The organism is Streptomyces sp. NPDC005262 (assembly GCF_042872425.1).
Classification (GTDB): Bacteria; Actinomycetota; Actinomycetes; order Streptomycetales; family Streptomycetaceae; genus Streptomyces.
In genome coordinates this window covers 56,434-99,496 of the sequence record NZ_JBIAKK010000010.1, presented here as the reverse complement: position 1 = coordinate 99,496, position 43,063 = coordinate 56,434, and the positions used below count along the sequence as shown (strand labels likewise).

37 protein-coding genes and 1 other RNA gene are annotated in these 43,063 nt (G+C 69.9%); 5 read left to right on the top strand and 33 right to left on the bottom strand.

The window, feature by feature from the left end; translation table 11 throughout:
- The 4 genes from ACFYP5_RS23955 to mycP all read right to left on the bottom strand — a co-directional run.
- On the bottom strand, positions 1–1,626 hold a 1,626-nt coding region (locus tag ACFYP5_RS23955; protein WP_389039470.1), incomplete at its 3' end, for a tetratricopeptide repeat protein.
- 92 nt (positions 1,627–1,718) lie between these two features.
- On the bottom strand, positions 1,719–2,192 hold the full coding sequence (locus tag ACFYP5_RS23950) for a hypothetical protein (RefSeq protein WP_389039468.1): 474 nt from the start codon (positions 2,190–2,192) through the stop codon (positions 1,719–1,721).
- 589 nt (positions 2,193–2,781) lie between these two features.
- On the bottom strand, positions 2,782–3,294 hold the full coding sequence (locus ACFYP5_RS23945) for a hypothetical protein (protein ID WP_389039465.1): 513 nt from the start codon (positions 3,292–3,294) through the stop codon (positions 2,782–2,784).
- Positions 3,295–3,466: 172 nt separating this feature from the next.
- Complete coding sequence (mycP, locus tag ACFYP5_RS23940) at positions 3,467–4,864, bottom strand: type VII secretion-associated serine protease mycosin (RefSeq protein ID WP_389039462.1); 1,398 nt, start codon at positions 4,862–4,864, stop codon at positions 3,467–3,469.
- 882 nt (positions 4,865–5,746) lie between these two features.
- Between mycP and ACFYP5_RS23935 the strand changes: the two genes are divergently transcribed.
- The gene (locus ACFYP5_RS23935; protein ID WP_389039459.1) at positions 5,747–6,130 is read left to right on the top strand and encodes a hypothetical protein; all 384 of its coding nucleotides are present in this window, start codon (positions 5,747–5,749) and stop codon (positions 6,128–6,130) included.
- Positions 6,131–6,441: 311 nt separating this feature from the next.
- Here the strand turns inward: ACFYP5_RS23935 and ACFYP5_RS23930 are convergent, their stop codons facing one another.
- The 10 genes from ACFYP5_RS23930 to ACFYP5_RS23885 all read right to left on the bottom strand — a co-directional run bounded on the left by ACFYP5_RS23930 (position 6,442) and on the right by ACFYP5_RS23885 (position 18,050).
- Positions 6,442–6,972 (bottom strand): hypothetical protein, encoded by a 531-nt coding sequence (locus ACFYP5_RS23930; RefSeq protein WP_389039456.1) that lies wholly within the window; start codon positions 6,970–6,972, stop codon positions 6,442–6,444.
- Between the two features lie 101 nt (positions 6,973–7,073).
- The gene (locus ACFYP5_RS23925; protein WP_389039453.1) at positions 7,074–9,410 is read right to left on the bottom strand and encodes a xanthine dehydrogenase family protein molybdopterin-binding subunit; all 2,337 of its coding nucleotides are present in this window, start codon (positions 9,408–9,410) and stop codon (positions 7,074–7,076) included.
- Positions 9,407–11,005, bottom strand: a complete 1,599-nt coding sequence (locus tag ACFYP5_RS23920; RefSeq protein WP_389039450.1) for a 2Fe-2S iron-sulfur cluster-binding protein — start codon at positions 11,003–11,005, stop codon at positions 9,407–9,409. Before ACFYP5_RS23920 ends, ACFYP5_RS23925 begins: the two co-directional genes overlap by 4 nt.
- Positions 11,002–11,898, bottom strand: a complete 897-nt coding sequence (locus tag ACFYP5_RS23915; RefSeq protein WP_389039448.1) for an FAD binding domain-containing protein — start codon at positions 11,896–11,898, stop codon at positions 11,002–11,004. Before ACFYP5_RS23915 ends, ACFYP5_RS23920 begins: the two co-directional genes overlap by 4 nt.
- Before the next feature lie 294 nt (positions 11,899–12,192).
- Positions 12,193–13,827, bottom strand: a complete 1,635-nt coding sequence (locus ACFYP5_RS23910; RefSeq protein WP_389039445.1) for a beta-N-acetylhexosaminidase — start codon at positions 13,825–13,827, stop codon at positions 12,193–12,195.
- A 4-nt stretch (positions 13,828–13,831) separates the two neighbouring features.
- On the bottom strand, positions 13,832–14,671 hold the full coding sequence (locus tag ACFYP5_RS23905) for a carbohydrate ABC transporter permease (protein WP_356499734.1): 840 nt from the start codon (positions 14,669–14,671) through the stop codon (positions 13,832–13,834).
- Positions 14,668–15,630 (bottom strand): carbohydrate ABC transporter permease, encoded by a 963-nt coding sequence (locus ACFYP5_RS23900; protein WP_389039442.1) that lies wholly within the window; start codon positions 15,628–15,630, stop codon positions 14,668–14,670. Before ACFYP5_RS23900 ends, ACFYP5_RS23905 begins: the two co-directional genes overlap by 4 nt.
- Before the next feature lie 2 nt (positions 15,631–15,632).
- Positions 15,633–16,937 (bottom strand): extracellular solute-binding protein, encoded by a 1,305-nt coding sequence (locus ACFYP5_RS23895; RefSeq protein ID WP_389039439.1) that lies wholly within the window; start codon positions 16,935–16,937, stop codon positions 15,633–15,635.
- Positions 16,938–17,166: 229 nt separating this feature from the next.
- The gene (locus tag ACFYP5_RS23890; protein ID WP_063756076.1) at positions 17,167–17,460 is read right to left on the bottom strand and encodes a DUF3039 domain-containing protein; all 294 of its coding nucleotides are present in this window, start codon (positions 17,458–17,460) and stop codon (positions 17,167–17,169) included.
- Positions 17,461–17,489: 29 nt separating this feature from the next.
- Positions 17,490–18,050 carry a YqgE/AlgH family protein gene (locus tag ACFYP5_RS23885; protein WP_030971143.1) on the bottom strand — a complete coding sequence of 187 codons (561 nt, stop codon included), beginning with the start codon at positions 18,048–18,050 and terminating at the stop codon, positions 17,490–17,492.
- Between the two features lie 277 nt (positions 18,051–18,327).
- Between ACFYP5_RS23885 and murA the strand changes: the two genes are divergently transcribed.
- On the top strand, positions 18,328–19,668 hold the full coding sequence (gene murA / locus ACFYP5_RS23880) for a UDP-N-acetylglucosamine 1-carboxyvinyltransferase (protein WP_030922987.1): 1,341 nt from the start codon (positions 18,328–18,330) through the stop codon (positions 19,666–19,668).
- 234 nt (positions 19,669–19,902) lie between these two features.
- Here the strand turns inward: murA and ACFYP5_RS23875 are convergent, their stop codons facing one another.
- The 6 genes from ACFYP5_RS23875 to ACFYP5_RS23850 form a co-directional block, all read right to left on the bottom strand.
- A complete protein-coding gene (locus ACFYP5_RS23875; RefSeq protein ID WP_003968811.1) occupies positions 19,903–20,184 on the bottom strand; it encodes an HU family DNA-binding protein in 282 nt (93 codons plus the stop codon).
- 421 nt (positions 20,185–20,605) lie between these two features.
- Entirely contained in the window at positions 20,606–22,042 is a 1,437-nt protein-coding gene (locus tag ACFYP5_RS23870) for an NAD-dependent malic enzyme (protein ID WP_389039436.1), read from the bottom strand.
- A 406-nt stretch (positions 22,043–22,448) separates the two neighbouring features.
- Positions 22,449–24,857, bottom strand: coding sequence for a HelD family protein (locus ACFYP5_RS23865; RefSeq protein ID WP_389039434.1), 2,409 nt, complete (start codon positions 24,855–24,857; stop codon positions 22,449–22,451).
- A 130-nt stretch (positions 24,858–24,987) separates the two neighbouring features.
- On the bottom strand, positions 24,988–25,914 hold the full coding sequence (locus ACFYP5_RS23860; protein ID WP_389039431.1) for an anti-sigma factor family protein: 927 nt from the start codon (positions 25,912–25,914) through the stop codon (positions 24,988–24,990).
- Complete coding sequence (locus tag ACFYP5_RS23855; RefSeq protein ID WP_093776749.1) at positions 25,911–26,498, bottom strand: sigma-70 family RNA polymerase sigma factor; 588 nt, start codon at positions 26,496–26,498, stop codon at positions 25,911–25,913. The genes ACFYP5_RS23860 and ACFYP5_RS23855 overlap by 4 nt, the downstream gene beginning before the upstream one ends.
- 89 nt (positions 26,499–26,587) lie before the next feature.
- Positions 26,588–27,199: a CGNR zinc finger domain-containing protein gene (locus ACFYP5_RS23850; protein WP_389039876.1), complete on the bottom strand. Its 612-nt coding sequence runs from the start codon at positions 27,197–27,199 to the stop codon at positions 26,588–26,590.
- 119 nt (positions 27,200–27,318) lie between these two features.
- On the opposite strand from ACFYP5_RS23850, the gene ACFYP5_RS23845 reads away from it, so the two are divergent.
- Positions 27,319–27,861, top strand: a complete 543-nt coding sequence (locus ACFYP5_RS23845) for a GNAT family N-acetyltransferase (RefSeq protein ID WP_389039428.1) — start codon at positions 27,319–27,321, stop codon at positions 27,859–27,861.
- 31 nt (positions 27,862–27,892) lie between these two features.
- On the opposite strand, the gene ACFYP5_RS23840 is transcribed toward ACFYP5_RS23845, so the two are convergent.
- The 7 genes from ACFYP5_RS23840 to ACFYP5_RS23810 form a co-directional block, all read right to left on the bottom strand.
- Positions 27,893–28,480: a GNAT family N-acetyltransferase gene (locus ACFYP5_RS23840; RefSeq protein ID WP_389039427.1), complete on the bottom strand. Its 588-nt coding sequence runs from the start codon at positions 28,478–28,480 to the stop codon at positions 27,893–27,895.
- 17 nt (positions 28,481–28,497) lie between these two features.
- Positions 28,498–29,640, bottom strand: a complete 1,143-nt coding sequence (locus ACFYP5_RS23835; RefSeq protein WP_389039424.1) for a uroporphyrinogen-III synthase — start codon at positions 29,638–29,640, stop codon at positions 28,498–28,500.
- Positions 29,641–29,766: 126 nt separating this feature from the next.
- Positions 29,767–31,098: a nitrate/nitrite transporter gene (locus tag ACFYP5_RS23830; protein ID WP_389039421.1), complete on the bottom strand. Its 1,332-nt coding sequence runs from the start codon at positions 31,096–31,098 to the stop codon at positions 29,767–29,769.
- Positions 31,099–31,243: 145 nt separating this feature from the next.
- Positions 31,244–32,494: an acyltransferase gene (locus tag ACFYP5_RS23825; RefSeq protein WP_389039419.1), complete on the bottom strand. Its 1,251-nt coding sequence runs from the start codon at positions 32,492–32,494 to the stop codon at positions 31,244–31,246.
- Complete coding sequence (locus tag ACFYP5_RS23820) at positions 32,491–34,617, bottom strand: bifunctional polysaccharide deacetylase/glycosyltransferase family 2 protein (RefSeq protein WP_389039874.1); 2,127 nt, start codon at positions 34,615–34,617, stop codon at positions 32,491–32,493. Before ACFYP5_RS23820 ends, ACFYP5_RS23825 begins: the two co-directional genes overlap by 4 nt.
- A gap of 66 nt (positions 34,618–34,683) precedes the next feature.
- Positions 34,684–35,346: a hypothetical protein gene (locus ACFYP5_RS23815; protein ID WP_389039416.1), complete on the bottom strand. Its 663-nt coding sequence runs from the start codon at positions 35,344–35,346 to the stop codon at positions 34,684–34,686.
- 320 nt (positions 35,347–35,666) lie between these two features.
- The gene (locus tag ACFYP5_RS23810) at positions 35,667–36,626 is read right to left on the bottom strand and encodes a LysR family transcriptional regulator (protein ID WP_389039413.1); all 960 of its coding nucleotides are present in this window, start codon (positions 36,624–36,626) and stop codon (positions 35,667–35,669) included.
- A gap of 84 nt (positions 36,627–36,710) precedes the next feature.
- Between ACFYP5_RS23810 and ACFYP5_RS23805 the strand changes: the two genes are divergently transcribed.
- On the top strand, positions 36,711–37,958 hold the full coding sequence (locus ACFYP5_RS23805; RefSeq protein WP_389039410.1) for an MFS transporter: 1,248 nt from the start codon (positions 36,711–36,713) through the stop codon (positions 37,956–37,958).
- 73 nt (positions 37,959–38,031) lie between these two features.
- Here ACFYP5_RS23805 and ssrA read toward each other — a convergent pair.
- The 5 genes from ssrA to ftsE form a co-directional block, all read right to left on the bottom strand.
- Positions 38,032–38,401: a transfer-messenger RNA gene (gene ssrA / locus ACFYP5_RS23800) on the bottom strand.
- A gap of 95 nt (positions 38,402–38,496) precedes the next feature.
- On the bottom strand, positions 38,497–38,985 hold the full coding sequence (smpB, locus tag ACFYP5_RS23795; protein ID WP_030922931.1) for an SsrA-binding protein SmpB: 489 nt from the start codon (positions 38,983–38,985) through the stop codon (positions 38,497–38,499).
- An 18-nt stretch (positions 38,986–39,003) separates the two neighbouring features.
- A complete protein-coding gene (locus tag ACFYP5_RS23790; RefSeq protein WP_389039407.1) occupies positions 39,004–40,191 on the bottom strand; it encodes a S41 family peptidase in 1,188 nt (395 codons plus the stop codon).
- Between the two features lie 68 nt (positions 40,192–40,259).
- Positions 40,260–41,177: a permease-like cell division protein FtsX gene (gene ftsX / locus ACFYP5_RS23785; protein WP_030922925.1), complete on the bottom strand. Its 918-nt coding sequence runs from the start codon at positions 41,175–41,177 to the stop codon at positions 40,260–40,262.
- A gap of 51 nt (positions 41,178–41,228) precedes the next feature.
- Complete coding sequence (ftsE, locus tag ACFYP5_RS23780) at positions 41,229–41,918, bottom strand: cell division ATP-binding protein FtsE (RefSeq protein ID WP_030922922.1); 690 nt, start codon at positions 41,916–41,918, stop codon at positions 41,229–41,231.
- Positions 41,919–42,187: 269 nt separating this feature from the next.
- On the opposite strand from ftsE, the gene ACFYP5_RS23775 reads away from it, so the two are divergent.
- Positions 42,188–42,391, top strand: coding sequence for a hypothetical protein (locus ACFYP5_RS23775; RefSeq protein WP_389039404.1), 204 nt, complete (start codon positions 42,188–42,190; stop codon positions 42,389–42,391).
- A 141-nt stretch (positions 42,392–42,532) separates the two neighbouring features.
- Here ACFYP5_RS23775 and ACFYP5_RS23770 read toward each other — a convergent pair.
- Positions 42,533–43,063, bottom strand: a 531-nt coding sequence (locus ACFYP5_RS23770; RefSeq protein ID WP_389039401.1) for an LPXTG cell wall anchor domain-containing protein, incomplete at its 5' end; no start/stop codon positions are given.

The window sequence follows — 43,063 nt, the reverse complement described above, 5'->3', positions numbered from 1 at the left end:
AGCACCGGCCACATCCCTCGCCTCCCCCCGCCACCAGGCCAGGTTGTGTCGGGTGGTGAGGGTGTCAGGGTGGTCGGCTCCCAGCACCCGCTCCTGGTCCTCCAACACCTCGGCCAGGGCAGCCACAGCACCGGCCACATCCCCCGCCTCCCCCCGCCACCAGGCGAGGGTGCTCCGGGCGGTAAGGGTGTCGGGGTGGTCGGGCCCCAGACGGGTGTGGGCGGTGCTGGTCAGCTGATGGAAGTGGTGAAGGGCGCCCGCGACTTGGCCAGCCTCGCCAAGGCTACGGCCGGTGCGAAAGAGCGCCAGGTGGGCACCAGACTGGTACAGGGCCTCTTCGGCGTGTCGAGTGAGAGCGTCGGTGTTGGCCCGTAGGGCCTGGGCGAGAGCGGTGTCGCGTTCGATGTCGGGCCATGCGCTGGTGAGGGCGTCGGCGGCGGCGTGGGCGATCCGGTTGCGCTGCGGCTGGGGGTGGGCGTCGCGGGTGGCGCGCTGGATGAGCTGGTGGACGCGGACGGCCTGGTGGGGGCTTGTAGAAATGTGGTCGATGAGGCTGAAACGGTGCAGCGTGCGCAGCGCCCGTGTGGCGTCCCGAGCGGTGGCCACCTTCTCCTGTCCGGCGGTGCTGGTGCGGTGTTCGGTCAGGTAGTTCAGGGCCGGTGGGCTGGTCAGGACCGTGTCGGGAATGCCGTTGGGGTCGAGGACGGAAACGAGTTGCAGCAGAGGGCCGGCAAGTCCTCGTGGGGAAAGTTGGTCGGCGCGCTCGATGGACAGTGCCCAAGCGGCGGCCACAGTGGCGGCCTGGTCGTCTGGGAGCCCGGCAGGGTCGGGGAACATGTCGGTGAGAACCTGGGCGTGATCGGCCAGTAAGGCGCGGTAGGTGGCACAGTCGAGGCCGTCGTTGATGAGGTAGGCGGTGGCCTGGGACAGGGCCAGGGGGAGGAAGCCGAGCTCGTGGGCGAGGGCAGTGAGCTCCTCGGCAGGTTCGGTGCGGCCGCGGGAAGAAAGCGCGACGGTGAGGTATGCGACGGCCTCATCTTCGGTGAACAGGCCCACCGGGACCAGGTGCCGGTCCCTGCCGATCAGGGCGGCTTCCCGGCGGCGGGTGGTGACCAGGCTGCGGCCGTTCGGGCTGGTGGGAGGCCACAGGCCACGCAGGTCGGCCGGGTCGGAGACGTCGTCCAGCACGACGAGCCAGCGGCGCTGGTCGCTGCCGGGTTTGGGTTCCAGCCAGGCCAGGAAGGCCCGCGCGGCCTGCTCGGGGTCCGCAGGGTCAGCGCTAAGTAGCTCGGTGGCGGCCTGGGCGTAGGCGGAGACGACCGCCGTGCGGGTGGCCGCGGTGATCCACACCAGCAGATCCACGTCGCCCCGGGCCCACACTTGGCGGGCATGGTGGGCCGCGAGCTGGGTCTTGCCGACCCCGCCCATGCCGGCAAGCACCTGACACAGCACTACCGTGCCGCCCTGGGCCAGGGCTTGCTGCAATTGTGCCACGGCGGCCCGATCTTTGAGGAAACAGTCAGCTTGCCGCGGGAGCACCCCGACCTGGTGCCGCCCGGTCACCGGTGGCCGCGGCGCGGCGTAGTGGGCGAACCGCGCACCCGGCGCAATGTAGCCGACCGCCACGCTGCTGCTGTGGGCCTGCACGGAGAGGCCGCCCAGGGGAAGAGCAGCGAAGGGTGGCTTAGCTGGGGATGGGCTTGAGGTGGCCGGTCCGTTCAGCCCTGGGACGGATCCGGCCCCGGAGGGATGCCGATATGGGCCCCTCCGTTGATCACTCCGGCAGCGATTGCCCCGTCCTCGGCACGAATGTCGGCGATACCGACCACCGCTAGCCCACCTGACCCGGCGACCGCCCCGCCGCCCGGAGCATGCTGCGCTAGCAGGCTGCGCAGCTGCTCGGCGGCCTCGGCACGCTCATCCTCGGCCAGGCTTTCCAGCACAACTTCGATGTGGGCCTGCCAGGACGCTTCCTGACGGATTCGAACCTCCGCCTCGGCCGGGTCAGCGGCCTGCAGGACGGCTGCGGTCTGATCCAGCCGCTCCAACGTCGCCTGCTCGCGCTGCGCGTTACCCCGGCCGAACCAGCTGACCACCGCCCGCCTTAGCCCGGCCCACGCGTCTGTCCCCGCCGCTGACACCACCGCTGTGCCGCCCGATGCGGCCAGCGCAGTCAGCACCTGATCAAGCATGCTCCCCCGCTTCCCAGCGCTCCCGGATCTGATTGGGACGGTAGCGCGACGCCACGGCCACCGCAGCACATTGCGCAAACCGACGTGCCCGTTCAGGGGGGTAGGTCACGCGGGCTCGCTTCCGCCAGGAGGCGCGTCACGGTGCGCGCCCTCGGCGGCTGCCACGGCACGCGACACACCGGCAGGCACAACGGCTTCAGGCGGGTTCATCGGCAACCAACGCCAGCAAACGCTATTTAGCCTGGTCAGCGACGTAGCTTGACAGTCTCCGCAGACCATGCGCGAAGGGGCGGCGCCCCCACACAAAGTGTGGCAGCGGGCGGACACGAACGCAGCGACCGGCGGCGACGCGCTCGTCTCAGTTTCCGTCTCATTCGTCTCCGTTCACTGACATCCAACACCGTTCGTGCGGCTTTGACGATCACTGCATACGTACGGGTCTGAACGTCAGTGGACGAGCACGGATCATGTTCTGACCAGCGGAGACAAACCTGCAAAGCGAGTTACGCCGGTTCGATTCCGGTCACGAGCCACGCGGGAAGCTCGCCCAGCACGCGTCAAACGTCGCGCCGGGCGAGCTTCGGCATTTTCAGGAACAGCTCTGGACCTTGAGCGCGGACGGTACGAATCCGTTGATGAATTCCTTCAGCGCTTTTCGGCGGTCGGCGACGTCCTTGGGCACCGGTTTGAATTCGCCGAGTTCGACAAGGACGGCGTACTTCCGCGGGGAGCCCTGGTACGTGCACTCCTTCACGGCGAGCGCGAAGCGGTCCATGACGCGGATGCCCCGATACTTAACACCGTCCTTCGGCCCGGCGTCCTTTCCCAGCCTGAGATACCAGTCCGCGCGGGCGAAGGGATCGGCGTCCGTGTTCAGCACGTCCCCGACGACAGACAACGCGGGCCGTCCGTCGACAGTGAGCGCGCAACGGAGACTGCCGGGGGCTGAGCCGGAATCCCGCTCCGCGAGCTTCTCCCCGTCCGGCAGCAGCGGTGCCAGCGTGTCCCCGCTGGCCTCGACACCGCACAGCCGGTCCGGAACCGAGTAGCCGCGCCTCCCGCCGTCGTCACCACCGCCACAGGCCGACACAGCCAGCAGCACGGTACACACGCCCGCAGCGGCAGCATGGCGAGTGAAGAGCCGCGCACGACGACGGCCGGTCACGATGTTCACTGATCCCCCAAAAGGCCCTGGGCCCGGTCGTTTCCGTCAAAGGCCGCACCGTTGATGTCGTTGGTCGCGGTATACGTACTTCGGGAGTTGTCCGGGGGATTCAGGATTCAGCGTGGCCTCTCGCCGTACGACGGTCTCTCCAACGGCGAGTTGGAGCCGGGGGAGCGGTGGGAGGGGGCCCGAAGCCCGAAGGTGCGGCCTGGTGTTGAGACGGGTACGGGTACGGCGGTTGGTGCGTATACGCGGGTGGCGCGGCTGCGGCAGCCTTGCGGCGGCGGGAACGGATGACCAGGGCAGTGACGGCTGTGCCGACGAGAGCGGCGACACCGACACCGAGGCCGATCCAGGGACCAGTGTTGCTGTCGGCGGCGGAGGCCGGGGCTGCGGTGGCCGGCTTGTCGTCGCTCTCCGAACTTCCGGTCGCCTTTGAAGGCTTGGCTGAGGGCTGAGCACTCTCGGCTGCGGCGAGATCGGGGAGTGGATACTCGTCGGCTGGGCCGGGGTCACCGGGGGTCTTCAGGGCGATGCGGGGGCGGACGACGCCATAACCGATGTAGTCGGTACGCTCGGCGCCGCTGGTCGGGCCGCCTGCTGTGCTGAGCATGACGCGCAGGACCTGGTTGTTGGTCCAGTCGGGGTGCTTGGACCATATGAGGGCGGCAGAGGCGGAGGCGATGGCGGTCGCGTCGCTGGTCCCCTTGCCTCTACACACACCGGTCTCTCCGCTGCAGGCGTGGATCATGTTGACGCCCGGCGCTGAGAGGTCTACCTGTGGCCCGTACTGAGACCAGCCAGCCTTGCGGAGGTCCTCACCGATCGCCCCCACCCCCACGACGCCAGGCGTACCGGCAGGATACTCAACAGCGTTGGCTTCATCGCCGCTATTTCCAACGGCGGAAAAGATGAGCGAGCCATTTTCGAGCGCATATTTAACGGCATCCGAGACCTGTCGCGATCCGGTGCCGTTCCCCAGGGAAATGTTAATGACTTTTGCCCCATGGTCCACTGCGAAGCGGATAGCAATGGGCAAGTCTCTATTGAAGTTTGCATCACCGGTAGCACCATTGACGCGACCGGCATCGTCCCTCATCCGAATGGGGAGAATCTTGGATCCAGGAGCAAGACCGAACGCACCGTCTCCTCCAGCCGACTTCCCCGTCCCGGCGATCAACCCAGCCATTCCGGTGCCATGGCCGTTGTAATCGGTGTGTTCATCTCCAGGAGAATTCGGCGCTAGATCCTTACCCTTGAACACTTGGCCTTGAAGATCAGGATTTGAAGAGTCGACGCCTGAGTCAATAACGGCAACAGTGACGTTCTCACCCGTACTCGTCTCCCACATCTCCTCGGCCCTCATGGCGGTGAGATGCCACTGTCTGGAGCGCACGGAGTCCGCATGCGCGGGCCCAGCAGCGGAGCCTGCAAGTAGCAGCCCCAACGTCGCGGAGACCACGACTCGACGACGAAAGAGTTCCGTACTGCTACTACTGGTACTCATCTGCTTATCTGCCGTTCTCTCGCTGATCAGTCGATGACCGGAGGCACAACACGTCGGGCACCCTGCTGCCAGGTTTCCTGGTCTTCAGTGAGGTAATCCGGCCGCTCGCCTTCCCCATCGCGACGCGAATCCCCCGTCCGAGAACCGTGCGGAGACATCGGTGCACCCCTCCCCACCGGACCAGCGCCGTGCGCGCCCTCGGCTGGCCTGGCGGCCCTCACCAGGCCAGACCCCCCAGGTGTGAATGGGCGCATGCCGGTGCGGCCGGGCTGCTGAGAACGACCACCTACAACGCCGCCCGTTTCGCCTGCCAGACGACGGCCACCACTCATCCCGCTTTGGCCAGGACCGATGCCGGAACCCATGCCTCCCGCACCCATGGCACGGCCCATCGGCGCACGTCCCTGCATTCCCTCGCCACCGATCACCGTCCCACGAGGAATTCCGCCCGGCGGACGCCCTGAAGTCTGGGGAACTGCACGTCCCCCGGTGATTCCGCCGCCTCCAGAGGGGCGACCGATAGGACCAGAACCGAGTGGACCTGCCCCGGTGCCCGGCATCGACGGACGCGAGATCCCCGTCGTCTTGCCCCCGCCACTTGGACCGGCTGGCATCACAGATCCGCCACCGAAGGCGGGGGGTACGGGAACTCCCGTGGAAGGGAGGACGCTTTCAGGCCTGCTTCCTCCCGGAAGACCTGAGGGGGTCGCGGGCGGAACTGACGGAGCGTCCGGCAGAGTGGCGACCCCGTCGATCCCCATATCTACCGGCCTCGAGATGGGCGTGCTTCCCGCAGGCTGGGACCCGATCATGTTTCCTGAGGGTGCAGACACACGGCCCGATGAATCTGCGTCCGGTCCCTGTGTCGCCGACGTGTATCCGGTGCGATCGGCGAAGGCACCGCTCCCGGCACCGCCCGCGACTGACTCGTCCTCACCACGGCCGACCTCGTCGTTCGGCACGATCGCCTGCGGCGGCGGCGGAAACGCCGGCTTCTCCAGTCCGTCCATCTGCGAAGCAGACAACGAGTACGTCTGCGCCAGCTTCCGCATCTGCGCAGCCGCCTCCTGGCGGTTCGCCTCCTGGGTTGCGATCAGCGTCTCCGCCGACTTCTGTGCGACCGCCGAGGCATCCGGGTCATTGCGCGCCGCCAACGCCGCGTCCAAGTTGGCCTGTGCGCCCGCCTGGGTGCGCGGGACCGCCGCCTGCGCCGACGCGATCGCGTTCGAAGCCTGCGTCAGCCACTTCGACGCACCCTCGCTGTAATCACCTAGGCGCAAAGTGGAGTTGGCCAGGTCCGCGCTCCAGGTGCGGAAGGCGTCGGCGCCCGCGCCCTTCCATTCGACCCACTGCGGGCGGACCTTCAGGTCTTCCGCGATCTTGCGGATCTCCGTGGCCGCACTCACCAGCCGGTCGGCCGCACCCTGTATCGCCCCGCTGTTGGCCTGGTCCAGCCACGCGAGCATCTCCTCGTGAGACATGCTCTCGAACGGCGTGCCCGAGCCGCTTTCCCCGTGGTCCATGCCCCACCCCCGTCTAAGTCCGTCGTCCTCGTGCCATGGGCGATTCCGTCGTCATCAGAGTCCGCCTACGCCGGACGAGTCGCCCGTCTCCGGCTTGGTGGCCGCTGGTTGGTCGGCATGCTGCTTGGCCGGCACCGTCGGGTCGTACGAACCCCCGTAGTGCTCCTGCGCGTTGTCGTTGATCGCGAGCATGCGGCGCCGGATGTCCACGTCGAGGTTCTCGTAACCCTTGTGGGACGCGAGCACCGCGATGCCCATGCCCTCTATCGAGTCCGACAGCAGCTTCGACAGCGATTCGAGCTGGGTGATGACCGTCTGGTACGAGAGGAACAGGTCGGCCGCCTCGGCCCAGCCGTTGTGGCCGCCGCCGAACTGGGTGCGGACCATGGGCTCTTCGCCCACCTTCTTCGGTCCGGCCGGCGATGCCTTGAGGTCGCGCAGGAGTTCGTCGATCCGGTCGCGGAACTTCGTGAACGACGAAAGCCCGGTGACCAGTTCACCGACCGCGTTCTGCGCAAAACCGGCGACGGACCCGAACGGCCCGCCCGATGTTTCCGCCGATCCTCCGGCGTCACTCGGCAGCACAGCACCCTCCCCCGTATGCAGCTGTCTTCAGCTTTGGGGATCACTGTAGTCAGCAGCGGTGACGGCGCGCATCTCCGTGTTGCATGTGCAACGCAAATCGGTCAGGAGTTGGCCGCCGCCACAGCCGCCTGCGGTCGGATCGGGAGGCGGTTGATCGGGCGGCCGGTCGCCGCACGAACTGCCGCGGCCACGGCTGCCGGGGACGTCACCACCGGGACCGCCGAGGCGGGCTTGGCGCCGAAGGGGGCCACCACGTCGCGTTCCTCGACGAGTTTGACGATGCGAATGTCTGGCGCGTCAAGCGCGGTCGGCAGTGCGTAACCCGTTAGGTCGGGGTGGCGGATCAGGCCGCGGGCCGTGCGGAGGTTCTCGGTCAGTGCCGTGCCGATGCCCTGGGTGATGCCGGCTTCGATACGGGTCGCCAGCTGGGACGGGTTGAGGACCTGGCCGACGTCCTGGGCGACGGCCATCTCCACCACGCGGATCGAGCCGAGTTCGATGTCGACGTCGACGACCGCGCGGACCGCGCAGAAGGCGAGGCCGACGAACGCGTCGCCCTGGCCGGACTCGTCGAGCGGCTCGGTGGGGTGGGGGCGGCACTGGGCGGTGGCCCAGAGCTCTTTGCCATCCATCGCTTCTGTGACCGTCGTGGACAGCACTCCGTCGTACGAAGTGATCTTGCCGTTGGCGATCTGGAGCAGTTCCGTGGACATGCCGAACTTGTGGGCCAGCGGCTGGAGGAGCTGGGTACGGACCATCTTGGCGGCCCGTTCGACGGCTCCGGCGGAGACCCAGGTGTGGCGGCCGTGCGTGGCGGGGCCGGCCGGCGGCTGGTCGGTGTCGACCGAGGCCACGTGGACCTCCTCGATGCCCAGGGTCTCCTGGACCACCTGGCGGGCCAGGGTCGAGAAACCCTGGCCGGTTTCGACCGCCGCGCAGATGACCGTGGCGACGCCGTCGTGGACCTTGACCGTGGCCGTGGAGACCTCGTCCGCCCCCTCGGCGCCGAGCATGTGGACCATGCCCAGCGCATAGCCGACGCCGCGGCGCACCGCGCCCGGCTCGCCCGCGCCCTCCGGGCCGCCCGGCAGCAGCCAGTCGTCCTCGGGAGAGTCCTTCGGAAGTGTGGGGAGCGGGAAGTCCCGTACCGCTCGCAGGAGTTCCGCGACCGGGGCGGGGCACGTCACGGTCTGGCCGGTGGGCAGGATGTCGCCGGTCGAGAGGGAGTTGCGCAGGCGGAGTTCGGCCGGTTCGATGCCCAGCTTCGCCGCCAGTTTGTCCATCTGGCCCTCGTACGCGGCGCAGACCTGCATCGCACCCTCGCCGCGCACATGGCCGGACGGCGGGTTGTTCGTACGGACCGCCCAGCCCTCGATGAAGGCGTGCGGAACGACGTAGGGACCGCAGGCGAAGGCCACCGCTGCGGCCAGGGACTCGGACGAGGCATCGGCGTACGCGCCCGCGTCGAGGAGGATCTGCGCCTCCACCTTCACCAGTCGGCCGTCCGCGTCCGCGTGGTGGCGGTAACGGAGCAGCGTCGGGTGGCGGTGGGCGTGGCCGAGGAAGGACTCCTCGCGGGTGGCGGCCAGTTTGACCGGGCAGCCGGTACGCAGGGCGAGCAGGCCGAGCGGCAGCTGGAAGCCCGGGTCCTCGCGGTCGCCGGTCGCGCCGGGGACACCGGTGACGACGATCTTCACCCGGTCCGGTTCGAGACCGAAGCAGGCTGCGGCGAGGTCGCGGTCGGCGTGCGGGTCGGTGGAGGCGGTGTAGATCTCCACGCCGCCGTCCGGGCGGGGCACGGCGAGTCCGGCCTCGGCACCGATCGGGGCCGGGTCCTGTCGGCCGATGCGGTACAGGCCCTCGACGATGACCTCGCCCGCGACGTCCGGGTCGCCGTAGCGCAGCGGGATGTGACGGATCAGGTTTCCGTCGGGGTGCAGGGGCTCGGCCTCGAAGGCCTTCTCCGGGTCGGTGACCGGTTCGAGGATCTCGTACTCGACGACGACCGCTGCAGCGGCGAGGCGCGCGGTGTCGGGGTGGTCGGCGGCGACCGCGGCGATCGGCTCACCGTGGTGGCGGACCAGCTCGGACGCGAAGACCGGGCGGTCGACCACACGACGGCCGTACGCTCCGTCGCCGGGGACGTCCTCGTGCGTGACGACCGCGCGTACGCCCGGCATCTCGGCCGCGGCGCCGGTGTCGATGGACAGGATTCGGGCGTGCGGGTGCGGGGAACGCAGCACCGCCGCCCACAGCAGTCCCTCGGCCCAGAGGTCGGCCGCGTACGGGAAGGTGCCCTCGGTCTTGGCACGGGCGTCGGCGGGCGGCAGCGAGGCGCCGATGCCGAACACGGGCGGCTCGGTGTCGGGGCCGTCGACCGGCGGGGTGGTGAGCGTCGTGCGGGTCGCGTTGGCCGCGGTGGCTGCGTCGTTGCTCACGCCATGCCTCCGTCCTGCAGATGTGGCTGGACACTACCGGCACCCGGGGCTGCCTGGTGCGGGATGCGCGCCTCGTCGGGGTGCGCATCCTCGGACGGTGACGTGGGGCCGGGCACCGAGGCGGCCTCGGCGCTGGCCTCGCGGCCGGCGATGACCTCGCTCACCGCGTCGAGCACTCCGCGGTAGCCGGAGCATCGGCACAGGTTGCCGCAGAGCGCCTGGCGGGTCTCCAGCTCGCTGGGGGCGTGGTTGCCCTCCAGCAGATCATGGACGGTCATGGCCATGCCGGGGATGCAGAAGCCGCACTGGACGGCGCCGCAGTTGGCCAGGGCCCGCTGGACGTCGGACGGCTCGCCGTCGACGGCCAGGCCCTCGACCGTACGGACCTCGCTGCCCGCAGCCGTGGCCGCGGGGACCAGGCAGGAGGCGACGAGCCGGCCGTCGACCTGGACGTTGCAGGCACCGCACTCGCCCTGCGAGCAGCCGTCCTTGGCACCGGCGAGGCCGAGCCGCTCGCGCAGCACGTACAGCAGCGACTCGCCGATCCAGGCGTCGGTGACCGGGCGGTCGGCGCCGTTCACATGCAGGACGTAGGAGGCGGCGGGGTGCTCGCTCGTTGTGGCGAGGGGCGACGGGTCGAGGGGCGGTGCGTCGGCCGGGACCTCCTCCGCAGCGAGTGCGGGGGCGGGGGTGTCGGTTTCGGTCTCGACGCCGGGGACCAGGGCCGTGGAGAGGTCGGGGGTCGGGTCCGGGGTCGGGTCCGCCACGAGGTCCGCCGCCGGGTCGGCGGGCGGCGCCGTCGGCAGCTCGGCGTCCGCATCGCGCTGCACGTGGACGCGCGTGGACTCCTGGGCAGCGGCCTGCGTGACGTCCACGCCGTGCGGCGGCGTCCCCGCGGCCGTCTCGGGGGACTCGGGGGCCGGCTCCGGCTGCGTCGCCCACGGCGCGGGCGCGCCGCCCGGCAGTGTGGCCGGCGGCGTCCGGTCCCCGTACCACTGCGAGGCCAGCGCCGAGGTCGTGAACTCGCCGGACTCGTCCGGGAGGTCGCCCTCGGCAACCGGGATCGTCCACTGGCCGGTGTGGCCGAGGGGCTCCGCTGCGGTCGCCTCGGCGAAGTCCCACTGGCCCGTCCCGGCCGACGGCTCACCGTGCTGCTCGTGCTGGGAGTGCTGCTCGTGATGGGCGTACTGCTCGCCCGCGGAGTGCTGCTCGTGCTGCCGGTACTGCTCGCCCGCGGAGTGCTGCTCGTGCTGGACGTACTGCTGCTCGTGCTGCGGGTACCCGTGCTGCTGGTTCGGATCCGGCCAGTGCACGGTGCCCTGCGCGTGCTGCTCCGCGCCGCCCTCCGGCGGGCCCGGTGTCTGGACCACCCAGCTGCCCGTCGCCGCCGGGTCCAGCCCGGCCGCAGGGGTCAGCGGCACGATCATCGGCGGCACGTAGCCATGGCCGGGAGCGGCCAGCGGCGCGCTCGCCAGGTCCTCCGGCGGAAGGTGGACGAAGGCGGTGGCCTCGGAGTCATACTCGCCGCCCTGCGGGGTCGGCTGCCAGCCTCCGTGCTGCTCGTTGTGGTCCTCGTGGTTGTTGCTGTTGCTCACGACAGTGCCCTCCCCAGCGCGCGTCGGGCGAGCGCGGCGACCGTGCGCCGCAGGTGCAGTACGGCGGGGGGCAGCGGTGGTACCTCGCCCCCGTCGGCGGGCGGTGCCTGGTCCGGGATGCACGCCGCCGCGACGTACTCGCCGAACGCGGCCAGCGCGTCGGGCGCCAGGCCCCGTTCACCGTCCCAGTCGATCAGTGAGGCGATCCACCGCTCGGCCTCCAGCGGGCGCAGCGGCATCGGCGCTATGGCGCCGACCGCACAGCGCACCCCGCGCCGGGCCGGGTCGAGGACGATCGCGACGGATGCGGTGGCGCGGCCGGGGCCGGTCCGGCCGGTCGCCTTCAGGAAGACCTGCGGGGCGTGCAGCAGCGGTACGCGGACGAAGCCGATCAGCTCCGCGGGCTCGAGCATCTCGCGGCCGGCCAGCAGGTGCGAGACGGGGATCTCGCGGCGGGCGCCGCCGGGTCCGGCGATGACGAGCTCGGCCTCCAGGGCGGCGAGCACCGGCAGGGCGTCGCCGGTCGGGGCGGCGGTGGCGATGTTGCCGCCGAGTGTCCCGGCGTTACGGATCTGGGGCGGGCCCGCGGCACGCGCGGACGCGGCCAGAGCGGGGATCAGGGCGGCGAAGTCGGGCCGCCCCATACGGGCGTGGGTGAGGCCGGCGCCGAGCAGGGCGTGACCGTCCTGGTAGTGCCAGCCGCGGAGCTCACTGATCCGGCCGAGGCCGACCAGTCCGGAGGGACGCAGGAGCCCCTTGTTGACGGCCGACATCAAGTCCGTGCCACCGGCCACAGGAACGGCGGCAGGCATGGCGCCGAGCGCCGCCACGGCCTCGTCGAGCGAGGCGGGCAGCGTCACGGACTGCGCCGCCTGCGGTGCGTGCGTGGTCAACCCAGCTGCCCCTTCCCGGTGTCCCGGCGTCCGGCTTGTTTCGCCGTACGGTACGTGCTCGAAGCCCGGACGTGGCAACTCTGGCACATCTTCCGATCGGACCGACGCGAGGGTCCACGAAGGGTGTATCCGTCCCCGTCCTGGAAGATGGTCCCGTTTCGCACCTCTTCGGCGCAGAGTGTGAATTGGCACTCTTCAGCCATGGTTGTACGACTTGTTCCGTTCGTGCGTGGACGCTTACCGGCCACCACGTTCCCAGGAACCGTGGTGGCCGGACCCGCACTGCGGCCGGGCTCACACGTTCGGGGGCGCCCCCTCGATCGGGCGTCCGAGAACACCGGGGCGTCGCTGCCACGGCAACGGACCGCCGGGCGGGCGGTACTCGACGCCGAGCGCGTCAAGTCGGGCGTAGTGCGCCGTCATTCGCCGTTCGAAATCGGCGAAGTCCCGGTCGGCGGGGGCGGGCAGTGCCGACCAGGCGACCTCCGCGAAGGCCGCGAGCCGCGGAAAGACCTGGTAGTCGACGCGGGACCGGTCCTGCATGACCTCGGTCCACACGTTGGCCTGGGTGCCGAGGATGTGTCCGGCCGCCTCCTGCGTCAGGCCCGGCGGTACGGGCTCGAAGCGGAAGACGTCCTCAAGGGTGCGGACGTACCCGATGGGCATCGGTTCGTCGGGGCCGCCGTCCTGACGGTGGTCCAGATACACCTGCTGCTGCGGGCACATCACGACGTCGTGCCCCGCTTCGGCTGCGGCGATGCCGCCCGCGTAGCCGCGCCACGACGACACGGCCGCGCCGTCCGGGAGGCCGCCTTCTAGGATCTCGTCCCAGCCGATGAGGCGGCGGCCGCGCGCGGTGAGCCAGCGGTCGAAGTGCCGGATGAACCAGGACTGCAGCTCGTCCTCGTCGGCCAGGCCGAGCTCCCTGATGCGGGCCTGGGCGGTCGGGGACTCCTTCCACTGGTCCTTGAGGCACTCGTCCCCGCCGACGTGGATGAACGGCGAGGTGGCGGCCGGGAAGAGGTCGAGGAGCTCCTCGAAGACGCCCTCGAAGAAGCGCAGGGTGTTGTCGGTGGGCGCGAGTACGTTCGCACTGACCCCCCAGGTGTCCCACACGGAGAGGGCGGTGGTGTCGATGACGTCGGTGTTGCCCAGTTCCGGGTATGCGCTGATGGCGGCCTGCGAGTGGCCCGGGATGTCGATCTCGGGGACGACGCGGATATGCCGTTCGGCGGCGTACGCGACGATCTCGCGGATGTCGTCCTGGGTGTAGTGGCCGCCGTACGGGGTCTCGTCCCACAGCTCCGAGGCCCGGTGTCCGTGCTTGGTACGGGAGCGCCAGGAGCCGACCTCGGTGAGCTCCGGGTAGCGCTTGATCTCCACGCGCCAGCCCTGGTCGTCGGTGAGGTGGAAGTGGAAGACGTTCAGCTTGTGGGCGGCGAGGAGGTCGAGGTAGCGCAGGACATCGTCCTTGGGCAGGAAGTGCCGCGAGACGTCGAGCATCATGCCGCGCCAGGAGAAGCGGGGACGGTCCTCGATGTCCGTGAACGGAATGCGCGCGGGAACACCGGTGGAGACGGGTGCCCGGCGGAAGGCCTCCGGTCCCAGGAGCTGTCGGAGGGTCTGGGCGCCCCAGAAGACCCCGGCGGAGCTGCCGCCGGTGATCACGAGGCTCTGGCCGGTCCCGGTGGACAGCCGGTAGCCCTCGGGCTCCAGTGCCGGATCGATGCGCAGCAGGACGGTGTTGTCCTTGCCCTCGACGCCCGGTGGGAGCGACAGGCCGAAGGCGGCCCCGAGCGTGGAGCGGAGCCAGCGCTCGGTGGACTCGGTGCCGTCCTGCCCGGTGATGGTCGTGGCCCGGTCCATCAGGAAGCCGCACCGTCCCTGGTCGCCGACGCTCACCGGTGCCGGGATCAGTTCCATGTCCATGACGTCAGTCCTTAACCGCTCCGCCCAGCCCCGAGACCAGGCGTCGCTGTACGAGTACGAAGAAGACCAGCACGGGGACGGTCATCACCGTCGAGGCTGCCATGATCCCTCCCCAGTCGTTCTCGTCCGGTTTGAAGAAGACGAGCAACGCCATCGGAAGCGTCGACTGCGAGGTGTCGCTGATGAGGAACGACTTGGCGAACAGGAAGTCGTTCCAGGTCGAGATGAACGAGAAGACGCTGGTCGCCACGAGCCCCGGGAGGACCAGCGGGAAGAGGATCTGCCACAGGAATCGGGTGCGGCTCGCGCCGTCGATGTAGGCGGCCTCCTCCAGTGCGTCCGGGACGGCCTTGACGAAGCCGCGCAGCATCCAGATCGCGAACGGCAGCGAGAAGGCGAGGTGCGGCAGTATCAGCGAACCGAGCGTGTTGAGCTGGCCGAAGTCCCGCATCAGGAAGAACAGCGGGATGGTCAGCGCCTCCACCGGCACCATCTGCGCGATCAGGAACATGATCAGCAGGGTGGTGCGGAACCGGAAGCGGAAACGGGTCACCGCCGTCGCCGCCAGAAAGGCGACCAGCGCGGACGCGACGACGACCGTGCCGGCGACGATCAGGCTGTTGAGGAAGTAGCGGCCGAAATCGTGCTGTTCGAGGACTCGGCGGAAGGAGTCCAGGGACGGTGACAGCGTCCACGGCCGGGGGTCGGTGGACTGGATCTCTCCCGTCGGCTTGAGCGCGGAGAGCACCATCCAGTACAGCGGGAAGGCGACCGCGGCTGCGATCAGGAGTGCGGCGGCCTCGGCGGCCAGCCTGCCCGGACGACGGATGCGCAGCACGCTCACAGTTCCTCCCCCTGGCGCCGTACCAGGCGCAGATAGACCAGCGTGACGGCCAGCAGGATCACCAGCATCACGACCCCGATCGCCGAACCCAGGCTGTACTGCGAGGACGCGAACGCCTTCTGGTACGCGTAGACGTTGAGCACCAGGTTCTGGCCCGCGATGCCGCCGCCGCCCGTCATCACGTAGATCTGCGTGAAGACCTTGAAGTCCCAGATGATCGACTGGATGGTGACGACGACGAGGATCGGCCGCAGCATCGGCGCCATGACCGACCGCCAGATCCGCCACTGCGAGGCGCCGTCCAGCGCGGCCGCCTCCAGCACCTCGGCGGGGATCGCCCGGATGCCCGCGTACACCGTCACCATCACGAACGGGAACGAGCACCAGAGCACTTCGAGGAGCACCAGGGCGAAGGCGCTGTAGCGCCCGTACGTCCAGGAGAAGTCGCCCAGCCCCAGCACCCTGTTGACCGGGCCGAAGTCCGGGTCGAAAAGGAACATCCAGACGGTGGAGCCGGTGATCGCGGGCGTCGCCCAGGCGCCGAGCGCCGCCAGCATCAGCGCGAGCCGGGGCAGGGCCCGTACACGCGTCAGCAGGACGGCGAGGGCGCAGCCGACCAGCAGGGTGGCGAGCACACAGGCCGCGGCGAAGACGACGGTCGCGAGGAGCACCTGCCAGAACTGGCTGTCGCCGAAGAGCGTCGCGTAGTTCCCGAACCCCTGGAAGGTGGTCGGTTCACCGCCGCTGACCTGGGCCTGGGTGTACTCCAGGAACGAGATCAGGCCGAGCTGGTAGATCGGGTAGAGGAGGAGCCCGCCGAGGAGGACGAGCGCGGGCAGCAGGTAGAACCAGGGGGTCCAGCCGGGGCGGCGTGCCGGTCCCCGGGACAGGCGGCGCCGGGGCGTGCTGCCCGTCCCGGCCGCCGCGGGAGCCTTGTACGCGGTGCTGTTCGCCGTCATCGTCAGCCCGCGTCGGCGAACGCCGCGTCCATCTTCTTCGCCGCGTCGTCCGAGGCCCGTGCCACGTCCTTACGGCCGCTGACGATCTCCTGGAACATCGTCGGCAGGATCAGCGAGGAGTCGATCTGGCCCCAGCCCGGCGAGGCCGGGACGAACTTGGCTCCCGCGCCGAGCGTCTTGACGAACGGTTCGACGAACGGCTCCTTCTGCGCGACCGTGGCCCGCACATCGGTGTACGTCGGCAGGAAGCCCATCGCGTCGAACAACTTCTCCTGGGTCTGCTTGCCGGTCAGCGACTTCATCAGGTCCACGGCGAGGCTGCGGTGCGAACTGCTCTTCAGTACGCCGATGTTGTTCCCGCCCGCGAACGCGGGGGCAATCGATCCCTCGGACGCGCCGGGCAGCGGAACCACCGCGTACTTGCCCTTCACCGAGCCCGCCTCGACGGCCGCGTGGCTGAAGTCGCCGCCGATCGCCATGGCCGCCTTGCCTGAGGCGAAGGCGGTGACCGTCGCGTTGCCGCCCATCGCGGCGCACTTGGCGGCAGGGCAGTTGCTGTCGCCGAAGAGCGAGGTGTACGCCTCGATGCCCTTGCGGGCCCGGTCGCTGTTGATGGCCGCCTTGTACGTACCACCGCTCTCGTCGGCGAGTTCGCCGCCGTTCGCCCAGATGAACGGCATCGCGCCGTACGTGTACGCGCCACCGACGGCGAGGCCGTACAGCTCCGGCTTCTCCTTGTGGACCTTCTTGGCGGTGGAGATGAGTTCGGCCTGCGACTTGGGGGGTTCGATGCCCAGGTCCTTGAAGATGTCGGTGCGGTAGTACAGCGCGCGTACGCCGACGAAGAGCGGCGCCCCGTACACCTTGCCGCCGACCGTCACCGACTGCTTCGCGGTCGGGTCGGTGTCCTTGGCCTCGTCCCAGGCCGCGAACTCCTTGCTCACATCGGCGAGTCCGCCGTCCTTGACGTAGCCGGCCGTGTCCGTGTTGCCGTACTCGATGAGGTCCGGGGCGCTCTTGGGATCGTTGAAGGCGGCCTTGATGCGCTGGGCGCGGGTGTCGACGGGGATGTACTCGATCTCCGCCTTCGCACCCTTGTGGGTCTTCTCGAAGTCGGCCACCGCCGCGTCGACGACCTGCTCCTTGGGCTTGTTGCCGACCTCCTGGAACAGCCACACGCGCAGCGTCCCGGTCTTTTCGTCCCCCTTGGCGCCGGTGTCGGAGGTCTGCGGCGCGCAGGCGGTGGCCGCCAGGCCGGCCAGCACAAGCGCCGCGGCCGGGGCGGCAATTCGGGCGGAAAGCTTCATCCGGAACCCCTACCGATTGAGCGTTGCAACATATGCAACGGGCGTTTCGTTCTGCACAACTGGCAGGAGACTAGGAGCGGTCACGGACGCCGACAAGTGGTCTCAACCAATCTGTGACCGAGCGATACGGGCAAACAACCCAGGGCCTGCGAAAGGGCATGCGAAAAGGCCCCCGGGTGCACGCGTCAGCGCACTCCCGGGGGCCTCGGCCCGAACGGTCGGGGACGGACTACTTCTTGTCCTTGCCGCCCTTGCCCTTGTCCTTGTCGCCACCGGCGCCCATGGACTCGTAGATCTCCTTGCACATGGGACAGACCGGGTACTTCTTGGGGTCGCGCCCCGGTACCCAGACCTTCCCGCACAGTGCGACCACGGGGGTGCCCTCCAGGGCACTCGCCATGATCTTGTCCTTCTGGACGTAATGGGCGTAGCGCTCGTGGTCGCCGTCGCCGCTCGACACCTGCGGCGTCGGCTCTACGAGGGTCCCCGTACCTGCCCCGCGCTCGGGCTCAAGAGTGCTCATAACAGCCAGGGTACTGAAAGGCCCGGCCTTCAGTTGAGCGAAGGGTCGTCCGGATAGGTGGCGATCATGGCGAGCTCGCTTCGCTGACGGCGCAGAACCGCCCGCCACAGCTGTTCCGGCCGCGGCGAGGAGACGTCTCCGGGCTCGGACTCCACCACGTACCAGGCACCCTCCGTCAGCTCCGTCTCCAGCTGCCCGGGCCCCCAGCCCGCGTATCCGGCGAAGATCCGCAGCGACCCGAGCGCCGCCGCCAGCAGCTCCGGCGGCGCCTCCAGGTCCACCAGGCCGATCGCCCCGTACACCCGCCGCCAGCCGAGCGGCCCCTCGTCGCCGGGGATCACCGCGACACCGAGCGCCGAGTCGAGCGAGACCGGGCCGCCCTGGAAGACGACGTCCGGCTCGGCGGTCAGGTCGGCCCAGGACACGAGGATGTCACCGACACCGACCGGGGTCGGGCGGTTCAGGACCACGCCGAGCGAGCCCTCCTCGTCGTGGTCGAGGAGCAGCACCACCGCGCGGTCGAAATTCGGGTCCGCCAGGGCGGGCGTGGCCACGAGCAGTCGCCCTGTGAGCGAGGACACCTCGGTCATGGCAGAAATGATCCCGCATCTTCGCCCTCCGTGGGGACCAAGTGGGACGCCGGGCGCCGGAGGGGGCCCGAGCGCAGCTCAGGGCGCACGGGTGCACGGAGAGCGCACGGTCCGGGAGGCACTTGCGGACGGTAACCCTCCGCAAGGCCCGGCAAGCAGAACGTGTTATAGCGGATTCATGACGTTCGTACTCCTCCCGTAGCCTTATGGAAGGGGGGTACCTGCCCATTACCCTTTCGGTTGGCCCCCTGCCCGACCACTCCGGAACGCGAGATTCATGACCGGCACAGACGATGTCCTGCTTGTCCACGGCGGAACCCCGCTGGAGGGCGAGATCCGTGTCCGAGGCGCCAAGAACCTGGTGCCGAAGGCGATGGTCGCCGCGCTGCTCGGCAGCGGGCCCAGCCGGCTGCGCAACGTGCCCGACATCCGCGATGTGCGGGTCGTGCGGGGCCTGCTGCAGCTGCACGGTGTGACGGTCCGCCCCGGTGACGAGCCGGGTGAGCTGATCCTGGACCCCACCCATGTCGAGAGCGCGAACGTCGCCGACATCGATGCCCACGCGGGCTCGTCGCGCATCCCGATCCTCTTCTGCGGCCCGCTGCTGCACCGGCTGGGCCACGCGTTCATCCCGGGACTCGGCGGTTGTGACATCGGCGGACGGCCGATCGACTTCCACTTCGACGTGCTGCGGCAGTTCGGCGCGACGATCGAGAAGCGGGCGGACGGCCAGTACCTGGAGGCCCCTCAGCGGCTGCGCGGTACGAAGATCCGGCTGCCGTACCCGTCGGTGGGTTCCACCGAGCAGGTGCTGCTGACGGCCGTGCTCGCCGAGGGTGTCACCGAGCTGTCCAACGCGGCCGTGGAGCCGGAGATCGAGGACCTCATCTGCGTGCTGCAGAAGATGGGCGCGATCATCTCGATGGACACCGACCGGACGATCCGGATCACCGGTGTCGACCGGCTCGACGGCTACACGCACCGGGCGATCCCGGACCGCCTGGAGGCGGCCTCCTGGGCGTCCGCGGCGCTGGCGACCGAGGGCAACATCTATGTGCGCGGTGCACAGCAGCGCTCGATGATGACGTTCCTGAACACGTTCCGCCGGGTCGGCGGCGCCTTCGAGATCGACGACGAGGGCATCCGCTTCTGGCACCCGGGCGGCGCGCTGAACGCCATCGCCCTGGAGACGGACGTGCACCCCGGCTTCCAGACCGACTGGCAGCAGCCGCTGGTGGTGGCGCTGACACAGGCCGCGGGCCTGTCCATCGTCCACGAGACGGTGTACGAGTCCCGGCTCGGCTTCACGTCCGCCCTCAACCAGATGGGGGCGCACATCCAGCTCTACCGCGAGTGCCTGGGCGGCTCCGACTGCCGCTTCGGCCAGCGGAACTTCCTGCACTCGGCGGTCGTGTCCGGGCCGACGAAGCTGCAGGGCGCGGATCTGGTCATCCCGGACCTGCGCGGCGGGTTCTCGTACCTGATCGCCGCACTGGCGGCGCAGGGCACGTCCCGGGTGCACGGCATCGACCTGATCAACCGTGGCTACGAGAACTTCATGGACAAGCTGGAGAAGCTGGGCGCGAAGGTGGAGCTGCCGGGCGGGTCACTGGTCTGAGGGCGGGCGCCCGAGGGCCGGGACCGACGCGGGGGTCCGGGGCACTGCCCCGGGCCCCCGCTTCTCGTCGCCGGCGAGGCCCGCACACGGCCTTTCGCCGCCGGAACCCCGCCACGGGCCCGGCAGTGGCCTCACAGAGGCTCACAGCGGCCTTGCAGCGGATCCTGCGGCCTGTACACGCCGGAGGGCGGTCACCCTGGTCGGGGTGACCGCCCTCCGTCGTGCCTACGGGGCTTACTTGCCCTTGGCGGCTTCCTTGAGCTTCGAGCCCGCGGAGACCTTCACGCTGTAGCCGGCCGGGATGTTGATCGGGTCGCCGGTCTGCGGGTTACGAGCGGTGCGAGCGGCACGGTGGGTGCGCTCGAAGGTCAGGAAGCCGGGGATGGTGACCTTCTCGTCGCCCTTGGCGACGATCTCACCGACGGTCTCGGCGAGCGCGGCCAGCACGGCGTCGGCGTCCTTGCGGGTCACCTCGGCGCGGTCGGCCAGGGCGGCCACCAGCTCACTGCGGTTCATGTTGTTACTCCCGTGTTCTTCTTGCCTGTGAGGCGTGAGATCGAAGCCGATGCTGCCAGGGCCCTCGGACAGTCCCCGGACCCGGGTCTGACGTCAGACCCTCGCGCCCGAATACGCATCCTGCCCCCACCTGCGGCGGGAAAGCCAATCCGGCACCCTCCGGAGTCACACGAAAGCCGCCACTGCCTCGTCGTGGTGACGTTCCGTCGACTCCCTGAAGCGGCCCTCAGCAGCAGCTGGAGCGCCCCGCGGCGGGTCCACAGCGGGTGCGGGGTCCTGCGGGGCTCGCTGCCCGCCCACCCTAAAGGGGCGTTTGGGGCCCCGCGACCCGCGACGCGCCGTGGGGCAGGCCGACGTGGGGGGCGCCACAACCCGCCACGGCCCCCTGCGGAGGCCGTGGCGGGCAAGGGAAGCGGGGGGTTCAGATGGAGTTGCCCGGGCCCGTCACAGTGCCTCCAGCGGCCTTCGCGGCCGTGCGGACGGCCCCGGCGACCGCGCCCGCGACCTTGTCGTTGAAGACCGACGGGATGATGTAGTTCCGGTTCAGCTCGTCCTCGGCAACCGTCTCGGCGAGGGCGCCGGCCGCAGCGAGCATCATCTCCGTGTTGACGGTGCGGGACTGAGCGTCCAGCAGACCGCGGAAGACACCCGGGAAGACCAGCACGTTGTTGATCTGGTTCGGGAAGTCGGAACGCCCGGTGGCCACAACTGCCGCGGTCTGGCGGGCGATTGCCGGGTCCACCTCGGGGTCCGGGTTCGCGAGCGCGAACACGATCGCGCCGTCCGCCATCGCCGCGACGTCGTTGCCGTCCAGCACGTTCGGAGCGGAGACGCCGATGAAGACGTCGGCGCCGACGACGGCCTCCTTGAGCGTGCCGGTCATCGACTCCGGGTTGGTGTTGTCGGCGATCCAGCGCAGCGGCGAGTCGGGGTCGGCGGAGACCAGGTCCTCGCGGCCCGCGTGCACCACACCGTGGATGTCGGCGACGACGGCGTGCTTGACGCCCGCTGCGATGAGCAGCTTCAGGATGGCCGTACCGGCCGCTCCGGCGCCGGACATGACGACGCGTACGTCCCCAATTCCCTTGCCCACCACGCGCAGTGCGTTGGTCAGGGCGGCCAGTACGACGATCGCGGTGCCGTGCTGGTCGTCGTGGAAGACGGGGATGTCGAGGGCCTCGCGCAGCCGTGCCTCGATCTCGAAGCAGCGGGGTGCGGAGATGTCCTCCAGGTTGATGCCGGCGAAGCCGGGGGCGATCGCCTTGACGATCTCGACGATCGCGTCGGTGTCCTGGGTGTCCAGGCAGATCGGCCAGGCGTCGATGCCGGCGAACCGCTTGAACAGGGCCGCCTTGCCCTCCATCACGGGCAGGGCGGCCATCGGACCGATGTTGCCGAGGCCGAGTACGGCGGAGCCGTCCGTCACAACTGCGACGGAGTTGCGCTTGATGGTGAGACGACGGGCGTCCTCGGGGTTCTCGGCAATCGCCATGCAGACCCGGGCCACACCAGGGGTGTAGATCATCGAGAGGTCGTCACGGTTGCGGATGGGGTGCTTGGACGCCATCTCGATCTTGCCGCCGAGGTGCATCAAAAACGTACGGTCGGAGACCTTGCCCAGCACGACACCTTCGATGTCGCGCAGACCTTCGACGATCTCGTCCGCGTGCGCGGTGGAGGAGGCCGCGATGGTGACGTCGATCCGCAGCTTCTCGTGACCGGAAGCGGTCACATCGAGGCCGGTGACCGAACCGCCGGAGGACTCCACGGCCGTGGTGAGCTGGGAGACCGCTGTGCCGCTCGCGGGCACCTCCAGCCTGACCGTCATCGAGTACGAGACGCTGGGCGCCGTTGCCATGGCCGAGTCCTTCGCTTTCCCTAGCTTCATTGCTACGCGGCCGGGGCGCTCGCCTCGGACACGCTTCCCGATATTCGCACCTACTGGCTGGTAGTCGGTAATGACTGCCACTCTTCGGAAAGAGTTTTCCACCATACGAGATTTGATCTCTTCGCGGAACCCCGGCAGCCCCCTGGACACGGCCGCCGGACCAGGCCACCAACAAAAACAGACCCGCGCCACCGGAAGGTGACACGGGTCTGTCTTTTTCACTTGAGCGGCACCGACCCGCCATGCTCGCCTCGCGGCAAGTGGTCGCTCGTAGCGACGAAGGTTGGGCCCGGGGGCTTGGATCGAGCCGGTGCCGACACCAGGCTAACAAAGTCCCCGGGATAAGTGATTCCCGCACCGCAGGTTGACTTGTCCGTCAGTCCCTCAGCAGATCCGGAACTCCGTCCTCGTCGGGCAGGTCCCGCTCCCCCGACACCACGGTGAGCTGCTGCGTCGCGCGGGTCAGCGCCACGTACAGCACCCGCAGCCCGGCCGGCGACTCGTCGGCGATCTCCGCCGGCGAGACGACGACCGTGGCGTCGTACTCCAGGCCCTTCGCCTCCAGACTGCCGAGCGCCACCACCCGGTCGCCGAGCTCCGCGAGCCACTTGCGGGCCTGCGCGCGCCGGTTCATCGCGACGACGACACCGACCGTGCCGTCCACCTCGCCGAGCAGCCGCCGCGCCTCCTCCCGTACGACCCCGGCCAGATCGCCGTCGCGTACGGCCTCGAAGCGGGGCTGCACCCCCGTCGAACGGACCGCGGCCGGTGACTCCATTCCGGGCATCGCGAGCGCCAGGACCTTCGCCGCAAGCTCCGCGATCTCCGCCGGGTTCCGGTAGTTGACGGTGAGGGTGAAGCGGCGGCGCGGGCGGTTGCCGAGCGCCTCGTCGCGCGCCTCGGCCGCCTCGTCGGGATCGGACCAGGAGGACTGCGCCGGGTCGCCGACGATGGTCCAGGTGGCGGTACGGCCGCGGCGGCCGACCATGCGCCACTGCATCGGCGTCAGGTCCTGTGCCTCGTCGACGATGACGTGCGTGTACTCCGTACGCTCCGCCGCGAGCCGCTCGGCCCGCTCGCGCTGGGTCTCCTCGCGCTGCGGCATCAGCTCCTCCAGACCCGAGAGCTGGTCCAGCGGATCGAACTCACGCTTCTTCTTCGGCCGGTGCGGGGTGCCGAGCAGTGCCTGCAGCTCGTCGAGGATCGCCACGTCGTGTACGGACAGGGGGCCCCGGCCCGCACCGTCGAGCCGCTTCAGCGAGCGGGCGAGGCGGCGCACCTCGCCCTGGTTGAGGACCCGGCGCGCCCAGCGGCCGAGCCGCTTCTCGTCGGCCATCGCGGCGAGCACCCCGCGCGGGGTGAGCTCGGGCCACCAGGCGTTCAGGAAGTCGAGGAACGGCGTCTCGGTGGAGACGTCGTCGTCGAACGAGGAGCGCAGTTCCGCGGCCAGCTCGGGGTCGGTGTAGCGGCCCCGGCCGGACGACTTGTTCCACAGCGCGTCCAGCAGCAGCCTGCGGGCACGGGGGCGCAGCAGGTTGACCGGGGTGGTGCCGCCGAGTACGGACTGCCGGATGCGGTGGAGTTCGTCGGCATTCAGTTCGACGCGGGCGCCGAAGGCGACCACGCGCAGGCGGGTGGGGGTGGTGAGGGGCGCGGCCGTCCCGTCCTCGGAGCCGTCGGTACCCTCCTCGTCGCCGAACGACAGCTGGCCGTCCCGTCCGCCCTGGGGCACGCCCGGGGTCCGGGGCTGGTCCAGCGCCCCGCGGGCCGCCTTGCGCAGCACCTGGAGCATCCGTGAGGAGCCCTTGATCCGGGCGACGGCCGGCTCGTCGTACGTGGTGGCCCCCTCGACGCCCGCCGCCTCGTCGGAGAGCGAGCCGACCGCGCGGATCGCGACCTGCCCCTCCTCGCCGAGCGAGGGCAGCACACCTTCGGTGTACGCGACGAGCAGCGGGGTCGGCGAGACGACGAGAATGCCGCCCGCGTACCGCCGCCGGTCCTGGTAGAGCAGATACGCGGCGCGGTGCAGCGCGACGGCGGTCTTGCCGGTGCCGGGGCCGCCGGAGACCTCGGTGACGGAGGCGGCGGGCGCCCTGATCACCATGTCCTGCTCGGCCTGGATGGACGAGACGATGTCCCGCATCGTGTGGCTGCGGGCCTGGCCGAGCGCCGCCATCAGCGCGCCGTCGCCGATGACGGGCAGCTTGTCGCCGTCCTTGTACGAGGTCAGCTCCGGGCGCATCAGGTCGTCCTCGACCCCGAGGACCTTGCGGCCCTTGGAGCGGATGACCCGGCGGCGCACCACCCGGCCCGGATCCTTCGGCGTCGACCGGTAGAACGGCGCGGCGGCCGGTGCCCGCCAGTCGATGACCAGCGGCGCGTAGTCGGAGTCGAGGACCCCGATCCGGCCGATGTGGAGCGTCTCCGCGATATCGGCCGTGCTGTCGTCGCGCACGGCGTCGTCTGCCGGTTCGACGGAGGTGAACGCGCCGTCCGGGCCGCGCTCGCCGTCCTTGCCGAGCAGCAGATCGATCCTCCCGAAAAGGAAGTCCTCGAACTCGCTGTTCAGCCGGTTGAGGTGGATCCCGGCCCGGAAGACCTGGGCATCACGCTCGGCGAGCGCGCCGGGCGTACCGACCTGGCCGCGCTTGACGGCGTCGTTCATGAGAAATTCCGCCTCGTGGATCTTCTCCTCAAGGCGGTGATAAACACGGTCGAGATGTTCCTGCTCGACACCGATTTCCCGGTCCCGCAACGAATCGACAGCGGCATCCTGCGCGGCCACCGAGGCCCCCTTCTGACGTGCATTGGGCAGCCGTCAACCCTATGCGAAGGAAGCCCCGCCGCGCACCTGCCACGAGCACCTGTATGGCTCGTTGGAGGTCTCGATTGTGCGTCGGGCGCCGGTCGGGCGGTTATGCGTCGATGTCCACCAACCGCTTTCCGTCGAAGGTGCGCACCTCGAAATGGTCGATGTCGGCACGGTCCATCGCCGCGCCACCGTGGACATAGAGCGGATATTTCGCGTTCGGGTGCGGGGAGTCCTTGATGCCGTAGCCCCACTTCGGTACGGACCAGGAGGTGACGACCTCCTCCTCACCGGTCTTCGAGACGGCGATCAGGCTGCACTTCTCCGGCCCCGTGACGTTCTTGAGCTCCAGCACGGCGTGCGTGCCCCACGCCTTCTTCTCCATGCCGACCGTGGCGTCGACCTTGGTGACGGGATCGGTGGCCTGCACCTTCTCCGTCATGTGGTGGAAGAACGCGTCCTCGGCGGGGCTGGTGGGGTGCGGGTCGGCCGCCTGGGTCGTGCCGCTGCCGCCGCCGGTGGCCACGACGGCGACCACCGGACCGCCGATGATCAGCGCCGCGGCGGCCGCCACCAGATACATGCCGCGGCGCCGCCGCCTGGCCCGTCCGATCGCGACCTCGTCGACCAGCCGGTCGAGCACCCGGGGGGCGGGCGGCTCGGGGACGTGCGGGACGGGGCGGGCGCCCGGTACGGCGGCGGGGGCCTCGGCGAGCATCGCGAGCATGGGTTCCATGCCGGCGAACTCGTCGAGATGGGCGGCGCAGAGCGCGCAGCCGGCCAGATGCTCCTCGAACGCGGAGGCCTCGCTATCGTCCAGGATCCCCAGGACGTACGCACCGGCGGCGTCGTGCTCCGGCCCTTCGACGGCTCCACCGGAACCGGGGCCGTGGGCTGCGCCGAAGCCGCCGGGGCCGCTGAAGCCTCCGAAGCCGCCGGGGATTCCCGGGCGGCCGCGCGGACCCGTCGGGCCGGTGGGGCTGGAGGGACCGGTCGGCCGGGGCCCGAAAGGCTCCCACTCATGGTTGCTCATGCCGTGATCCCCCTCTCTTCGAGTGCGAGCTTCATCGAACGCAGTGCGTAGAAGACCCGGGACCGCACCGTGCCGCTGGGTATGCCGAGCACCTCGGCAGCCTCATTGACCGTACGTCCCTTGAAGTAGGTCTCGACCAATGCTTCCCGATGGGCGGGAGTCAAGTCATCGAGCGCATCCGAGAGCGTCATCAGCCACAACGCCTTGTCAATCTCGTCCTCCGCGGGAATGACCTCCAGCGGCGACGGATCGACCTCGTGCGGCCGGGCCTGCCGACTGCGGTGGCCGTCGATGACGATGCGCCGGGCGACCGTCACCAGCCAGGGGCGGACAGAGCCGGTCGCCCGGTTGAGCTGACCGGCGTTCTTCCAGGCACGGATGAGCGTTTCCTGCACCACGTCCTCGGCACGCTGACGGTCGCCGGCGACGAGGCGGAGCACGTACGCGAGCAGCGGTCCGGCGTGTTCGCGGTAGAGCGCCCGCATCAGCTCCTCGTCGGGGACGGCGGAGGGGGACGGGGGCGGTTCACTGCGATGTCGAGCCCTGTGCGGACGGTCATCGGCCACGGCCGCATCCTTGCGCACCCGAACCTCCAGGTCGAGACCCTGTTGAGCTCCTTGGTCATCGAATACGGAGGCGGGGCCCGATCCATTCAACGCGGTTCCGAGATTTTTTACGAGGTGAGCTCCGCCGGGACCGTGGCCTCCGCCGCCCGGCGCCGGTGCCGGGCCACCCGCTCCCGGTTCCCGCACACCTCGCTGGAGCACCAGCGGCGCCGCCTCCCCCGTGACGTATCGAGGTAGATCCGTCGGCAGTTGTCGCCCTCGCAGCGGCGGAGCCCGGCCCGCGCGACCGGGTCGGTCAGCAGCTCCACGACGTCGCGGGCGACGGCGGACAGCAGCGCCCGGCATTCGAGGTCGGCGCTCAGTGCCCGTACCAGCAGGCCGTTCCCGGCACGCACGGCCTGCACTCCCGGCGGGGCCCCGGCGGCAAGTTCGTTGACGCGTTCGAGCGCGCCGTCGGCGTCGCGGCCGCCGAGCTCCGCGGTCAGCAACAGGTCGACGCCGGTGCGCAGCTGCCGGAAGCTCGCCAGCCAGGTGTCGTCGACGGCGTCGAGACTGGTGTCCTCCGGTACGAGTCCGGTGGCCACCAGCCAGTCGGCGAGCCGGTCCGCCCCGTCGAGCAGTTCGCAGGCGCCCGACGTGCCGATCCCCGTCGCCACCAGGTCCAGGCAGAGCCGCCCGGAGTCGAACCGCCAGTCGTACGATCCCTTGCCCGCCGCCATGCGCATGTCACCGCCTTGGGGTCGCCGGTGGTTGCCACCACCAGAGTGCCCGCCGCCGGCCCGGCCCGGAACCCCTCCCACCACCCCGGTCGCAGCCGGACTCCCCGTACGGTGAGGGGATGAGCGACGATCTCCGGGAGGCCGCGTTCTCGGCCGGCCCTCTGCTGCTGCGGCCCTGGGGCCGGGACGACATACCGGCGCTGGTCGACGCCTACCGCGATGCCACGATGCGCGACCGGCTGCGGGATCTCGTCACGGACGAGGCGGACGCGGAACGCTGGCTGCGAGTCCAGACCGAGGGGCGGGAGTCCGGCACCCGGTTCAGCTTCGCCGTCGTCGACACGGACCTCGACGGCCGACCGGTCGGCAACGTGGCGCTGAAGTACCCGGCGCCCGGCTCCGGTTCGGCCGAGGTCGGCTACTGGACGGCGGCACGGGCCCGGGGCCGTGGGCTCGCCCCGAAGGCGGTCGAAGCGCTCACCGGCTGGGCGTTCACCACCTTCACCGACGACGGTCTGCGGCGGCTCGACCTGCTCCACCAGGAGGACAACCGCGCCTCGTGCCGGGTCGCCGCGAAGAGCGGGTACGCCTTCGCCGAGATCCTCCCGGCCCGCCCGCCGTGGCCGCTCGACGGCCACCGTCACGTACGGCAGGCGGACTGAGAGGACCTCCAAGCGCTGTCCGGGCCGGCCGTCAGCAGGCGGACGGCCGGTCGGCCGCGCCTTCGACCGGACCGTCGTGCAGGATCCGCTGGAACAGCCGGTGGTCGCGCCACTGCCCGTTGATGTGCAGATAGCGCGGCGCCATACCGATCGCCTCGAAGCCGGACTTGGCGAGCACCCGCTGTGACGCCGCGTTGTCGAGCAGGGTCGAGGCCTCGATGCGGTGCAGCCGCAGCACGTCCCTGGCCGCCGCGCAGACCTGCGCCACGGCCGCGGTGGCAAGGCCCCGCCCCGCGTACGCGACATCCACCCAGTAGCCGAGACTGGCGCTGCGGAACGGTCCCAGCACGATGTTGGTGAGCGTGAACCCGCCCATCGCCCGGTCGTCGGCGTCGGCGAGCACCCACGGCATCCCCCGCCCCGCCTCATGGTCCGCCAGCAGACCCGCCAGGCGCTCCTGCTGCCCCTTCTCGGTGTAGAAGACGTCGGGACGCACGGGCTCCCAGGGCTGCAGGTACGCACGGCTGCGGGTCAGCGAGTCGGCGAGACCTGCGGCGTCGGCCATGGTGGCGGGACGGAGTCGTACCCCCGTGTCGAGCAGGTGGATGTCGGTGGTCATCCCTGCACGGTAACGCCTCAGGAGTCCGCGTACTTGGCATCCGCCGCCGGGTCCAGCGCCAGCCGGTAGCCACGCTTGACGACCGTCTGGATCAGCCGGGGCACACCGAGTGCCGTACGCAGCCGGGCCATCGCGGTCTCCACCGCGTGTTCGTCCGTACCGCTGCCGGGCAGCGCACGCAGCAGGTCGGCCCGGGCCACCACCCAGCCGGGCCGGCGGGCCAGGCTGTGCAGCAGGGCCATGCCGGCGGGCGGCACGGGACGCAGTTCGTCGTCGACGAGCACCGCGTGACCGCGGATCTCGACCCGGTGCCCGGCGACCGGCAACGTCCGGGCGCCGCCGGGCAGTTCGCGGCAGAGCAGCTGGACGAGCGGGCCGAGCCGGAAACGTTCGGGCTGGATGGTGTCGATGCCCCGGGCCTGCAGCGGCAGTGCGGTGACCGGGCCGACACAGGCCGAGACGACTTCGCCCTGCAGGGCGCCCAGGATCTCCGGGAGCAGCCCGCGCGTCCCGGCCCGGTTCAGGAAGGAGGCGGCGGCCGGGGCGCTGGTGAAGGTGAGCGCGTCCAGGCCACGGGCGGCGGTGACGTCGAGCAGCCGGTCGAGCGGGGCGAGGTCCTCGGGTTCCATCCAGCGGTAGACGGGTACGACGACGACTTCGGCGCCCCCCGCCCGCAGCGACTCGACGAAGCCCGGCAGTGGTTCGCCGTGCAGTTGGAGTGCGATGCGGCGGCCCTCGACGCCCTCGTCGAGGAGCCGGTCCAGGACCTCGGCCATGGACTCGGAGCCGGGCGACCAGGCCTCGGTGAGCCCGGCGGCCCGCACGGCGCCCTTCACCTTCGGTCCGCGGGCCAGCAGTTCGACCGTGCGCAGGCGGTCCAGCAGCCGGTCGCCGATGCCCCAGCCGTCGGCGGCCTCGATCCAGCCGCGGAAGCCGATCGCAGTGGTCGCGACGACCACGTCGGGCACCTGGTCGATGAGTTCCTCGGTGGCGGCGAGGAGTTCGCTGTCGTCGGCGAGCGGCACGATCCGCAGGGCGGGCGCGTGTACGACGGTGGCACCCCGTCGCTGCAACAGGGTGAGGAGTTCGTCCGCGCGGCGTGCGGCGGTCACCCCGACCGTGAAACCCGCGAGGGGCCCGTGCTGTTCGTCGTCGCGCATGTGGTCTACCGGCTCTCGTCCCGCTGCTCGTTGATGCGGAGCACCGAGACTGCCAAGAAAGCGTGACAGGCTCGGTTCACCCGTATTTCCCGCCCGTTACGTCGTCCCGACGCCGGACGGTCATGATCACACCTCGGCGTAACTGAGCTGCGGCTTCGCGGGGACGACGGCGGCGCGGCGAAGGTATACCGCCCAAGTGACCGTGAAACACACCCCGTAGAAGGCGAGGAAGGTCCAGAAGGCCGCCGTCCCCGTGCCCGCGGTCCGGAAGGACTGCCGGAACGCGAGGTTGATGGCGAGCCCGCCGAGCGCGCCGACGGCGCCGATGAGTCCCATGGCCGCCCCGGACAGCCGTCGCCCGTGGGCCGCGGCCTCCTCGCCGCGCAGCCCCTGGGCGAGCGCCTTGGCGTGGAAGATGCCGGGGATCATCTTGTACGTCGATCCGTTGCCCAGCCCGGTCAGGACGAAGAGGGCGATGAATCCCACGAGGAACACGGCGAGCGACTCGATGCCCGAGGCGTACACGACGACGCCGGTCGCCGCGGCCATCGCGGCGAAGTTCCACAGGGTGATCCGGGCGCCGCCGTACCGGTCGGCGAGCCACCCTCCCGCGGGCCGGATGAGCGAGCCGAGCAGCGGGCCGATGAAGGTGAGCGAGGCGGCCTGCAGCGGGGTCCGGCCGAACTGGGTCTGCAGGACCAGCCCGAAGGCGAAGCTGTAGCCGATGAAGGAGCCGAAGGTGCCGATGTAGAGCACCGCCATGATCCAGGTGTGCGGGTCGCGGACGGCGTCCTTCGCGGCCCCTGTGTCGTTCTGCACGGGGGCCAGGTTGTCCATGAAGGACGCGGCGCACAGGGCGGCGACGACGATCAGCGGTACGTACACGGCGAGCACGATCCGCGGGTGGGTGGCCCCCGCCGTGCCGATCACCAGCAGCCCGACGAGCTGCACGACGGGCACGCCGATGTTGCCGCCGCCCGCGTTGAGGCCGAGCGCCCAGCCCTTCTTGCGGAGCGGGAAGAAGGCGTTGATGTTCGTCATCGACGAGGCGAAGTTCCCGCCGCCGATCCCGGCGAGCGCGGCCACCACGAGGAAGGTGGTGTACGAGGTCCCGGGCTCCATCACCAGGTACGCGGCGACGGTCGGCACGAGGAGGGTCAGGGCGCTGATCACCGTCCAGTTCCGCCCGCCGAACCTGGCGACGGCGAACGTGTACGGGACCCGGGCCAGGGCCCCGACCAGCGTCGCCGTCGAGATCAGGAAGAACTTCCCGGCCGGGTCGACCCCGTACTCCGGCCCCATGAACAGCACCATCACCGACCACAGGGTCCAGATCGAGAACCCGATGTGCTCGGAGAGCACGGAGAACCACAGATTCCGGCGGGCGATCCGCTCGCCCTTCTGCTGCCAGAAGATCTCGTCCTCCGGCTCCCACTGCTCGATCCACCTGCCGGCCATCACGCCTCCACGGTTCGCGTTCCACGGGTGTCGGGTCGTCTGCCTCGACGCTAGGGAGCGCGCGTTTCGGTGCGGTGCCGCGAGGTGACCGGTGGGCAACCTTGCTCTCACCGGGCCCGGGGCGGCCCGGTGAGGAGGAGGCCGGTCACTGCGGGGCCGGTGCGTTCTTCCGTCTCGCGGACGCGCCGGTGGGCCACAGCCGGGGGCTGCGCTTCGCGGCGACGTCCTCGACCCAGCCGACAGCGAGGATCATCAGCGCCAGCAGTGGCCAGACCAGGAGCAGCATCAGCACCGCGTACCAGGAGTCGATGTACGGGCCGATGTGGTCACCGACCCAGGGGATGTTCCACAGCTGGTCTATGAGCGGCGAGGTCGCCATGATCAGCACGTTGTGCCAGAGGTAGATCGTCACCGCGCGGTTGTTGGCAAGGGTGATCAGGCTGTTCCACCGGGCCAGCCTGCCGGGGAGTTGCTGCCAGGACGGTGCGTACTGGAGCAGGATCGCGCAGAAACCGAGCGACCAGGCCGACTGGGCCAGCGGGATCTCGTCGAGGTTCCAGCCCTCCTGCGTCAGATGACCCGCGGCCCACCACAGTCCGAACGCCATCAGGAACGCGGCGAGCGAGACAGCCAGATAGCGCGGGATCTTCTTCAGAAGTCCGTCGTGGTGGGCGAAGCCGAGGACCCAGCAGGAGCCGAACACCGCGAAGTCGACGAGCCCCTCGCCGGTCTGCCCGGGCACGGTGACCAGTCCGGTGCCGATCACGGCGGTGAGACCGAGCGGTGCGAGCAGCGTCACCCAGGGCAGTTTGCGGAAGGCCCTCAGCAGCAGCGGCGAGGCGAGCACGAACCAGAGGTAGGCACGGATGTACCAGAGCGGTCCGACGGCCTGGTCCGCCCAGGACACCTCCAGGAAGCCGCCCGGCGAGCCGTTCCTCCAGGGGTAGGGCGGGGCGCCGACCGGGAGGAGGTAACAGCCCAGCTTGATGAACCACCAGATGCCCTCATCCCTCAGGGGGTTCCAGCCGAGGACGAACATGACCGGGACGACCACCGCGGCGAACGCCCACATCGGCGGCAGCAGACGGCGGAGCCGGGCCCGCACGACGGCCAGGGCGGGACGGTCCAGCGAGCGCGCCATCAGCGAACCCGCGAGGGCGAACATGACGCCCATGGAGGGGAACACGACCGTGAGCCAGGCCCAGCCGAAGACGTGGAAGGCGACGACACGGACGAGGGCGACGGCGCGCAACAGGTCGAGATAGCGGTCGCGGCCCGGCCTCTTCGGGGCGGTCGGGGCGGACGGTGCCGACGCCTCCGGTGCCGGTGGGGCGGACCGGGCGTGCGCCGGGGCCGGGCGGGGCGGGGGGAACGCCGGGGTGTAACTGCTCGTCATGCGACAGGTCTCCGATCGTTGCTGCGCCCGCGCTGGCTCACCATCACGCCGGGCGCCTCCACCACTCCCGTACGGCGAAGCTTCTGCCAGCGCAGCCGGCCGCCGGTGAGTGCGGTGATCCAGGACTGGAGCAGCACCACGTACATGAGCTGCCGGTAGAGGATCTGCTGGAGGGGCAGCGAGATCAGATGCGTCATGCGTTCCTTGTCGAGCCGGAAGGCGTACGCGGCGCAGACGGCCTGCACCGCGAGGACGCCCAGCCAGGCGCCGACGGTCTTCTCGGTGGGACCGAAGACCAGTCCGTACAGCAGGAAGACATCGATGAGGGGCGCGAGCAACGGGGCGACGACCATGAACAGGGCGACGAACGGCAGTCCGACGCGCCCGAAGCGGCCGGACGGGCCGCGCTCGACGAGGGCGCGGCGGTGCTTCCAGATCGCCTGCATGGTGCCGTACGACCACCGGTACCGCTGCGACCACAGCTGTTGCACGGTCTCCGGCGCCTCGGTCCAGGCGCGGGCGTTCTCCGCGTAGACGACCTGCCAGCCGTCGCGGTGCAGCGCCATCGTGACGTCGGTGTCCTCGGCGAGGGTGTCCTCACTCATACCGCCGATCCGGTCCAGCGCGTCGCGGCGGAAAGCTCCGACCGCACCGGGGATGGTCGGCATGCAGCGCAGCATGTCGTACATCCGGCGGTCGAGGTTGAAGCCCATCACGTACTCGATGTGCTGCCAGGCGCCGATGAGCGAGTCCCGGTTGCCGACCTTGGCGTTCCCGGCGACGGCACCGACCTTGGGGTCGGCGAACGGCTGGACCAGTTCACGGACGGTGGCCGGTTCGAAGACCGTGTCTCCGTCCATCATCACGACGATGTCGTGACGGGCGTGCGCGATGCCGTTGTTGAGGGCGGCGGGCTTGCCGGCGTTGCGCTGGCGGATGACGCGGACGTTCGGCAGCCGCAATGCCTCGACGATGTCCGCCGTGCCGTCCGTCGAGCCGTCGTCGATGACGATGATCTCGATGGGATGCTCGCTCGCCACCAGGGATCTCACGGTGTTGGCGATGCATTCGCGTTCGTTGTACGCGGGCACGAGCACCGAGACGGGGTGACGGAACGCGGGCCCCCAGCTGAAGTCCCTCCTGCGGACCTTCCGGGAGTGCAGGAAGGACAGCAGCAGCATCAGCCCGAAGCGGACGAGGACGAGGACTCCGATGACGGCGAGCCCCGCCACCAGCACGTCGGTGAGTTTCTCGGAGAGATCGACGGCGAAGACGAACGCCTTGCCCTTCCACAGCGCGTACCCGGTCACGGGTGTGTGCGCACTGGGGGCGCCGAGGGCGGTGGTGAGGTCGGTGAACGTGTAGCCCCGCTGCTGCATCTGCGGCAGGAACTCGCCCAGGGCGGCCACGGTCTGGGACCGGTCACCGCCGGAGTCGTGCATCAGGATGACGGCGCCCTTGCCACCCTTGGGGGTGGCCTGTTCGATGATCGCGGGGACCCCGGGGCGCTTCCAGTCCTCGCTGTCGGTGTTGTTGACCACGGTGAGGTAGCCGCGCGTGCCGACGTACCGGGTGACCGGCCAGGACTTGTTGTCCATGGCGTCGGCGAACGACGAGTACGGCGGCCGGAACAGGGACGTGCGGATGCCTGCCGCGCCCGCCAGTACCAGCTGGTTCTGGGACAGCTCCCAGTCGATCCGGGAGTGCGACTGGTAGGAGAGATCCGGGTGGTTGAAGGTGTGCAGCCCGACCTCGTGCCCCTCGTCGACCATGCGCTGGACGAGGCCGGGGTAGCGCGAGGCCATCGTTCCGGTGACGAAGAAGACGCCGTGCGCGTCGTACTTCTTCAGCACGTCGAGGACCTGCGGGGTCCACACCGGGTCCGGTCCGTCGTCGAAGGTCAGCACGATCCGGTGGTCGGGGATGCGCAGCGACTTGGCGGGCGCGGTGGCGCTCCGGGCGTCGATGACCGGGCCGCCGTCGAGGATCGCGTCGGGCACCTGGTCGGTGGGCGCCGGGGCCTGGACCCGGTGGTCGGCGAGGATTTCGCTGTGCACGTAACCGCGCAACATCAGCATGGCGAGCAGGGCAACGAGAAATACGGACGGCAGCAGATAGCGCATGGGTAGCCTGCGCCGCTGGTTCCGCGTCTGTCTGTTGTGCCTGCCCCGCGAGGCGGGGGTGGTCATCTACTGGGCGCCTTCTTGCTGCACGGGAGGATCCGGGGACTCGACGGGCGGGCTCGGCGACCCGGTGGGACCGGGATCGACGGGCGGCGTCGTGGTGGCGGCGGGCGGCCCGGGGGTCGAGGTCCCCGGTTCCGGCTTCTTGCCCCCGCCGGTGGTGGAGCTGGCCTTCGGCGGTTTGACGGTTGTCGGCTTCGACGGGTCCTTGCCGGGCGCGGACGCGCTGCCGGAACCGGCGCGGGCCGATGGCGTCGCACTGCCGCCGACCACCTGCTCCGTCTCCGCGGCGCCCGGTGTCGCGCCCACCGGCACGACCGCGTCGGCGCTGCCCGAAGGAGCGGGTGGCGCGGGGGCCTCGTCCGCCTTCTTGTGCTGTTTCTGACCGGAGAGCGGCAGCCACGGCGCGCTGGAATTGCCGCCGAGCAGGGCGACGACCAGCGTCACCGCGTAGCAGGCGCAGACCGCGGCAAGGATCCAGCCCAGACGCCTGAACGTCTTGCTGCGCCGGCCGCTCTCGTCGACGAAGACCGGACCGTCGGAGCCTTCTGGGACTCCTGGTTCGGCAGTTAGTTCGGAGAGCTGACGTCCGAGACCGTCCAGTTGGACGGTGACATCGTTCGGCTCATGCGTGTGCCCGGTACGGGCACCTTCACGCCAATTTTCCACAGGTGTTGGCACATCCCCCACTCAGAAAAACGGGTGCGCACGTTTGAGCCAGTTACGTACCGACGGACTGGGCCCCCACCCGGTCAGCGCGCCCCCCAGCACCTTGCACCCGGAGGATGAATGTAGCGCACGAAGCTGACGAAATTGCCCCTGAACGAGTGATGTCGAGGAATGGGGGATACACCGATTTCGCACAGCCTGCACCGAAAAGAAGAATCGCCTCTACATGCACAATTCACGCTTATCTGTCGTCAAGTTGCGTCAGCGTTGGTCAACAATCGGCCAACATGTCACATCAGCGCCCTGCGGCATCGGCATGCCTACGACATGAAGGCCAGCTCACCCTCGGGAAGCCAGCTCCCGGCAGGCACCTCGAGCCCCCGTTCCGCCGCCGTCACCCCCGCCGCGACCCGCCGCAGCGCATCCACCCCCGGGTGCTTCAGCCCCTTGCGCCACACGAGTGACACCGGTGAGAGCGGCACGGGTTCGACCAGCGGCCGTACGACCATCCCCGGCACCTCGATGAACTCGGTGCTCGCCAGTACCGACCAGCCCTGCTTCCGCACCACCCGTACGAACTCCTCCTCCCCCACGATCTCCGGGAAGGGCGCCACCAGTTCGATCCCCCGCCCCGCGAACAGCCGCTCCGCGAGGTCGGTCCACTCAGCCGTGGCCGGGTTGCCCGCCGCCGCGTACAGCCGCTCCCCCGCCAGCTCCGCCATCGGGACCTGGGCGAGCGACGCCAGACGATGGTCGTCGCGCAGCAGGACGGTCAGCCGCTCGAAGCGGACCGGCTGATGCGCCAGCCCCGCCCGCACCGCGGGATCGAGCCCTGCCACCCGGCCGAAGGAGACATCGAGCCGCCCGGCCAGGATCTCCGCCGCCGCTCCCGTCAGCCCGCTCAGATAGCGCGCCACGAACTCCACCCCCGGTGCCTCGCTGCGGGCCAGCCCGAGTAGCCGGTGGCCCGTCCCGACCGGGGCGCTGATGTCGACCAGCAGCGGGCGCGTCTGGATCGCCCAGGCGGCGCGGAGGTCGTCGTGGGCGGCGATCACCCGGCGGGCGTGCGGCAGCAGCCGTTCGCCGTCGGGCGTGAGGGAGACCTGCCGGGTGGTCCGTACGAACAGCTCCGCACCGAGCTCGCGCTCCAGCCGCCGGATGTCGCGGCTGAGTGCCTGCTGGGCGACGTACAGCCGGGCGGCGGCGCGGGTGAAGTGCAGTTCCTCGGCGACGGTGACGAAGGCGCGCAGCAGCCGGGGATCGGTATCGGAGGAGGTCACGGGCCCGAACTTACAACAGATATGCGTGAATGGTCGCGGAGCAGGTGTTGGACCGCCCCGGCCGGGCGCCGCGAGGGTTGACCCATGCCGTCCGACACGCCCACCACACCGCTGCACGCCGTCTCCGGCGACCTGCTGGTGATCGCCCCGCGCACCGGCGCCCCCGCCCACCGGGCCTCCACCGGCCCGTACCGTCGCCTGCTCGCCACCCCCGGTGCCCGGGCCTTCACCACCGGCAATCTGATCGCACGGCTGCCGATGGGGATGTTCAGCGTCAGCGCCGTGATCATGATCGCCGGGTCGCACGGCTCGTACGCCCTGGCCGGGGCGGTCGCCGCGACCGGACTCGCCGCGACAGCCGTCGTCGCACCCTGGACGGCCCGGCTCGTCGACCGGTACGGCCAGGCCAGGATCGCCGTGCCCGCCACCGCGATCGCCGTGCTCGGATCGCTCGCACTGGTGCTCTGCGTGCACTACGACGCCCCGGCCTGGACACTCTTCGCCGCCTACGCCGCCACCGCCACCACCCCCAACACCGGCGGCATGTCCCGCGCCCGCTGGGCCCATCTGCACTACGGCGACCCGGCCGCGCTGCACACCGCGAACTCCTTCGAACAGGCCGCCGACGAATTGTGCTTCATGCTCGGCCCCGCCCTCGCCGCACTCCTGTGTGGGGCTCTCTTCCCGGAGGCCGGGACGCTGATCGGTGCGATCCTGCTGATGACCGGCGTGCTGGTCTTCGCCGCCCAGCGCGCCACGGAGCCCCCGGTGGCGCCCCGCACCCGGGCGGGTTCCCCGCTGCGCACCCGCGGCATGCCCGCGCTGCTCGCCACCTTCCTCGCCACCGGCGCGGTCTTCGGCGCCATGGAGGTCGTCACGATCGCGCACGCCGGGGGCGCGATCCTGGCGCTCCAGGCCGGCGGCTCGTGTGTGGCGGGACTGATGTACGGATCGCTGCGCCCGGCCACGGACCTCCGGCGCCGGCTGCTGTGGTGCCTGGCGGGGATGACGACGCTGATGTCCCTGCCACTGCTCGCCGCGTCCGCGAGCGATTCCCTGCTCACGCTGTCCGGCAGTCTGCTGCTGGCGGGCGCGGCCACGGCGCCGACGATGGTCACCGGGATGACGCTGGTGCAACGGCTGACCCCCGAGGGTCGGTTGAACGAGGGCATGACACTCTCCGTCACCGCGCTGCTGGGCGGGATAGCAGCCGGTTCGGCGGCCGGCGGCTGGATGGTCGAGCACACCGGGGCGGTCTCGGGATACGTCGTCCCGGTGTGCGCGGCGGGACTCGCCCTGGCCGTCGCGGCGGCCGGAATCCGCCGGACATGAACCCGGACAGGACCCCGGACACGAACGAGGACCCCGCTGCCGGTGGGCAACGGGGTCCTCGTTCACATGGGAATTGTGGAGATGGCGGGAATCGAACCCGCGTCCAACGGTGCGGAATCAGGGCTTCTCCGTGTGCAGTTCGCTGCGCTTTTCTCGGCCCCGGAGGTCACGCGAACAAGCCTCCGACAGGCCCAGCCACTGTTTGATTTCCTTCCAGGCCCCGTGACCGGGCCTAGAAGTTTAGATCCCTTGATGATGCCAGGATCCGGGTCGGGATCACCCCCGGGCTGACACTTCGCAAGTCGCTACTTAGGCAGCGAGGGCGAAGGAATCGCGCTTGGAATCGGCGATTATTGGTTGCGACATATGGTTTACGAGATCATTGCCGCTTCCTCGACACGCTTCCCCTGCTTCGACATCCGCTGTCGAAACCGATCATCCCCATGTTGTTTTTTCAAAGGCGCACCCGCTGTGAGGTGCAGTGCCATCGTACGTGAACAACGCACGACGGTGCCAGCCTATTCCTGCCGGAGCGCGCTCAGGCGCTCCGCTGACGCCGCCGGGCCGCCGAGATCGCTCGGTTCGTCTCCCGCAGGTCCTGCTTCTCCCGCAGCGTCTGCCGCTTGTCGAACTCCTTCTTGCCCTTGGCGAGCGCGATCTCGACCTTGACCCGGCCGTCCTTGAAGTACAGCGCGAGCGGCACGATCGTGTGCCCGGTCTCCTGCGACTTCGACTCCAGCTTGTCGATCTCGGCCCGGTGCATCAGCAGCTTGCGCTTGCGCTTGGCGGAGTGGTTCGTCCAGGTCCCCTGCACGTACTCGGGGACGTGGATGTTGTGCAGCCACGCCTCGTGCCGGTCGATCTGGACGAAGCCGTCCACCAGCGAGGCCCGGCCCAGCCGCAGCGACTTGACCTCGGTGCCCATCAGTACGAGACCGCACTCGTAGGTGTCGAGGATGTGGTAGTCGTGCCGCGCCTTCTTGTTCTGCGCGATGAGCTTGCGCCCTGTGTCCTTTTCCTTAGCCATAGTGCGGCCATTTTCGCACTACGACCCACCCCCGAGGCCACTCAATACTGTCTCGCCCCGCTGCAGGGCCCGGGCGGAGACCGCGAGGTCCGGGGTGATGCCGTGCCCGTCGACGCTGCGCCCCGCCGGAGTGCGGTAGTGGCCGACGGTCAGCTCGGCGACCGAGCCGCCCGCGAGCTTGCTGGGCATCTGGACGGAGCCCTTGCCGAAGGTCCGCGAGCCGACGGTGACGGCGCGGCCCCGGTCCTGGAGGGCGCCGGTCAGCAGCTCGGCCGCGCTCATGGTGCCGCCGTCGATGAGGACGACGAGGGGACGTTCGGTGTCGCCGCCCGACTCGGCGTAGAGGGCGCGCTGCTCACCGTGCACGTCGTACGTGGCGACCAGCCCGCCGTCGAGGAACGCGGACGCGGCGACCACGGCCTCGGCGACCAGTCCGCCGGAATTGCCGCGGAGGTCGAGCAGCACCCCGGCGCCCGCGGGTGCGCTCCGGACCGCGTCGCGGACCTTGGCGCCGGCGCCCTTGGTGAACGAGTCGACCTTGATCAGTACAGCTGCGGAGGAATCGGAACGGTTCGGTCCGAGCTTCTGGACGGTGACGGCCTCGGTGAGGAGCCGGGCCCGGGTCAGCGTCAGCGTCCTCGTCGGGCCGGTGGCGCCGCGCTGGACGCCCAGCACGACGGTGGTGCCCGCGGCGGCGCTCGTACGGTCCCCGCGCAGCAGGGCGACCACCTCGGCGACGGGGCGTTTGTCGACCCGGTGGCCGTCGATCGTACGGAGCAGGTCGTCCCGCTTGATACCGGCCCGGCCGGCTGGGCCGCCCGGCTGGACCCGGGCCACGGCGACCAGCCCGTCGGCCGAGCGCTTCGCGGCCAGTCCGACCCCTGTGTACGAGCCGTCGAGGGCCTGCTCGAACTCCTCGTACTCCCGCTCGTCGTAGACCGCACCCCAGCGGTCCCCGCTGCGGCTGACAGCCTCCTCGGCCGCCTCCGTGGCGGACTTGCCGTCGGCCAGCGCCTCGGCGGCGGCGTGCGCGACCTCGTCGCGGTCGGCGGTGGAAGCGACGGCACGGGCCTTTATTGCGGCACCGTCCCCGTGCGGCAGCGAACCGGTGGCCGCCCCGGTGGCCAGGACGCTCGCGAAGACCAATGTCAGGGCCGCCCCGCGGCAGAGGCCGCGGGACTCGAAAGCGTGCGTAGGGCCCGACATGGCGTCGAGTCTAGGACAACACTCCGAGGGCGCACGGCGGGTTCACCGCGCGCCCCACGGGGCGCATGTCACACCTTGAGGTACTTGCGCAGCGCGAAGAGTGCGGCAACGGCGGGCATCAGCAGCCCGATCGCAAGGACCAGCGGCAGCTTGGTGAAGACCGCGTCCCAGCCGATGAAGTCGATCAGATTCAGCTTCGACTGGAGGGCCAGACCGCCGTCGATCAGGAAGTACCGCCCGGCCAGCAGCATGATGCAGGCGAGCACGCCACCGATGAGCCCGGCGAAGGCGGCCTCCATGATGAACGGCATCTGGATGTAGAACCCGGACGCACCGACGAGCCGCATGATGCCCGTCTCGCGGCGCCGGCTGAACGCCGAGACACGGACGGTGTTCACGATCAGCATCAGCGCAATGACCAGCATCAGCGCCATCACGAAGAGCGCGGCCACATTCATGCCGTTCATCAGCCCGAAGAGGTTGTCCAGGATGGATCTCTGGTCCTGGACGGACTGCACCCCGGCGCGGCCCGCGAAGGCGGTGGCGACGACCTTGTACTTCTTGGGGTCGTGCAGCTTGACGCGGAACGACTCCTGCATCTGGTCCGGCGTGATGTTGCCGGCCATCGGTGAGTCGCCGAACTGCTCCTGGTAGTGCTTGTACGCCTGATCTGCCGACTCGTAGGTGACCTTCTCGACGGCCTTCATCTTGCCGAGGTCGGTCTCGATCTGCTTCTTCTGCTCGGTGGTGACGGCGCCCTTGGAACAGTTGGCCGCCGACTCCGCGTCGTTCTTGCTGCAGAGGAAGATCGAGACGTTGACCTTGTCGTACCAGTAGTCCTTCATCGTGCTGACCTGCTCGCGCATCAGCAGCGCGCCACCGAACAGGGCGAGCGAGAGGGCGACGGAGACGACGACGGCGAAGGTCATCGTGAGATTGCGACGGAGACCGACGCCGATCTCCGACAGGACGAACTGGGCGCGCATGGCGTCCTTTCAATACTCGATGCTCGGCGGGTCCGGCTCGGCCGGATCCGCTCAGTGCTGGTAGCCGTAGACGCCGCGGGCCTGGTCGCGTACGAGACGGCCCTTCTCGAGCTCGATGACGCGCTTGCGCATCTGGTCGACGATGTTCTGGTCGTGGGTCGCCATGATGACGGTGGTCCCGGTCCGGTTGATCCGGTCCAGCAGCTTCATGATGCCCACGGAGGTCTGCGGGTCGAGGTTTCCGGTCGGCTCGTCCGCGATCAGCAGCATGGGGCGGTTCACGAATGCTCGCGCGATCGCCACGCGCTGCTGCTCACCACCGGAGAGCTCACCGGGCATCCGGTCCTCCTTGCCGCCGAGGCCGACCAGGTCGAGGACCTGCGGTACGGCCTTGCGGATCTCGCCGCGCGGCTTGCCGATGACTTCCTGGGCGAACGCCACGTTCTCCGCAACGGTCTTGTTGGGGAGCAGCCGGAAGTCCTGGAAGACCGTGCCCAGCTGGCGGCGCATGTGCGGCACCTTCCAGTTGGACAGGCGCGCGAGGTCCTTGCCGAGGACGTGGACCATGCCCTGACTGGCACGCTCCTCGCGGAGGATGAGTCGCATGAAGGTGGACTTGCCGGAGCCGGAGGAGCCCACCAGGAAGACGAACTCGCCCTTCTCGATATCGAGAGACACATCCCGTAGAGCGGGACGGCTCTGCTTCGGGTAGGTCTTGGAGACGTTGTCGAATCGGATCACGGATGCACCACGGTCGGCCGGGAGTAGGTGTGCGTGACCATACGCGAACCGGGCTGAGCCGTGCAGGCGCGCGTCCGCTGATGGGCGATTTATGGGGGAACGGAACCTGTGCCGGGGCGCAACCGGAGCCGGAACGGACCGGGTGTTTCCGGCGGGCCGCGCCGAAATCCGCGCGAGCTGGCACAGTGGAGGGGGAACGGATGCGTTTCCATGAGCGTTGTGCGGAGAGAACGCGTATGCGGCTCCGCCGCGCGGGAGGAGGAAAGCGCATGACCTATGACCGATTGGTGTGCGCAAACTGCGCGGCGCCCGTGAACGAGGGCCGGTGCCCGGTATGCCGGGCCAGCCGCGCGCGGCTGCAGCAGCAGGAAGACCAGCAGGGACTCTTCGCGGGCCTGAGCCCGGCGATGCTGGTCGCGCTGCTGGTGGTGCTCCTGGCGACGCTGGCACTGCTGGCGCACCAGACCGTATGACCCGGTAGCTGTCTGTAACCGTCACCGCCCGCATTGCGGAGTGAGTACGTGACCGTATGCGTACGTAGAAGGGCCCGGGACGCCGATCGGCTGTCCCGGGCCCTTCTGTGTACGCAGGCGCGTCCACCGGCCACAGGGACCTTAGGCGGCCGTGCGGCCGTTCGCCAGACGCGGCAGGATCCGGAAGCCGATGCCGCCGGCGATCATCGTCGCGGCGCCGACCAGCAGGAACGTGGTCTCGGCCGCACCGGTCTCGGCGAGCTCGTCCTTGCCCTTGCCCTGCTCGACCGGCTGGTTGCCGACGCTGTCGGTGTCGGTGTTGTCCGCGCACTCGGCACCGTCGAGGTCGACGGTGCAGGTGTTGGCACCGTCGTCGCCACCGGTGGTGTCGCCGGAGGCGCCGCCGTTGTTGCCGTTGCCACCGCCGTTGCCGTTGCCGCCGTTGTTGCCGTTGCCGCCGCCGTTGTCGGCCGCACCGCCGTTGTCAGCCGCACCGCCGTTGTCAGCCGCACCGCCGTTGTCAGCCGCGCCACCGTTGTCAGCCGCGCCACCGTTGTCAGCCGCGCCACCGTTGTCAGCCGCGCCACCGTTGTCAGCCGCGCCACCGTTGTCAGCCGCACCGCCGTTGTCAGCCGCACCGCCGTTGTCAGCCGCACCGCCGTTGTCAGCCGC

Excerpts from the sequence above, each read along its gene's own strand:
- ACFYP5_RS23950 (WP_389039468.1), bottom strand. The coding sequence starts at position 2,192 with ATGCTTGATCAGGTGCTGACTGCGCTGGCCGCATCGGGCGGCACAGCG.
- mycP (WP_389039462.1), bottom strand. The coding sequence starts at position 4,864 with ATGAGTACCAGTAGTAGCAGTACGGAACTCTTTCGTCGTCGAGTCGTG.
- ACFYP5_RS23910 (WP_389039445.1), bottom strand. The coding sequence starts at position 13,827 with ATGGACATGGAACTGATCCCGGCACCGGTGAGCGTCGGCGACCAGGGA.
- ACFYP5_RS23900 (WP_389039442.1), bottom strand. The coding sequence starts at position 15,630 with ATGACGGCGAACAGCACCGCGTACAAGGCTCCCGCGGCGGCCGGGACG.
- ACFYP5_RS23895 (WP_389039439.1), bottom strand. The coding sequence starts at position 16,937 with ATGAAGCTTTCCGCCCGAATTGCCGCCCCGGCCGCGGCGCTTGTGCTG.
- ACFYP5_RS23890 (WP_063756076.1), bottom strand. The coding sequence starts at position 17,460 with ATGAGCACTCTTGAGCCCGAGCGCGGGGCAGGTACGGGGACCCTCGTA.
- ACFYP5_RS23885 (WP_030971143.1), bottom strand. The coding sequence starts at position 18,050 with ATGACCGAGGTGTCCTCGCTCACAGGGCGACTGCTCGTGGCCACGCCC.
- murA (WP_030922987.1), top strand. The coding sequence starts at position 18,328 with ATGACCGGCACAGACGATGTCCTGCTTGTCCACGGCGGAACCCCGCTG.
- ACFYP5_RS23875 (WP_003968811.1), bottom strand. The coding sequence starts at position 20,184 with ATGAACCGCAGTGAGCTGGTGGCCGCCCTGGCCGACCGCGCCGAGGTG.
- ACFYP5_RS23870 (WP_389039436.1), bottom strand. The coding sequence starts at position 22,042 with ATGGCAACGGCGCCCAGCGTCTCGTACTCGATGACGGTCAGGCTGGAG.
- ACFYP5_RS23860 (WP_389039431.1), bottom strand. The coding sequence starts at position 25,914 with ATGAGCAACCATGAGTGGGAGCCTTTCGGGCCCCGGCCGACCGGTCCC.
- ACFYP5_RS23850 (WP_389039876.1), bottom strand. The coding sequence starts at position 27,199 with ATGGCGGCGGGCAAGGGATCGTACGACTGGCGGTTCGACTCCGGGCGG.
- ACFYP5_RS23845 (WP_389039428.1), top strand. The coding sequence starts at position 27,319 with ATGAGCGACGATCTCCGGGAGGCCGCGTTCTCGGCCGGCCCTCTGCTG.
- ACFYP5_RS23840 (WP_389039427.1), bottom strand. The coding sequence starts at position 28,480 with ATGACCACCGACATCCACCTGCTCGACACGGGGGTACGACTCCGTCCC.
- ACFYP5_RS23835 (WP_389039424.1), bottom strand. The coding sequence starts at position 29,640 with ATGCGCGACGACGAACAGCACGGGCCCCTCGCGGGTTTCACGGTCGGG.
- ACFYP5_RS23830 (WP_389039421.1), bottom strand. The coding sequence starts at position 31,098 with ATGGCCGGCAGGTGGATCGAGCAGTGGGAGCCGGAGGACGAGATCTTC.
- ACFYP5_RS23825 (WP_389039419.1), bottom strand. The coding sequence starts at position 32,494 with ATGACGAGCAGTTACACCCCGGCGTTCCCCCCGCCCCGCCCGGCCCCG.
- ACFYP5_RS23820 (WP_389039874.1), bottom strand. The coding sequence starts at position 34,617 with ATGCGCTATCTGCTGCCGTCCGTATTTCTCGTTGCCCTGCTCGCCATG.
- ACFYP5_RS23805 (WP_389039410.1), top strand. The coding sequence starts at position 36,711 with ATGCCGTCCGACACGCCCACCACACCGCTGCACGCCGTCTCCGGCGAC.
- smpB (WP_030922931.1), bottom strand. The coding sequence starts at position 38,985 with ATGGCTAAGGAAAAGGACACAGGGCGCAAGCTCATCGCGCAGAACAAG.
- ACFYP5_RS23790 (WP_389039407.1), bottom strand. The coding sequence starts at position 40,191 with ATGTCGGGCCCTACGCACGCTTTCGAGTCCCGCGGCCTCTGCCGCGGG.
- ftsX (WP_030922925.1), bottom strand. The coding sequence starts at position 41,177 with ATGCGCGCCCAGTTCGTCCTGTCGGAGATCGGCGTCGGTCTCCGTCGC.
- ACFYP5_RS23775 (WP_389039404.1), top strand. The coding sequence starts at position 42,188 with ATGACCTATGACCGATTGGTGTGCGCAAACTGCGCGGCGCCCGTGAAC.